Here is a 56,611-nt window from a genome sequence, read left to right on the forward strand (position 1 = left end):
GGCGTTGGCGACGATCGCCCGGGTGATCCGGCCGCCGTCCGCGACGGCCCGGCGGGCGGCCGGCAGAAGGTCGTCCTCGGCCGTGGCGGGGTCCGCCTCGGCGGAGAACACGGTTGCCTCCGGTCCGGCGAGGGCGAGTTCGGTCTGCTCGACGTCCCCAGTGACCGTCGCTGTGGGCAGTCGGTCAGTCACCGGGTCGCTAGTCCGGGACGGGTGTCCGGGCGCGATCCGCCGGTCGGTCACAGCGGTGGCGGGGGCCGGTTGGCGGGCGATGAGGATGTACAGGTGGACCGCCCCGGCGAGGGCGAGCGGCGCGAGGGTCGACAGGACGCCGACGGTGGTGTCGCCCAACCGCAGCCCGGGATCGTCCCCCGGGTCGGTCTGCTGGTTGATGCGCACCGCGTGCAGGGCGTTGGCCCAGATGCTCGCGCCGGTCGCCGATCCGAACAGCGCCCACACGTACACCCGCGCGGCCGGCGGCGCGGTCCGCAGGACCAGCAGCGCGCGGATGCCGTAGGCGATGAACCCGTCGATCAGCAGCGGAAACAGGAAACTCAGCGCCCCGCGCACATGCACCGCCACGGCCATCTGCCGCAGCGCGTCGTACGACAGGGCGAACCCGGCGAGGCCGAGCCCGGCGATCGCCGCGCGGTCCCAGGTTGTCGCTCGTGCGGAACCGGGGGCGTGGAAGGTGGTGGTCAGAGTCGCCTCCTGCGAAGTGTCGATGGGGTGGGCAAGGGTTTGGGCAAGGTCCGGACGCGGTGGCGTTGCACTCGTCCTCGATACCGAGGGGCAGCGTCTGCGGGCGCTCCGTGCCGTGACGTTCCGAGCGCCGAGGCAGCTTCCGACGGCGGGTCAGTCCGTCGGTCGGCGACGTCGGTCGGGCCCGGTGAGGATGACGCGGTCGGTCATCTCGGCGAGGCGGGAGGCGACCCGGTCGCCGAGGACGTCGCGGATGCGGGGGATGGGCAGGTTGGTGGTGAACAGGGTCGGCAGCATGTGCTCGTAGCGGTGGTCGACGAGGCGGTAGGTCAGTTCCTCGGTCCACTCGGAGGTCTTGGCGGCGCCGAGGTCGTCGAGGATGAGCAGCGGGCAGCGGCGCATTTCGCGCATCTCGCCTTCTGCGTCGTGGCCCTGACGAGGCCTCATGACGGCGTACAGGTCGGCGGTGGTGGTTTTGTTCCAGCGCAGGCGTACCCCGGCCTGGAGGAGGCCGCGGACGGCTCCGTACGCCTGGTGGGTCTTGCCGGTGCCGGTGGTCCCGGCGATCAGCAGCGAGGGCCCGGTGGCGATGCCGAACGTCCCCCCGGTCCGGGTCTGGCCTCGTTGACGATCCGCCGCATCCACCCGGTGATGCCGGGGTGGTCGGCGACGGCGGAGCGGTAGCGCGGTGGGATGCGATGTTCCGCCATGGCCAGGGCGTCGGCGATGCGGTCGCTCTCGTCGTCGGTGTCGAGCGGGCGTGCGGGGTCGAGGCCGCGTTGGGCGAGGATGCGCAGGACACGCTGCTCGGAACCGGTGCCCACCCGTTGCGGGTCGGCGGGTCGGCGGAGGCCGGTGGTCACAGGTCACCGCCGTAGGCCGCCTCGGGGTCCTCGGGGTTGGTCCACGGCCGGTACGCCGTCGGGGCGCCGGGTCGGTCGGCGTTCATGACCTCGTTGACCAGCCCCGGCAGGGCACTCGGGTTGAGGCCCTTGGCCCGCAGCCGCTCCAGGCCGGCCCGGATGTGCTCGGTGGACACGCCCTCGTCCAGGAGGATCTTCGTCTCCCGGCCGATCCGGCTCAGGACGCTCTCCGGCGGCCGGGTGCGGCAGGCGTTCACGTACTCGGCGACGAGCGCGGGAGTGGTGTCGGGCGCGTGGGCGCCCGCGCCCCCCGGAGGGAAGATCCTAGGTCCAGGATCCAAGATCCTAGATCCGGGCGTTGAGCCCTCACCGACATCTCCGTGAGGGTTCACTGAACCCTCACGGAATGCCGTCCGACCTGCGGATTCGCGATTCACGGAGTCATCCGTGAGGGTGCGGTGAACCTTCACCGAGCCCTCACTGAGCCCTCCGTGAGGGCTCTGCGAGTCGTCCCCGCAAGCTCCTCCGGCCTTCTTGCGCGAGGCGTCGTGATCCGGGCAGGCGGGCAGCCGGGAGGCGCTCGGCCGGTTGATCTTCTGGTGCTCGTGCCAGGTCACGATGTGCAGGTACCGCTTGCCGTCCGGGGTTGTGTAGCGGCAGAGGAGTCCGGCCTCGGCGAGCTGCTGGAGGTCGTTCTCGACGTCGAGCGGCGTGTGCTCGGGACGCAGCGGCCACAGCACCCCGGCGATGATCGCGGCGTGGTCCCGGTGGCGTCCGTGGTCGTCCGCCTGGGTGAAGAGGCCGACGAAGGTGCGCTCGGCGGTCACGCTGACCGAGGCCAGACTCTCGGAGCTGAACAGCTCCGGCTTGATCGTGCGGATGCGCGCCACGGCTATCGCGCCTCCGTCCGGGTGGGACGGCGCGTGGCGGATGCGACCCGGAGGGCGGGCGTCGTACGCTTGCTCAAGGCATTTCCTCACTCGGCGGTCCGGGGGGCAACCCGGTTCCGCCGTGGTCGAGCGTTCAGGGATGGGCGGTCGAGAGGTGTGTTGTGGGGCTCCCGGCGTTCGTAGCGCCGGGAGCCTTTTGCGTTCCCGGTGCTACCCGGGCCGATCCTCCGTTAATCCCTGGAGGATCGTTTGCATTCTGTCCTGCATCAGGCTACTCTCCAACGGCGGTCGATGCAACAGGGCTTGATCGCATTGCAAGGAGGATCGGATGAGCGGATCGGTGCCCGGCCCGCCGGGCGGCCCGCAGTCGATGTGGAGCGAGGACAACGTCGCCGAGCGCGTGCGCCTGGAGCGCGAGGCGCGCAAGTGGAGCACCGCGACGCTGGCCGAGCGCATGTCGGACGCGGGCTTTCCCATCAACCAGTCCGCGATCTGGCGGATCGAGAGCGCCGAGCCCCGGCGGCGGATCAACCTCGACGAGGCCATCGGCTTCGCCCAGGTCTTCGGCATCGACCTCGACAACCTCCTCGGCCCGCCCCAACTCGCGATGCACGAACGCGCCGTCCAACTGATCGACGACGTCCGCACGTCCTACCGCGCCATCCGAGCGGCCAACGACCAACTCGCCGCCGCCCAACAGGCCCTTGAGACCTACATCGACGCCCACCCCGAGATCGAGGACGAGGTCGGCGAAGCCGTGAGCCAGGTCATCGCGGAGGAGCTGGTCACCCCGGGCCCCTTCTCCGGCCCACCCCTCGTCCACTTCGGCCAACCACCGACCGTGGACGAGGACCCAACCGACCCACCGGGCGAGTAGCCGCCCACCCGAAACCCCGCCGCCCCGGTGCTACGAACACCGAGGCTGCGGCCATCACCACGTCCCGCCCATCCCTGAACGGAACGACCCGGCGGCCTTTTGCCCAAGGCGCCGCCGAGTAAGGACCTGCCTTGTCCCAGATCCGCCCGAACACCGCAGAGTCCGCCGAACCGACCGGCGACCCCACCCTCGTCGCCCTCACCGTCGAGGAAGCCGCCCGCCGCCTCGGCATCGGCCGCACGACGATGTACGCCCTGATCGCCTCCGGCGACATCCCCTCGGTCACCATCGGCCGCCTGCGCCGCGTCCCGGCCGAGGCCCTGGGCGCCTACGTCGCCGGCCTGCTCGTCGCCGACCTGCCGCTCGCGGCCTGACCGGGGGCGATCGAATGGCCGACAACACCCGGCAGCCCAACGGCGCCTCGTCCATCTTCCAGGGCAACGACGGCCGCTGGCACGGCTACGTCACCGTCGGTGTCAAGGACAACGGCCGACCCGACCGCCGCCACGTCTCCGCCAAGACCCGCACCGAGACCACCAGGAAGGTCCGTGCGCTGGAGCGCGCCCGCGACGCGGGCACCGTCCGCAAGGCCGGCCAGGCGTGGACGCTCACGGCGTGGCTCCGGCACTGGATCGACAACATCGCCCCGCTCGCGGTCACCGAGAACTCCCTCGCCGGCTACGAGGTCGACGTCCGCGTGCACCTCACCCCCGGCCTCGGCGCGCACCGCCTGACCAAGCTGGAGCCCGAACACCTGGAGCGCTTCTACGCGAAGATGCAGGCCGGTGGCAGCAAGCCCGCCACCGCCCACCACGCCCACCGCACCCTGAGCGTCGCCCTCGGCGAGGCGGTTCGTCGCGGGCATCTCACGGTCAACGTCGCGAAGATCGCCAAGGCCCCGCGCCTGGACGAGGAAGAGGTCGAGCCCTACTCGGTCGAGGAGGTCCAGCGGATCCTCCTCGCCGCCGTGCAACGGCGGAACCAGGCCCGCTGGGTCGTCGCCCTCGCCCTCGGCCTACGACAGGGCGAAGTCCTCGGCCTGAAGTGGTCGGACGTCGACCTCGACTCGGGCTTCGTGTGCGTTCGACGCGGCCGACTGCGTCCCAAGTACGCGCACGGCTGTGGCGACACCTGCGGTCGCAAGGCCGGCTACTGCCCTTCCCGCGAGCAGATCCGCCGCGAGACCAAGGACACCAAGTCCCGAGCGGGCCGCCGCACCATCGGCCTGCCCGACGAGTTGACCAAGATCCTCCGCCGCCACCGCGAACTCCAGGACGCCGAGCGCGCCCAGGCCCGACAGCTCTGGACCGAGACCGGCTACGTGTTCACCTCGGCCACCGGCGCGATCCTCAACCCGAACACCGACTACCACCACTGGAAGGAACTCCTCCAGGAGGCAGGCGTTCGCGACGCCCGCCTTCATGATGCCCGCCACACCGCCGCGACCGTCCTGCTGTTGCTCGGCGTCCCCGAGCGCATCGTCATGGCCATCATGGGCTGGTCCTCGACCACGATGGCCAAGCGCTACCAGCACGTCACCGACCCGCTGCTGCGCGACACCGCCACCAAGCTCGACAAGCTCCTATGGGGAGCGGATCGGACGTAGGACGCTTCCGGGCGCGGCTGCTCGTGAGAAGTGAGGCTGGCGTTGAGCAACAGCAGGGTCCGGCTTGGAGCCGAGCCCTGCTGTGCTCCTACAAGCGTGCCTTCCAGTTGCGGATGGCCTGATCGAGCCGTGAACGTAGCCGCTCCGCTGCCACCGTGCCTGGCCATAGTTCCGCGTATGCCTCGCTGGAGCGTTTGGCAATCAGCGCGCCCAGGTTGGTGGAGCTTCGACTTGGGAAGACCAACGAGCATTTCTTCTCGCCCAGTTCGTGGGCGAGCCCGAGGAAGCCACGGCCCACTCCGAGTGAAGGCGAGGCTTCGTAGTCCTTGGCCTCGATCGCGGCTTCGAGACCGCGGCTGCGCGGGTACACTCCGGCCTGGCGGCTTCGCTCTGCCTCTTGATGGTCAATGATCGCAACGTCACACTCATGGGCCACCTTCGAGGTGGCAGCCATCACGTAGACGCCCAGGTGGATCTCAAGTTTCTTTTGCAGGCCGGGGAAGCTCACCAGTACGTAAGTAAACGATCCGGACCAGAGGTTGCCAGGCTGCGTACGGAACCTCAACGAAGAAGTGGGCGTTTTCCCATCTTGTGTCAGAAGGGTGGTTCCGCCGGCCGCATGTGCTGCCTCGATACACAGGACAAGCAGTGAAGCCTCGTACAGGTCCGACTCAGTCGCCTTCCCGCGGTAGACAGGCTCGAGAGCACCGATTGCCTGCTCGATGGCCTGAATCAGGTCGTCTGCACTCATCGGCCGCCCTCCGCTCCCGTTCGCGCTTGTGGCAATAGCAGTTCGCGTGTTGTCTGGAGCGCCGCCAAAGCAGGCTCGGTTTCCCTCGCGAGGTCGACGCGGACGACTGATTCGAGTTCAGGGTCGCCGAACTCGACGCTCACGGCCATCCGCCGCTCCGTGGCGGTATTCAGCAGGGCGGCCCGCGAGGCGTACATGGTCTCCGCGAGGGTGAGGAGGGCTTGGCGGATCAGTTCGATCCGCTCCTCGCTGGTGTAGGGCACAACCGCGATGTCCGTCTTCCGAAGGGCAGGCAGATCAGCGTCTGCGAGTAGGCTGGCCCGTTCGTCGAACGTCCCTTCCCTCTTGAGCTGCTCACCTGAGACAGCTCGGCCCTGCCTGAACTCTTGGTCGAGCTGCTCGGCCAGGCTCGGCAACTTGGCCCTCAGCAGTTCCATGACGTTCGTGTACTGCTGGTCTATGGCGGCCACGTTCCCCCTTTGCTTGGTTGTGCGTGGGCTGTGCGACGACGGCGACAACTGCAACCAGGAGACGACGATGGCCCGGGCCGCTGAGCGGTCCGGGCCATCGTTTGCCCTGGTGGGCGAAGGCGGAGGATACGAGATTCGAACTCGTGAGGGGGTGAACCCAACACGCTTTCCAAGCGTGCGCCCTAGGCCACTAGGCGAATCCTCCGTGCGGAAGCTTACAGGAGGTCGGTGTGTGCTCGCGCACCCCCATTCGAAGGGGGTGGGGACGCAGTGAACCCCCCGTGCACCCGGCAGAGCCTCCCTATCCTTGCTGCCTTCCGGCCCTGGGGAGGTTCAGGAGGATACCGCCGCACGGGGGGTCCGGCGCCTACAGTACCCGACCCGGGTCGGTGTTCGGGCACGGGCGGGTGGGTGAGGGGTCCGCGTGTGTCCTTCGGCCCGGCTATCGTCGGGGGCGTGTCGCTCGCCCTCTACCGTCGCTACCGCCCCGAGACCTACGCAGAGGTCATCGGGCAGGAGCACGTGACGGAACCCCTGATGCAGGCCCTGCGGAACAACCGCGTCAATCACGCCTATCTGTTCAGTGGGCCGCGAGGGTGTGGCAAGACCACCAGTGCGCGCATTCTCGCCCGGTGTCTCAACTGTGAGCAGGGGCCGACGCCCACGCCGTGCGGCGAGTGTCAGTCGTGTCGGGACCTGGGTCTCGGCGGGCCCGGCAGTATCGACGTGATCGAGATCGACGCGGCGTCGCACGGTGGTGTGGACGACGCTCGTGATCTGCGCGAGAAGGCGCACTTCTCGCCGGTGAGTTCGCGCTACAAGATCTACATCATCGACGAGGCCCACATGGTCACGTCGGCGGGCTTCAACGCGTTGCTCAAGGTGGTCGAGGAGCCGCCGGAGCACCTGAAGTTCATCTTCGCCACCACCGAACCGGAGAAGGTGATCGGGACCATTCGGTCCCGGACGCACCACTATCCGTTCCGGTTGGTGCCGCCCGGCGTGCTGCGCGACCACCTCGCGTCGGTGTGCGAGACGGAGGGCATCAAGGTCGAGCCGACCGTGCTGCCCCTGGTCGTGCGGGCCGGTGCCGGGTCGGTGCGGGACTCGATGTCGGTGATGGACCAGTTGCTCGCGGGCGCCACCGACGACGGCGTCACCTATGCGATGGCCACCTCGCTGCTCGGGTTCACCGACCGGTCGCTGCTGGACGACGTGGTCGAGGCGTTTGTCGCGCAGGACGGTGGGGCCGCCTTCGAGCTGGTCGACCGGGTGATCGAGGGCGGGTACGACCCGCGCCGGTTCGTGGCCGACCTGCTGGAGCGGCTGCGCGACCTGGTGATCCTGGCCGCGGTGCCGGACGCGGCCGACAAGGGCCTGATCGACGTGCCGGCCGATCAGTTGGAGCGCATGGTTCGGCACGCCGCCGAGTTCGGCCGGGCCGGGCTGACCCGTGCCGCCGACATCGTCAACACCGGCCTCACCGAGATGCGTGGCGCCACCGCGCCGCGGCTCCAGTTGGAGCTGATCTGCGCTCGGGTACTGCTGCCCGCCGTCGACGCCGGCGAGCAGGGCCTGCAGACGCGCCTGGAACGGCTGGAACGCCGCGTGTCGGTCGGCGGCCTCCCCGCCGGGCCCGCCACCCCGGACCACGCCCGCGCCGAGGCCCCGGCCCCCGCGCCGACCCGCCCGCCGCAGGCCGCCCCGCCCCAGGCCCCTGTATCGGCTCCCGCAACCCAGCCGCAGCAACCACAGCCACAACAAGCCCAGCCGCAGCCGCAACACCACCAGCCCCAGCAATCCCAGCAACCCCCCACGGCCCCCGGCGCCTGGCCCCAGGCCCGCACCGCCGGCTCCGGCCCACCCCCCGCCGCGGCGCCCCACCAGCCCCACCAACCCCAGCCTCCGCAGCAGCAGTACCAGCCCACCCAAACACCCCCCACCGCCGCCCACTCCCAGCCCACCGGCGACCTGGCCCGGGTGCACGAGATGTGGCCGCAGATCCTGGACGCCGTACGCGGCCGCAACCGGGTCGCCTGGATGATGCTGCAGACCGTGACCGTGGCCGGTTTCGACGGCACCACCCTGACCCTCGCCTTCGAGCAGGCCGGCGCCCGCGAGGGCTTCCGCAGCAGCGGCCGGGACGAGATCGTCCGGCAGTCCGTCCAGGACGCCTTCGGCTTCGACTGGCGAATCGACTGCGTCGTCACCGGCGAATCCGGAGCCGCCCCCGCCCGCCGCCCCGGCAGCCAGGCCCCCCAGGCCCCGCCCCAGGCACCCCCGGCCACGACCTCGCCCCCGCCTGCGGATCGCGCCCCCGCCACCCCACCCCCCGGCGCCTGGCCGGGCGCCCCCGCCCCCACCCCTGCGGTCGCGCCCACCCCGCCCCCCGCCCCGCCCCGCCCCACACCGGGCGCAGGCTCGGGCGCCCCACAGACACCGCCCACCCGCCCCCAGCCACAGCAACCCCCGCCTCCGCCCGAGCCGGACTACGGCATCCCCGAGGACATCGGCCGGTACGACGACGAGGACCTGGCGGACGACGGCGGCCTGTCCACCCACGAACTGCTCGCCCGCGAGCTCGGCGCGACGATCATCGACGAGTCGCCCACCACCTGAGCCCCACCCGACCCGCCGGCCCCACCACCGACCTGCCCCAAGCCTCCCGTCGCCGCGCATCCGCCCCGCCCGGAGCCGTAGGCTCGACCGCAGGACGACCGCCGAACGGGCGCCGTCCCGAGGCGGTGCGAAGCCGCATCCGAGCGACGAAGGGTGTCCAGGTGTTTCCCGGTGGTGGCCAGCCCGACATGCAGCAGTTGTTGCAGCAGGCGCAGAAGATGCAGCAGGACCTCATGGCGGCGCAGGACGAACTCGCCCGCACCCAGGTGACCGGAAGCGCCGGTGGCGGCCTGGTGACCGCGACCGTGTCCGGCGCGGGCGAGCTGCTGGCTCTGGAGATCTCGCCGTCCGCGGTGGATCCTGAAGACACGGAGACCCTCGGCGACCTCATCGTCGCCGCGGTGCGCGACGCCAACCGCGCCGCTCTGGAGATGCAGTCCCAGTTGATGGGCCCGCTGGCCCAGGGCATGGGCGGCGGTCCACTCGGACTGCCCGGCATGTGAGCCGAGCCCCCACGACCGAAAGCCGAGCCCACGCAACACCCGCACACAGTTCCACCAGGAATCAGACCAAGCAGGGAGACGGTAGGTGTACGAAGGCGTCGTACAGGACCTCATCGACGAGCTGGGCCGACTGCCCGGTGTAGGGCCGAAGAGCGCGCAACGCATCGCCTTCCACCTCCTGGCGGCCGACCCGGCCGACGTCCGGCGACTCGTGCACGCGCTCGTCGAGGTCAAGGACAAGGTGCGGTTCTGCGCCACATGCGGCAACGTGGCGGAATCGGAGCAGTGCCGAATTTGTCTCGACCCGCGACGCGACGTCGCGGTGATCTGCGTGGTCGAGGAGTCCAAGGATGTCGTGGCGATCGAGAAGACCCGCGAGTTCCGGGGCCGGTATCACGTGCTCGGTGGCGCGATCAGCCCGATCGAGGGCGTGGGCCCCGACGACCTGCGGATTCGTGAGCTGATGACCCGGCTCGCGGATGGTGTGGTGACCGAGTTGATCCTGGCCACCGACCCGAACCTGGAAGGAGAGGCGACCGCGACGTATCTGGCTCGCCTGTGCAAGCCGATGGGTCTGCGGGTGACCCGGTTGGCCAGCGGGCTGCCGGTGGGGGGCGACCTGGAGTACGCCGACGAGGTCACGCTCGGGCGTGCCTTCGAGGGGAGACGACTGCTCGATGTCTGACGACCTGAACGAATTCACCAGTGAGATCGCCGACCAGATCGACAGCTTCGTCCTGGCCGTCACCGAGGTGGCCAAGGGCGAGGAGCCGGAGCAGGCGGTGTCGATGCTGCTCCTGGAGGTCTCGCAATTGATGCTTGCGGGCGGCCGACTCGGCGCGATCGCCGACGTGGTGCCCGACGACCGCTTCGAGCCCGACTCGGGTCCGGACCCGGACGTCGACGCGTTGCGTTCGGCGTTGTCCCGGCTGCTGGAGCCGATCGACGTGTACTACGAGGTCTTCGACCCGTACGTGCCGAAGTCCAAGCCGGTCGCCGCGCGGCTGTCGGACGACGTCGCCGACGTGGTGGCCGACCTCGCGCACGGGCTGGCCCATCATCGGGCCGGACGCAGTCGCGAGGCCCTGTGGTGGTGGCAGTTCTCGTACCTGTCCAACTGGGGCGCGACCGCGAGCGCCGTGTTGCGCGCGCTGCAGTCGGTGGTGTCGCACGCTCGCCTGGACGATCCGATCATGGAGAGCCTGGATCCGGCCGGACAGGCGCTCGCCGACGAGTTGGTCGACGAACTCGCCGAGCAACTGGACGAGGCCGTGGTCCTGGGCGGCCCGCACACCTGACCACTCGAAAGCGGGTGATTCGGATCTTTTCGGAGCGGAGTCCGGCGTGGAAACCGGGTCTTCGTCACCGAATGACCGCTTAGTGATGCGTACGTCGCACAATCCCGCCTAGTGATACGTACGTCTCACAATGTGAATAAAGCTTTGACCACTGTGCGGCCTAGTTAGACTGTGCCGACCGCACAGATATCAAGCGAGGAGCGCACGTGGGCCTTGTCGTGCAGAAGTACGGCGGCTCCTCCGTCGCCGATGCCGAAGGCATCAAGCGCGTGGCCAAGCGAATCGTCGACACCAAGAAGCAGGGCCACGAAGTGGTCGTGGTGGTGTCCGCGATGGGCGACACGACGGACGAGCTGATCGATCTGGCGCAGCAGGTGAGTCCCATCCCTTCCGGGCGCGAGCTCGACATGTTGCTCACCGCGGGTGAGCGAATGTCGATGGCGCTGTTGGCGATGGCGATCAAAAACCTGGGCGTCGACGCACGGTCGTTCACCGGCAGTCAAGCCGGTGTGATCACCGACGCGGTCCACAACAAAGCGCGCATCATCGATGTGACGCCGGGACGGATCCGCTCCGCGCTCGACGAGGGCGCGATCGCGATCGTGGCCGGCTTCCAGGGCGTGTCCCAGGACACGAAGGACATCACCACGCTCGGCCGCGGCGGCTCGGACACCACCGCCGTCGCGCTCGCCGCCGCGCTGGACGCCGAGGTCTGCGAGATCTACACGGACGTGGACGGCATCTTCACCGCCGACCCCCGCGTGGTGAAGAAGGCCCGGAAGATCTCCCGGATCAGCTACCAGGAGATGCTGGAGCTGGCCGCGAGCGGATCCAAGGTGCTGCACCTGCGGTGCGTGGAGTACGCCCGCCGCTACGACATGCCCGTGCACGTGCGGTCGTCCTTCTCGGGACTCGTCGGCACTTGGGTGACGGATGAACCCGAAGGGGACGACATGGAGCACGCGATCATCTCCGGGGTCGCCCACGACACCAGCGAAGCGAAGATCACGGTGGTCGGGGTCCCGGACAAGCCGGGCGAGGCGGCCAAGATCTTCCGCTTGGTGGCGGACAACGAGATCAACATCGACATGATCGTGCAGAACGTCTCCGCGGCCTCCACCGGCCGCACGGACATCTCCTTCACGCTGCCGATGTCCGACGGCCAGAACGCGATGACCGCGCTGACCAAGGCCCAGGCCGAGATCGGCTTCGAGTCGCTGCGCTACGACGACCAGATCGGCAAGATCTCGCTCGTCGGCGCCGGCATGCGCTCGCACCCGGGCGTGACCGCCAAGTTCTTCGAATCCCTCACCGGCGCGGGGGTGAACATCGAGCTGATCTCGACCTCGGAGATCCGGATCTCGGTGGTCTGCCGCGCCGACGGCGTTCCGGCCGCCGTACAGGCCGTGCACACCGCGTTCGGCCTGGACGACCAGTCCGGCGAAGCCGTCGTCTACGGAGGTACCGGCCGATGACCCGCAAGGACAAGCCCACCCTGGCCGTGGTCGGCGCCACCGGCGCGGTCGGCACGGTGATGCTCGAACTGCTCTCCACCCGCCAGGACGTGTGGGGCGAGATCCGGCTGATCGCCTCGGCGCGCAGCGCGGGCAAGAAGCTCGTCGTGCGCGGCGAAGAGGTCGAGGTCATCGCGCTCACCGAGGAATGCTTCGACGGCGTGGACGTCGCGATGTTCGACGTGCCCGACGAGGTCTCCGCGCACTGGGCGCCGATCGCCGCGAGCAAGGGCGCGGTCGCGGTGGACAACTCCGGCGCGTTCCGGATGGACCCCGAGGTCCCGCTCGTGGTGCCCGAGGTCAACGCCGCCGCGGCGCGGGTGCGGCCGCGCGGCATCATCTCCAACCCCAACTGCACGACGCTGACCATGGTCGTCGCCCTGGGCGCGCTGCACGCCGAGCTGGGCCTCAAGGAACTGGTCGTCGCGTCGTACCAGGCCGCGTCCGGCGCCGGGCAGCCCGGTGTCGACGCGCTGCGCGAGCAGATCGGCAAGGTCGCGGGCAGCCAGACGCTGGGCACCCAGCCCGGCGACGTGCGCCGCGCGGTGGGCGACTTCGGTCCGTTCCCGGCGCCGCTCGCGCTCAACGTGGTGCCGTGGGCCGGTTCGCTCAAGGACGACGGCTGGTCGTCCGAGGAGCTCAAGGTCCGCAACGAGTCGCGCAAGATCCTGGGGCTGCCCGACCTGAAGGTGCACACCACCTGCGTGCGCGTCCCGGTGATCACCACGCACTCGCTCGCGGTGCACGCCGTGTTCGAGAACGAGGTCTCGGTCGCTCGCGCGCACGAGATCCTGGACGGTGCCCCCGGCGTCGTGCTGTGCGACGACCCGGAGAACGGCGAGTTCCCGACGCCGGCCGACGTGGTCGGTACCGACCCGACCTGGGTCGGCCGGGTGCGCCGTTCGATCGACGACCCGTTCGCGCTCGACATGTTCATGTGCGGGGACAACCTGCGTAAGGGCGCGGCGCTGAACACCGCCCAGATCGCCGAGGTCGTCGCCGCCGAGCTGGTCGAGCGCGACTAGCGGCGAACCCAGGACTGCGGAACGTCGCGGCAGCCGGTGTCTCCCACGGGGGACACCGGCTGTCGTGCGTGCTCGGACCGCTTCCCGACCATGAGTTGCTGACTGCACGTCACCCGGCCCACTACGGTGGGCGGAGGTGTGGCTGAGCCGACGACCGTCCCCGGATCGCAGGCGCATACAACCTTCCCGGGGGGTCGAGTGTCCAACAGTCGTGGCAGAAATGGTCGTGAGGGTGGAACCGGCGCTGCGCCCGGTTCGGATGCCTGTGGTCGGCGCGCTGGATCAGGGCGTTTCGGGAGTTTCCGTGTCCTCTGACGCGGGCGTCTCGATCGACGTCCTCACCGAGACCTATCGCGCCCACTATGGTTCGTTGTTGCGCTTGGCTTCCCTGTTGCTCGACGACACCGATTCGTGTGAGGACGTGGTGCAGGAGTCGTTCGTGCGCGTGCACACCGCCCGGCATCGGTTGCGCGAGGCCGACAAGACGCTGGCCTACCTGCGGCAGACCGTGGTCAACCTGTCCCGGTCGACGCTGCGGCGGCGAATCATGGGCATGCGCCTGCTGTCCAAGCCCGAGCCGGACTCGACCAGTACCGAGGACGGCTCGCGGCACGTTTTGGAACGCGACGTGCTGGTAAGGGCGTTGCGCGAATTGCAACGGCGGCAGCGAGAAGTGATCGTCCTGCGCTATTACGCTGATCTGACAGAGGCTCAGGTGGCCGATCTGCTCGGACTGTCGGTCGGCTCGGTGAAGGCGTACGCCTCACGCGGACTGGAAGCCCTCCGGGCCCGGATGGAGACGCCGTGACGAACGACCCGGGGACCCTTGGTCCCGACCCCGACGACCTCGCGGCAGAGGTACGCCGGCGACTGCACGCGGCGGTCGCCGACGTGCAGCCCTCGTCGGACGCGCTGGACCGGTTGCGCGTGGCCGTGCCGGCGCGGCGCCGACAGCGGCGGGTGGCCACGCTCGCCGCCGCCGGACTCGTGGGGGCGTTGCTGGTCGGCACACCGGTGCTGCGGACCGCGGTGGACGGTGGCGGCGACTCGAAGTCGAATGTCAGCGGGATCCAGTCCTCGTCGTCCTCGGTCAACGTCACCCAGCCGTTGCCGGGCCCGAGCGAGGGGATGAGCGCCGGGATTCCGGGCGGGGCCGGTCAGTCGCATCCGGCGACCCGAGGCACTACCCCGACCAACGGGTCCGGCGCGTCGAGCTCGCCGACGAGCGGGATGAGCGCGGGTGCGGGGCAGACCGCGCCGCCCGCGAGCAGCGCGCCGCCGTCCGAGACCGCGCCGCCGGTCAAGCCGACGCCCGCGTGTCTGACCACCGACCTGTCCGGGGAGGACGCCCGGCTCGGACCGGTCGGCGCCGACGGATTGGCGTACGGCGTGCTCCAGGTGCGCAGCAACGCCGCCAAGGAGTGCCAGGTGACCGGGCCCGGAGTGGTCTCGGTGGGTTCCCCGCCGGGCAATCCGATAGTGCAGGTCACCGTGCACCAGCACACGGCCGGCGACGGCGCGACCGGGTTGCCGCTGCTGCCGGAGACGGCCGGCACGGTGATCTCGCTTCGACCGGGCCAGGCGTACGAGTTCCAGTTCGCGTGGCAACCGCAGGCGCCGGGCGCGGACGGCAAGTGCGCGCCGGACGCGCCCAAGGCGGCGGTGCCCGCGCTCGCCTACGCACTCGTCGCCAACGACTTCAACGTGGCCAAGGTGACCCTGACGCCCACGTGTGGCGGCACGGTGTTCCGCACCGACATCTATCGGACGGGGGAATACCCGCGCGCCAGGTGACACCCGCGCTCGGCCGCCGTGGACCGGCGGTTACCGTTGGGGGGTGTACCGGTTCCTGCTCCAGCCACGCTGGCTGGCCTTCCACATGATCGTGCTCGTCGCGGTCCCGGTGTGTGCGGCGCTGGGGTTGTGGCAGTTCCACCGCTACGGCGAGCACAAGGGCGGCGGGAGCACCGGGGAGAAGGTGTCCTCGGCGCCCGCGGTGCCCATCGGTGAACTCGTGCCGCTCGGCGACCGGGTCGAGGGATCCGATCGCGGCCGCTCGGTCACCGTGAGCGGCACCTACGACGCGACCCGCCAACTCGTGGTGCCGGGGCGCCGACTGGACGGGCGCACGGGGTCGTACGTGGTCACCCCGCTGCTGGTCGCGGGAGCGCCGGCGGTCGTGGTCAACCGGGGCTGGGTCGAGGGCAGCGGCGTGCCGGTGCCGCCCGCCGGGCCGGTCACCGTCACCGGTCGGCTGGAGTGGTCGGAGGCCGAGCACACCTCGGACGCGGAACGCGCCACCGACCTTCGGCCCGGGCAGCTCTCCATGATCAGCACCCCCGAGCTGGTCAACCTGCTGCCCTATCCGCTCACCGACGGGTTCGTCGCGCTGACCGGGCAGACCCCGGCTGCGGATTCGGCCGCGTTGACGCCGATGCCGCCGGCCAAGGCGGCCGAGGGCGGCGGGATTTCCGGCCGCGCGTGGCAGAACCTCGGCTATACCGCGCAGTGGTTCGTCTTCGCGGGCGCCGCCGTCTTCGTGTGGTGGCGCGTGGTCCGCCGGGAGGCGGACGATCGGGCCGAGGAGCGGGAGGCGGAGCTGCTCGCGGAGCTGGGCGTCAAGAGCTGACACCCGGCCCCGCCTCGCGCGTCGGCGGTATTACGCCGGGTTCGGGATCGGCAGGCCGATCACCTGGTCGACGAACGCGAACTCCATCCGCAGTTGCCGGATGCGCTCCTCGACGACCAGCGAGCCGTGGCCCGCGTCGTAGCGGTAGACCTCGTGCGGCTTGCCGAGTTCGGCCAGCCGCGCGACGTAGTTCTCGATCTGCTTGATCGGGCAGCGCGGGTCGTTCTCGCCGGCGCTGATGTACACCGGTACGCGCACCTTCTCGACGTAGGTCAGCGGCGAGGACGCGGCCCAGCGTTCGGGCACCTCCTCGGGCGTGCCGCCGAGCAGCGTGCGGTCCATCGCCTTGAGCACGTCCATCTCGTCGTGGTACGCCGTGACGTAGTCCGCGACCGGCACCGCGGCCAGGCCCAGTGCCCACGCGTCGGGCTGCACGCCCAGGCCGAGCAGGGTCAGGTAGCCGCCCCACGAGCCGCCGGAGAGCACGATCCGGTCGGGGTCGGCCAGGCCGGACTCCACCGCCCATTCGCGCACCGCGCCGATGTCCTCCAGCTCGATCAGACCGATCCGCACCCGCAGCGCGTCGGTCCAGTCCTTGCCGTAGCCGGTCGAGCCCCGGTAGTTGACCCGGACCACCGCGAAGCCGTGGTCGACCCAGGCCGCGACGTCCGCCGCGAAGTGGTCGCCGTCGTGCGCGGTGGGCCCGCCGTGGATGCTGAACACGGTCGGGAACGGCCCCTCGCCGGCCGGCTTGGACACCAGCGCGTGCACCCTGCCGCCCGGCCCCTCGACCCACGCGTCGGTGACCGGGACCGAACCGGGCGGGCGCTCGCCGGGCGGGGTGAGCAACACGTCGCCCGCGGTCGAGCGCAGCTCGGAGGGGGTGGAGCCGCTCGACCAGTGGTACTCGACGCTGCCGTCGGGCCGGGCGCCGGCGCTGCCGATGGTGCCCGGCGGGGTGTCGATCCGGGTGAGCTCCTTGTTCGCCAGGTCGTAGCGGTACAACTCGGAACGCCCGTGCTGCTCGTGCTCGACCAGCAGCGCCCGGCCGTCGGGATACCAGTCGGCGGACAGGTCGCCGGGCAACCCGAGGTCGAGCTCGGTCTCGACGCCGGTCAGCGGCTCCCACAGCAGCGGCTCGTCCCGGCCGCGGCGCTGGTGCACGACCAGCACGCGCTGGTCGCCGGCGACGGGGGAGAAGTCCATCGCGGACAGGTCGGAGTCGGGCTGCCCGCCCTCGGGCCCGTCGTGCAGGTCGGCCACCGTTGTGCCGTCCAGGCGCAGTACGCGCAGCGACCCGTGCATCGCGTCGCCGTGCTCGTTGTGCGCGATGACCAGGTGGGTGCCGTCCTCGGAGAGCCCGGACAACCAGGCCGACTCGACGTGGCTGTACACGGTCACCGGTTCGGCGCCGGGGCGGACGACATGGATCGTGGAGCCTTCGTCGTCGGTCATCCGGCCGACCACCACGGTGCCGTCGACGGCCAGGCCGAGGCCGCCGGGATAGGACGGTGCGAGGCCGGGGATCGCGACCTCGTCCGGGCCGCCTTCGAACGGCTGGCGCATCCAGACGCCCAGTTCGTCGCCGTCGGTGTCGGCGAACCACCAGATCCACCGCCCGTCCGGGCTGATCCGGGACGACGAGGTGCCGTTGGGTCGGTCGGTCACCTGGCGCTGGGCGCCGCTGACCCGATCCCACGCGTACACCTCGAAGGTGCCGGAGGCGTTGGAGACGAAGACGGACTTCGCCGGTGCGTGGTCGGCCCAGCGCGGCAGGCTGATCCGGGCCGCGCGGTAGCGGCGTTCCCAGGCCGGGACGGCTTGGGCGGGTGCGGTCGGCGACTGGGACTCGGCGGTGTTCACGGCCGGGTTCACGGTGGTGTTGGCGGCGGCGTTCTCACGTGCGGGCATGTCGCAATTCAACTACGCGAGGGTGCTCTTGTGTTCCGTTGCTCTCCGGCACCGCTTGACTCCGAGCAGGCGTGCGTAGTGCGGACGGGCGGCGAACTCGGTGTACGACCAGATCGCCGGCCGACCGACCTCCCGACACAGGTGCAGCACCCGATCCGGGCCCAGGTGCACACCGATGTGCGCGGCGTAGCCGGGATCCCGGTCCGGGCGCGGGCCGCCGTCGAACAGGACCAGGTCCAACGGCTCGGGTTCGCCCACCACGCGGACGGTCGCGGCGTCGTCGGCCCACAGGTCGGACGAGCGCAGGGGCGGGACGCGCAGACCGTGATGGGCGAGGAAGGCGTAGGCGTAGAGCTGACAGTTGGCCCCGGCCGACAGGTCACCGGCCGCGCTGGCCTGCGGGTGACGGGCGTAGACGTAGGGGACGGCCCGAAAGTGTGGCGGGAGGAGCGGTGGCGGGAGGACGGACAGCGAGGGGTGCTCGGAGGCGTCGGTCCGCGGTGACGGGTGGTCAGGTGTGCCGGGCATGCTTGGGATTCAAACCGAGGCAGACCGCGAGTTCCACCAGTGTCATCGCGAACAGCACGCCGAACACCGCCGTGTAGTCGCCGGTCGCGTCGTGGATCGTGCCGAACACGATCTGTAGGGCCGCGGCGATCGGATAACCGATCAGGAATGTCATCGCGGACAGCCGGCCGGCCGCCGCCGGGCTCGGCGCGAACCGGACGAGCATCACCAACATCAACGGGAACGCGCCGCCGAGGGTCAGGCCGAGCAGTGCGATGGTGGGCCACGGCGCCAGATTCGGCGCGAACGCGAGCAGGCCCATGCCGACCACCGCACCCGCGACGGTGACCGCGAACAGCGGCCGGGGGTCGGCGAAGCGGTCCGCGAGCAACGGGATCACCAGGCCGGAGACGATGCCGGTGAGGCCGAACACGGACAGCAGCAGGCCCGCGCGCTCGGCACTCCAGCCCTGCTCCTCGTAGGCGGCGGGAACCCAGCCGACCACGCCGTAGTACGCGCTGGTTTGCATGACCAGGAAGACCCCGAGGATCCAGGCCACGGGGCGTCGCCAGGGGGAGGTGTCGGGCGCCGCGGTGGCCGGTGCGGGCATGGGCTTCGTACTCCCGGGCGTGCGCCCTGTGGGCCGGGCCGCGGTCGCGTCGGTGGTGCCCGCGCGGCTCGGGTCGGTCCGTACCGGCTTCGCGCGTCGGATCACCGGCAGCCAGGCGAACAGCCCCAGCACGGCAGGGACCGCGACCACACCGAGGGAGAGCTGCCAGGATCCGAACGCGTCGGACAGCGGTACGGCGAGCGCACTCGCACCCGCCGCGCCGACCCCGACCGCCGCGCTGTACAACCCGGTGACCGCCCCCGCCCGCTCGGCGAAGTGCGTCTTGACCACCCCCGGCAGCGCCGCGCCCAGCACCGCGATCCCGGCGCCGGCAACCAGCGTGCCCGAAAACAGCGGCACGACCGAGGCCCCACCCAGCCGGATCAGCACCCCCACCAACAGCACGACCACCGACGCGGCCACGGTGCGCTCATACCCGTACCGCGCGGCCCCACGATGCGCGAGCGGCGCGAACACCCCCATCGACACCACCGGAATCGCCGTCAACACCCCGGCGGCGGCCCCGGACAGCCCGAGGTCGTCCCGAATGGAAGTGAGCAGCGGTGGCACATCGGTGATCGCGGCCCGCAGATTGATCGCCACCAGGAACAGCGCGACCAGCGTCAGCACGGCCCCGGGCGCCCGACCGGTTCGCCCGCTCGGCGCCGACTGGGCGACGGGATCACGGTGCGTCCGCGCACGGGCTGAGGGCATGGTGGTACTACCTCGTTCACAAGACGACAACGGCTGCGCTCGCCGCCCCCGGCGGGGCGAGCGGAAGCCGACCAACCGAACCACCATAGACACCGGCCGTCGCTTACCGGCCCTCGCCCGGCTCGGCCGGCGTCGCGGCACTCAGCCCGGGTTGCCCGCCGTGTGCGCGGTGAAGCGGGTCCAAGCGGTGGGCGAGATGGCGAGAGGCTGGATGCGTACGTCCTTGGAGTCCCGGATACGGATCACCTCGGGGCATACGGCGATCTCGACGCAGTTGTCTCCCCCGCCACCGCTGTAGCTGCTCTTGAACCAACGCAGGTCGGTATCGCTCATAGCGTTCCTCGCATCTGCTCCAGCAGGCGCGCGGTCGCCGGACGGCTGAGGGCCTGCGACCGCATCCTTCCATAGCGCTGGAGCATTGCGCTGATTGCGTTCGGGTCGGTGATCAGATTGCTGTGCTCATGACTTTCGAGGTATCCCAGCCATTGGTTGGCCGACGCTTCGGCGAGGTACATGGGGCCCTCAAAACCGTAGTGATCCTCCTGGCACAGCGGCATGATTTGGATTTCCACGTTGCGCCGCTGTCCTTGCCGAATCAGGTTATCCAGCAACGCCCGCGTTACGACTGATCCACCCAAACGACGCTCAAGCAGTGCTTGTTCCACGATGAAGCAGAACGTGGTGTTGGGGCGGTCGATCAGCAGTTGCTGCCTGGCGAGGCGAGCGGCGACTTGCTGCTCGAATTGTCCTTCGGACAAAGGCGGAACTCGGCGCTCGAAGACCGCACGGATGTAGCTCTCAGGCTGGAGCAACCCAGGCACCACTCGACACTCGTAGGCGTACAGCGATACCGCGTCCTCCTCGATCCCCGCCCACTGCCGGAACCACGACGCCAGCCCCGCCTTACGCGACAAGGTCTGCGCCGCCGCCTTCAGCACGCGCCCCGCAGTCGGTCCGAGCGCCGCTTCGGAGCGTGTCACCAAGTCCTTGGGAGGGAAGCGCTTGCCCTGCTCGATCTTGGCGACGTAGTGACCCGAGTAGCCCACGAGTGGCGCGAACTCCTAAACGCCGCCCCGTGCCAATCGGCGCACCCAATGGCCAATCCGGGCTACGGCAAACGCGCAATCTCCGACCAACCCTCGCGCCGCAGGCCGGATTTCGTACATCTGCCCGAGCGCGAGGCCCATATCGCCGCCTACGTCGACCGCCTGCCGAACGGCGCCGCGATGGACGTCAAGACGCTTGCCAAATCCCTTCCCCGCTACGGACAACAAGCCGTCCGCTCCGCGCTCACCGCGCTGTCGACGGCCGGCCACCTGCGCCGAGTCCGTGAGTCCGTCGGCGGCGAGCGGACCCGCTGGGTGTACCGGACGTACTTCTCTCCTGCGGCCCGCGACGACGCATGGTGGGCTCACTTGGACCACGGCCGCGTACTCGAGGGTTTGCACGAGGAGCAGTTCGACCAGTCGCGCCTCCTGATCGGGGAGGCCGTCGCGGAGGGCGCCGAGGAGCAGCGCCGTGTCCAGCCATTCGCCTTCGAGAACCTCGTACAGAGCCCGCAGGACGGCTGCCGCCAAGCCTTCGCCGTCCTCGCTCCGCATGTCGAGCGCCGTCAACAACACTGGGGGCAAGCCGAGGTTTTCGAGGTCGTTCAGGGCGTCGAGTTCGTCCATGAGCGACTCGCACCAGAGCTCCACGACTCCTTCGTCTCCTGCCGTGGCGGGCAGGCCGGCGCCGGGCCGTGCGGTGCCTGCACGGGTTTCCACCAAGTCCGCGTACAGGGCGAGCCGCCAGGGGTTGTCCAGGCAGGGCAGGTCGCCGGAACTGCGTAGGCGCCCCAGCCGCTGGCCACGCTCCGCCGGCTGGAGTGCGCTCAGCTCGTCGTCCTGGGACCACAGGTCGAGTTCCTGGACGGCCCGGCGGCCGAGTGCGGGTTTGAGTACGTCCCGGGACGTGACGGCTCGTCCCGCCCGGCACCAGTGGGCCGGACGGAGCGCGGAGTCGATCAGCGGCACCTGCCGTGCGGCGGCGGCCAGGTCCGTGCTCGGTGCCAGGGAGACAGGGCGCACCGGGACGAATTCCATGTCGAGATCGTCGTCCTGGAACTTCCCGCAGGAGCAGTGCTGCCTGCCGAGGGTGGCCTCGGCGGACGCGGATGCTGCGGTGGCTGTGGGCCGACGCGGCTCCAGCGCGGCCAGTTGCCGGTCCAAGGCGTCGGGGTCGAAGGCGTCGGGGTCGAACCCCTCCACGCGCAGAGTTTCCGTGGTGCGCCGGCACGGTCGTCCGCGAGCCGGGCCCGGGTGGTCGCCGTGCTGCTGTGGGCAGACTCATGGCAGCGTCAAGGCGCCGAGCAGCACGGCCTCCTGCTACCCGTCCGCGGTAGTCGGCCAAGCGATTGCCGCACCATGAAGGTCGACGTACAATTTCTTGTACGACGAGGAAGGGTTGGCTATGAAGACCATGACGTACTCCGAGTCTCGCGCGCGGTATGCCGAGGTGCTCAACTCCGTCAACGACGACCGCGAAGAGGTTGTCATCACCCGAGCCGGACACGACCCGGTCGTCATCGTCTCCCTTGAGGACTACGAGTCCCTGAAGGAGACGGCATACCTGTTGCGAAGCCCTGCGAACGCCCGGCGTCTGCTTGCGTCCATCGACGAGTTGGAAAACGGCGGCGGCACCGTACGCGAGCTGACGACCGACGAATGAGGGCCGGCGGATGAAGATCACCTTCTCCTCCCGCGCCTGGGAGGACTACCTCTGGTGGCAGCTTCAGGACCGGAAGGTTCTGAAGCGCATCAATACGCTTATCGCGGACATCTCCCGGAACGGCAACGAGGGGATCGGCAAACCGGAACCGCTCAAGCACGGGTTCCAGGGCTACTGGTCACGCCGTATCAACGACGAGCACCGATTGATCTACAAGGCCACCGAGGACACGGTCCTGATCGCACAGTGCCGCTACCACTACGAGAGCTGACGCGACCCAAGCGGATCGAGTGCGGTCCCGTAGTCGGTTTCATTGGCCCACGGCTCTTCTCCCAGCGGGCGATCAGGTTGGCGCATCCCCACCGTCACCGCTTGGGGCAGCCGTAGACGGTTCCCGATCCGCCGTTCGCGGCGGGGAAGATCGGCGGGCAGGCGCAGCCGCCGGTTGATGAACACCGCCGGCAACCGGCGTGGTTGCTGTACTTTCGTGCCGGCAACGCGACAGAGGCCCTATCGGATCTCTCCGATAGGGCCTCTGTACTGCTGGTCGGGGTGGCGGGATTTGAACCCACGGCCTCTTCGTCCCGAATCAGGGGCAGGGTGGTTGCTGGGGTCATCTGCGCAGGTCAGAGGGAGTGCCAGGTTCATTGACGGTCACTGTCGGCGGGCCTGGTTGCTGTACTTTGCTGCTGTACTTCTGGGGCCAGGGACAGGGGTGGGGCGCGATGGACGAACGGATTTTGGCGATGATGGAGACCATGAGGTCGGCCGAGGCCCACAAGTTGGTGCACGCGGTGCGCGGCATGGTGGACCTCAACCCGGAGATCTCGGGGCGCGAGGTGCTTGTCCGCCTCGAAGTCCTGGCCAAGCAGACCCAAGAGCGAGCCGACGAGGCGATCGTGGCAAGCGAACCTGATCGGGACGAGTGCACCAAATGCCAGCAACCCATCGAGACCGACTCCAGAGACCGCGAGCGTTGGGTGCACAGTTCCGATCGCAGCCGCGGGTGCCGAGCGGCTACCTTCACGGTGGAGAGCGGCTGGGACGACGAGATTCCGCGGTCATGGGCGGCTACGCCCCGGAAGCATCGGTCCTAGCCATTCGCGTCAACGAGGGCCCTGGTTGGCTTGGACAGGGCCGCCGTTGGCCATCTCGGCAGTGGTTCAGGCGGCATGCAGAGCCAGCACGTCGCCGTACTCGGATCTGACCTCGCGAACCTCTGAAGTCCCACGACCTTCGCCAGTTCCGGGTCGGAGCGGTGCATCTCCAGGATGCTGTCGAGAGTGCCGGGCTTCTCGCGTCCAGGCTCTGCAGGTTCGTTCCTGCGGTATCCGTGCTGGAAGAGCTGGACGGGGGAGGCTCCTGCGGCGGCTCTCGTCGACACGCTCCAGGCGCTTGGACGCCTGAGTACGGCTGCATCGATGCCTTTCAGTGCTGGTTTCAGCTGGACCGACTGCTGGCTTCGATGCCCACTTCGCAAGTCCGTCACGCAGGCCGCAGAGGAGCTTGAAGGCAACCCGGTGCGACGCCCGCCGAACGCCGTCGCGGCTTGGCGCGTGACGCTAACCTCGTCTTCATGGAGTCCGCGATCGCAACCCTTGTACAACGACTTGTTGAGGGGCCTGCCTTCCTTCTCCTGGGGCAGGCCCTCAACGGTTCCGGCGTCCCAATTCCGCAGCCAACGCTGCTTGGTCCGGATGGCACTACGATCTACGCCGCATATGACCAGTCGACAGGGGCGCAGCCCATGCCCGATTGGTTGCCGGACACTTCGGACTACCCGTGGAACGGGGTGTTCACCTCCCGCATCGACTCTGGACTGCTCGACGTCTTTCGAAGGGACTGGCGTCGCGTGGTGCCGACCGCGCAGGCACAAGTCGGCAGGCATCCTCGGTCGGCGACAGAGCTGCATCTGCGGTATCTCTTCGGCGGTTTGGGGTTGCCGGAGGACGAGCGGCCCCCGGTAGGGCCCGTCGCCGCCGCCCAGGCGCGCGCCCACGCAGCCGAGGTGCTGACCGCCCTGGCAGACACGATCATCACACCGCGCGGCATTCTGATCATCGACGGGTACACAGCCAACGACTGGCTGAGGCCAGAAGACCTGTTCACCTTCATGACTCGGCTCCAGGCGTGTCAGGCACACCTCTTCTCCGTCACCGACGATCTGCTCACCGACCCGTACCTCCTGGCTGCGCAGGAGCGTGGCGTGCTGGTGGCGTATCGCGAGCCGTTCGCCAAGGTGCTGGTCGAGCTTGAGGAGAAGGGGCGGCTGCAGCGGTCATTGGCCGGTCGCGGGGCCCAAGGCGGGCGGTTCATTCCGGTGGGCGACACCTTCGCCGAGATCGACGTCGACACCCGGAATCGGGTGATCGGCGCGGCCCGGCCGGTCGACACCGACCTGCTTGAGCCGTTTGCCTCCGCCTCGTCCGCGATCCGGTACGAGCGATTTCGGCACTTTCTCGGCACCGGCGAAGGGCAGCCGCAGTGGAAGGCTGTGGCCAGTGGATACAACTTGCAGCGAGACTTTGAGGCCAGGCTGCTGCTGCGGGTGCAGTCGGCCCTGGAGGAGCTGGGCCTGCCTGAGCCGATCGTCGTTGCTGGACAGACGGCGACCGGCAAGACCATTGCCCTGACTGCGCTGGCGCTCGAGGTGGCGCGATCCGGCCGTGCGGCGGTGCTGCACCGCTCGGTGCGCGGCGAACGGCCGACCCTAGCCGACATCGAGGCCTTTGCGTCCTGGGCCGATCGGAGCCACAATCTGCCAACCCTGCTGGTGTGGGACGGCATGGTCGACAGCGACGAGTACTACCTGCTCCAGCGGCAGCTGGGCTCGCGCGGACAGAGGGTGGTCATTGTCGGCAGCAGCTATCTACCGCCTGACTCCGCGCGTAAGCGCAAAAGCATCATCACAGTCGAGCCAGCGCTCAGCGCCGCCGAGGGCCGCCGCCTAGCGCCATGGTTGTCCTCGTTCGGGGTGTCGGTCCCGAACAACCGGATCGACAAGATCGACTCCTCGTTTCTCGCACTGCTCTACCTGTTGCTCCCGGAGACAGAGTGGAGTTTGCGACACGGCCTGGTCACCGAGGTACGGGCGGCCGAGATCGGACTCGAGCGGCTCTCACGAGCCGCAGTCAAAAACAGCGAGGCACGGCTCACGGCTGTCGCAAGCGCGCTGCAGGACGCGGGCGTGAACATCAGCACACTGCGGCCAGCCGAGCGCCCGAACGAGGAGCTGATCAACCTCTCGTTCGACGAGCGCAGCTCGGCCGAGCAGATCACCTCTATGATCCTGGTCGCCGGCCGCCGCGGGCTGCGTATCCCGCTCGAACTCGCGCTGCGCGTCCTGGGCCGGGAAGGCGCGGACCGGCTGGTCGACCTCGTGAGGAACTTCGACATCTTCCGCTGGACCGAGGACGACAGCGGCGGCCAGTTCCTTGGCACCCGCACGCCTCTGGAAGCCGAATTGCTTGCCCGGGAGGACCTGAACCTGCCCACCGAAGTCGAAGTCGCGGCCCAGCTGATTACCAACCTGCGACCGGAGCTAAACCGGTGGGGTGGCGGCGAGGTCCAGTTCATCGCGGACCTGCTGGAGCGGATCGGGCCGCAGTCCGACAACCGCAGCTTCACGCCACACTTTCTCGAGCTGGCCGAGGCCTTCCGCGAACTGCGGCTGACCCGGGACTACGCGCACCCCCGCCTGGCGCTGCTGGAGGCCAACCTCACCCGCGAGTACGTCAAGTGGGCGCAGCGGAACGACGTCATCCCCCGCGAGGAGCGTCTCCAACTGGTGCGGGACGTGCAGCGGATGCTGGAAACCACGCTGGAGGACTCCGACCCCTCACCGCACTCTCGGCTGAACCTTCTCGTTGAGTTGGCCAGTGCAGAAGGGGCGCAGATCTACGAGCTGTCGGCGTCGGAGGACGAGGGGACATCCTCCCAGATCCTCGCGCTCATGCGAGATGTGACCCGGGTGGCACTGCGGGCCCGTGCCGTGGATCCGGAGAATGTGTACCCGGTCGATGTCATTGCCTGGGCCACCAGAGATGCGGTGCAGTCCGGCACGCTGACGCCGCACGATCGGCTCGATCTGCTGGCCAGCGCCCAGTCCTCGCTCGATTCGCTTGATCCCGGCGCGCTCAGCCCGAAGCAACTGGCCAAGTATGACGACCGGTACGCGGAGCTGGCCAGACTTCTCAATGATCCAACCATGGAGGCCAAGCACCTGATCGCGCTGACCGAGAACGGTGACCCAGCCGCGTATTACTTCCTTGCGCTGCGCGCGGCCAGGGCTGGCGAGGACGGACCGCAGGTGGCCGTCGAGACACTGCGGCGGGCACCAAGCGAGGTCCGCTCCGACTGGCGCTGCTCGCGGCTGCTGCTGGACTTGTTCTGGGAGTCCAAGGCTGGCCAGCGGTTCCTGCAGGGTGAACGCGAGGTAGTGGCATTCAGCGACGAGACCTGGACCGAGTGTCTGGCCATCGTTGAAGCGATCCCAGAAACGGTTGGCTACGACCGGTATCGGCGCGATTTCCTGCGTGGGTTGGCCCTGTTCCACCTCGGGCAGTATCAGGCATCGAAGGAGGCGTTCGACAGGCTCGACCGCGAGTCACGAGACGTGTCCTCGCGCATCATCTCCAAATACCTCGCCTCGCAGCCGGATGGCACCGCCCAAACCTTCACCGGCCGGGTCCTGTCGGCTACCCCGGACGGACGCCGCGGTACTGCTTGGGTCTATGAGCTGCACACCGAGGTGAAGTTTATCCCCTTGCGTTTTTCGATTTCTGATTACCGAAAGAAGAACGAGAACCTGCCCTCGTTCCACATCGCCTTCAACATGCGCGGCGCGCTCGCCGACCCGATCACCGGCCGCCCCCGGCTGCGTACCTCGGCGGTCCGTTGATGCACGCTGAATGTGAAGCGTTCCGCACCCACTGCACTACCCTGGCTCAACATCGCCAGATCTCGATTGGCATGGTTCTGGACCTGTCGTTCCTTGACACCTGGCCTGACAACGTGCAGGACGAGGCAGGCTTCAAAGAACTGGTCTCGACGGCGTACAAGCTCTGGTGGGAGACCTGGAAACTCGATGTCCGCTTCCTGATGGGCTACGGGCAACCGGCTGGCGGCGCCCGTTACTTCAACGATCTGATCAACTCACTGCGCACGTCGTACCAGCACGCTGGCGCTGACGAGCAGGATAAGCAGGCCGAGCTCTGGGTCAAGTCGGCCTGCGGAGGCCGCGGTCCGGCGACCTCAGACGACTGGATGGCATGCAGCACCGCGCTGATGAAGACGTTCAACACCGCGATCGATCTACTCTGCCGGACCATCACGAAGAATCGGAACAAAGCATTCCGCTCCGCGTGGCAGACCAAGGTGGATGTGAGTGAAGAGGCTGCCGTCGTGCGGGTGGCGGCCGACCTCAAGATGACCCTGAATGACGGGCTGCGGAGAATGCACGTCAGCCAAGTCGAGCGGAGATGGGCGGGCTACAGGCCACGTAGGGGAGAAACCACCGCCGATGTTCTGGCTGCGTTCGCCGAGCAGAGCCTCATCTCCCGAACCGGGAACCTGCCCTGCAGCTACTCTGACGTGTTGAGTGAGCTCAAGGTACTCGGTACACCCAAGGCGGTCCCTGCCCTCCGACTGGCGCATGCCGTAGCGGAACTCACTGGTGCCGTGGGCGAAACGTATATGAAGCGGCTCAAAGAAGTGTGGGTGTTGCTGCGCGATTGATCTGAACAGGCCGGTTCATTTGGGCCCGCCAGACCACCCGCAGGGTCGATACGCGTTCTACATGTAGGGCCTCCGATCTACCAACGGCGAACTGGTGCCGCGCGAAGGATCGATGGCCGAGCACGAGGGTCTAAAGACCCGCCGCCTTGCTGGTTGCCAGCTGCACGAGATCGGTCTTCGCCCAGAGGCCGACGGTCTTGGGCATCGTGATCTTTTGTGAGCCCGCGCGTTCGCCAGCCGCAGGCGGACAAAGCAAATGCTGGGGCCGTAGGCGTCTCCTCATACCGAGTACGCCACGGGGACATCAACCTTCCGGATTGGACGCGGGCGGTTCCGGCGGCAGTGTCCTGGCCGCCACCGCCTCGGCGATGGCGGTGACCAGTTCTTCCGAGTGAGCCCAGAGCCAGCTGGTGAACGCTTCACTCACCGCAACCTTCACGTTGTCGGGGACGCTCACGTCGTGGAGGTGCAGCCAATCGCCGAACGCCTCCTTGACCCCCTGCTGCGTGGCCTCGTGCTTCCTGCTCGCTGCGGCTTCAGCCGGTGGGCGCCGAGAGCGCTTGGGGCCTTTGGCGGGGCCGTGATTGTCGGGTTGGTCCGTCGAGAGGTCGGCAAGCGCTGCGGGGAGGGGTGCTCCCCACGCACGATCCGTGAGGCTTCCGAATACACCTGCGGCAACGGTCCGAGGGTCCACGGCTTCGCTCGGTGCGCCGGTCTTGTAGACGCCGTCCGGTTGCTCGGACCGATCGTGTTCCTTGACCCAGAAGACTCGTCTTGTGAACCGGCCGGGCGCACCGTTTCTGGGAGCGTCGGCCCGCAGCACGGAGTACCCGACTCGGCGGCCGGGCCCACGCCAGGCGACGGGGCGTCGTGGGGTGCCGGTGAGCATGTCGACGTGCTCGCGGACGTAGTCGAGTGCCTCGATGTCCTCGGTCCAGATGATGCCGTCCTCGTCGCGGACGGCATCCGGATCCTTGCTCACGCAGTCCCCTCCCGAGTGGGCAGTGGCTGTAGAGCTTCCCTCCGACGGTTGCTGAGAACCGTTGAGGGGTCGAGTAGTTGCTGTACTTTCGTGCTGGCAATACGCCAGAGGCCCCACCGGATCTCTCCGATAGGGCCTCTGACCTGGGTCGGGGTGGCGGGATTTGAACCCACGGCCTCTTCGTCCCGAACGAAGCGCGCTACCAAGCTGCGCCACACCCCGATGCTGCGCGTTCAGCTTAGCGGGTCGGGGGCCTGAGGCGAAATCCGGTTTAGCGGGGGGTGGGGGCGGCGGTGGACTGGCGGGGGGTCAGGGTGAGGAGGGTGGCCTCGGGGGGGCAGGCGAAGCGGAAGCGGGCGTAGCGGGAGGTGCCGCAGCCGGCGGAGACGTGGAGGTAGGACTCGCGGTCGGCGGAGGTGTGCCTGGACAGGCCCTTGGCGCGTTTGCGGTCGAGGTCGCAGTTCGTGGTGAGGGCGCCGTAGAAGGGGACGCAGACCTGGCCGCCGTGGGTGTGGCCGGCGATCACCAGGGGGTAGCCCTCGGCGGTGAAGGCGTCGAGGGCGCGCAGGTACGGGGCGTGTACGACGGCGAGGGAGATGTCCGCAGCCGGGTCGGGGCCGCCGGCCACCTGTTCGTAGCGGTCGCGGTCGATGTGCGGGTCGTCCAGGCCGACCAGCTCGATCTCCAGGCCGTCCACCTTGAGTCGGCCTCGGGCGTTGTTGAGGTTTTCCCAGCCGGCCGTGGCGAAGCCGTCGCGCAGGTCGGTCCACGGGTTCTCGGGGCCGAGTCGGCGGGTGCCGTCGTCGCGGCGGAGGTAGCCGGTGGGGTCCTTGGGGCGCGGGCCGTAGTAGTCGTTGGATCCGAATACGTACGCCCCCGGGCGGCCGAGCAGCGGGCCCAGCGCGTCCAGCGTCTCGGGTACGGCGTCCGGATCGGAGAGGTTGTCGCCGGTGTTCAGCACGAAGTCGGGGTGCAGCGCGTCGAGTCGACGCAGCCACTCCTGTTTGCGGCGTTGGCCGGAGACCATGTGGATGTCGGACACCTGAAGGATCCGTACCGGCCGCGCCCCGCGTGGCAATACCGGCACCTCCACCCGGCGCAGACGGAACGAACGGGCCTCGTAGGCCGCCGCATAGGTGAGGCAGGCGGCCCCGGTGACGGCAACGGCAAGGGGGAAGGCTGAACGCGGTCGCATCCCTCCATGCTGGCAGAACCGGCCGGTCGTCGGCAGTCTCGGTGTCGCGGACGACCCCGCGGGGCGGGTGAACCGGACTCCGCGAGGCCGGCGGGCGGACTCCTGGAGGCGGTACGGCGGGTCCTGCCCGGTGCCGCGCGGGACTTCGTGCGACGGCGCGGCCGGACCGCCCGGATCCGCCCGAATTACCCGGCCGCCGCCGGACCGGTGCGCCGCACGCCCGGGTAATTCGGTACGGCCGCACACCCGCGGCTGCGACACTTGAGCGCATGAGCACCTTCAAGAGCCGTTTGCAGAGCGACCTCACCGAGGCCATCCGGTCCCGTGACGAACTGGTCTCCTCGACGCTGCGCCTCACCCTGACCGCGATCACCAACGAGGAGGTCGCGGGCAAGACCGCCCGCGAGCTGTCCGACGACGAGGTCGTCAAGGTCATCGTGCGCGAGGCGAAGAAGCGCCGGGAGGCCGCCGAAGCCTTCGAGAACGGCGGCCGGACCGAGTCCGCCGCGCGCGAGCGTGCCGAGGGCGAGGTCCTCGCGGCCTACCTGCCGGCGCAACTGTCCGACGACGAGCTCAAGGTGATCGTCGCGGACGCCATCGCGCAGACCGGGGCGAGCGGTCCGCAGGCGATGGGCCAGGTGATGAAGGTGGTTCGTCCCAAGGTCGGCGACAAGGCCGAGGGCGGCCGGATCGCCGCCGAGATCAAGAGCCAGCTCGGCGTCTGACGCCCACCCCTGGTGCCCTCGGGCCCACCCGGCCCGACCTGCTCCACGAATGACTGTGGCGGTGCTCCCCAAGAAACAGGGGGCACCGCCACAGTCATTCGTCACGGGGTAGGCAGGATCGACGAGATCCGCACGACCCCGTCACCCGTCACCCGTCACCCGTCATCACCCCCGGGCCAGCCCCCGATCGGCGGCCACGAATGACCCGGTCGCGGAGTCTCCGGCGGCTTGGTGGTGCCGCCGCCCGGCGGCGGCGTGGTGCGCGGCGGCGTGGTCACCGGCGGCCACTGCGGTCGTGTGGTGCTGCCGCCGTTCGGCGGCCGGTTCTGGTCCCGGTCCCGCGGCTTGCCGTCCGTCGGCTTCTTGTTCGGGTCCGGCTTCGAGGGGATCGTGCCCGAGGGCGGGTCGACGAACCTCGGCGAGTCCAGGCCCTTGAGCGCCCCGTTCATGGCGCTCTTCCAGATCGGCCCCGGTACCTGTCCGCCGTAGACCTTGTCGTGCGTGACGCCGGCGATGGTGATGTCGAACATCTTGACGTCGTCCTTGGCGCCGCCGACCCACACCGCCGTGGACATGTTCGGCGTGTAGCCGACGAACCAGGCGGCCTTGCGGTAGTCGGTGGTGCCGGTCTTGCCCGCGTTGTCGCGATCCTTGAGGCCGGCCTGGGTTCCGGTGCCGTCCTCGACCACACCCTCCAGCAGGGCGTTGATCGTGTCCGCGGTGCTCTGCTTCATCACCTGCTTGCAGCCCGCCTGGGGGACGGACAACTTGGTGCCGTCGAGCTTGGCCACCTCGGTGACCGCGACCGGCGAGCAGTAGACGCCACGGCTGGCGAACGCGGCATACGCGGCGGCCATGTTCAGCGGTGCCACCGTGTTGGAGCCGAGCGTCATGCTGCCCACCTGCTGCAGTGCCTTGCCGTCGCCCGAGTGCACCCCGAGCTGATCCGCCAGCGTCGCGATCGGACACAGCCCCACGTCCTTGGACAACAGGACGAAGTACGTGTTGATCGACTTCTCCAGTGCGGTCTGCATGTTCCAGGTGCCGACCTCGCTCGTGCTCTCGTTGTTCACCTTGAACGAGGGGTCCGGCGAAGTCGGCTTGTCACACGTGCGGAACTTCTCCTTCCGCATGTCCATCTGGGCTTCGGTCGAATACTCCTGATCGACCTTCATCCCGTTCTCCAGCGCCGCCGCGGCGGTGATCGGCTTGAAGGTCGACCCGGTCTGGAAGCCGTACGTCGAGCCGCCCATGGAGTGGTCGACCGAGTAGTTCAGGGTGGTCTCGTAGTCGCCGAAGCCGTACGGCCGACTCTGCGCCATCGCCTTGATCCGGCCGGTGCCCGGTTCGACCATCACGACCGCGTCGGCGACCGGGTCCTTTTGCAGTACACCCTTGGTTGCGGCGGTGTAGGCCGCCTTCTGGGCCTTTCGGTCCAACGTGGTGGTGATCCGCAGGCCACCCTCACGCCACATCTTGTCGCGTTCCTCCCGATTCGCGCCGAAGGCCGGATCGTTCTTGACCACCCGTTCGACGTAGTCGCAGAAGAACGCGGCACCGTCGATCTGGTCGGCGGTGATGCAGCCGTTGGGCAGCGGCTGGGTCTTCAGGTTCAGTTCGGTGGCCTTGGCCGCGTCGGCCTCGACCTGCGAGATGACCTTCACCTCGGCCATGCGCTGCAACACGATGTTGCGGCGTTCCCGGGCGGCCTTCGGATAGCCGATCGGGTCGAACGCCGAAGGGGCCTGCACCACGCCGGCCAGGGTGGCCGCCTCGGGCAGGGTCAGATCCTTGGCGTGCTTGCTGAAGTAGCGCTGCGACGCGGCTTCCACGCCGTACGCCTGGCGGCCGAAGAAGGTGATGTTGAGATACCTGGTCAGGATCTCGTCCTTGGACAGCCGCTGTTCCAGGCCGATCGCGTACTTCAGCTCCTTGATCTTGCGGGAGATCTCCTGGGCCTGTGCCTTGGCCACCTTGGCCGGGTCGTTGCCGGCCTCCTCCACGAAGATGTTCTTCACGTACTGCTGGGTCAGGCTGGAACCGCCCTGCTTGGATCCGCTGCCACCCGACTGCTGGTTGCGCATCAGGGCGCGCAGCGTGCCCTTGAGGTCGATCGGACCGTGCTCGTAGAAGCGCGAGTCCTCGATCGCCACGATCGCCTGACGCATGATCGGTGAGATCTGGTCGTAGTTCACCAGGATGCGATACCGGTCGTAGACCATCGCGAGCTGGTTGCCCTCGGAGTCGAGGATGTACGACGGCTGCGACAGGAACGGTTGATCCAGGTCACCGGGCAGGTCGTCGAAGTTTTCCGACGCCGCCTTCGCGGACAGGCCGAAGCCGCCCACGAACGGCAGCGCGATTCCCGCGACCAGGGCACCGGCGAGGATGCTCGCACCCACGAAGGCGGCGAAGCGGCCCACGAAGCCCAGCGGGGATCGTGGGCCGGACGAGCCGCTTTTCGGGCGGGCCGAGCCGGAGGAAGTTCGGGCCATGGGCGACAGCCTACGTGGCCAAACACCCTACGCGGGGAAGGGACTTCGCCTAAGCTGGCGGAGCAGCCGGGGGATCCGTGTCAGTAGGCATTTCACTCTTTAGAGTGAATGAGGCCGGATGTCGGGTCTTGCTGCCGAGCTTCGTGCCGCCGGCGTGCCTCCTTCTGAGTGAAGCCGTGACCGGAAACGCAAGAGCATTCACCCGGACGGGTGGGTCCATATTTGCGCATAGTCCTTCCGGGCCATCGATGACTGCCCGCGCAGGGGCTGTTGCGCGTGCCCAGGGTTTCGTACCGTCCTGCTTGGCGTCGGGAATTCCCTTCGCCGCCGTTGGGGGAGCCTCGAAAATCGGGAGAGGACGGCACCAGCATGAGCTGGGTTACCGACTGGAGCACGCAGGCCGCCTGCCGGAGTACCGATCCGGATGAGCTGTTCGTGCAGGGGGCGGCGCAGAATCGCGCCAAGGCAGTGTGCACCGGGTGTCCGGTCCGCACCGAGTGCCTGGCGGACGCGCTGGACAATCGAGTGGAGTTCGGCGTCTGGGGCGGCATGACCGAGCGGGAGCGGCGCGCGCTGCTTCGTCGCCGGCCGATGATCACGTCCTGGCGTCGGCTGTTGGAGACCGCGCGCGAGGAGTACGAGCGCGACATCCACGGAGACGAGGAGTTTCGGGTTGCCGGCTGAGCGCGCCGCGCGCTGAACACGTGTCGACAGGCAGCCGAACACCACCACGTTCGAGTCGTCATCACCCGCCGGGGCCGGGAGTCAGGCCCGGGTCCCGGCGGGCCGGCGAGGGATCAGGTGCCGGCCGCCCGCCGTCGCGCGGGTCCCGGACCCGTCCCGAACGCGTCCCGCCGACCGGCGGCTCGCGATCCGACCACGCGCTCAGCCCGCGCCCAGGCTCTCGCCGATCACCCGCAGACCTGCCAGGTCGTGCACGTCACCGGGCAACGCCGGGACCTCGGCCACCCGCACCTCGGGGTGGATCGAGGTGAAGCGGGTACGCATCCGCTCCTCCCGGTCGATCACCCGCAGCCGTTCGGCGTGCAGCGTGAGCAGCCCCGCGACCAGGCGCAGGTCCGCGGGGTGCGACGCGGACCCGACCGGATCGACCTCGTCCTGCTCCGCCTGTTCGGTCAGCGCCTCGGCCGCGGCCAGGCTGCGTTCCGCGGACAGTCGGCCCGCCCGCGTGGCGTGCACGCGGTTGAGCACCAGCCCGGCCAGCGGCATGCGCTCGGTGCCCAGCCGGTCGACGAAGTACGCGGCCTCGCGCAGCGCGTCCTTCTCCGGCGCGGCGACCACCAGGAACGAGGTGCCGCGGGCCTGGAGCAGCTTGTAGGTCGCGTCCGCGCGCTTGCGGAACCCGCCAAAGGTGGTGTCGAGCGCGGCCACGAAGGTCTGGATGTCGGTCAGCAGATGGGTGCCGACCACCTTGCTCAGCGCGCCGGTCATCAAACCCATGCCCGCGGACAGGAACTTGAGCGCACCGCGCCCGCCGACCTTCGCGGGGGCCGAGAGTATGCGGATCAGCCGGCCGTCCAGGAACGAGCCCAGCCGCTGGGGGGCGTCGAGGAAGTCGAGCGCGGACCGGCTCGGTGGGGTGTCCACCACGATCAGGTCCCACTCGCCGGTCGCGTGCAACTGGCCCAGCTTCTCCATCGCCATGTATTCCTGCGTGCCGGCGAAGCTGGAGGACAACGACTGGTAGAAGGGGTTGTCCAGGATCTGCTGCGCGCGCTCGGGGTCGGCGTGTTGCTCGACGATCTCGTCGAACGTGCGCTTCATGTCGAGCATCATCGCGTGCAGGCTGCCGCCCTTGGTCTCGTCCACGTCGACGACCCGGCGGGGCGTGTTGTCCAACTCGCTCAGGCCCATCGACTGGGCCAGCCGGCGCGCCGGGTCGATGGTCAGCACCACCACGTCCCGACCGCGTTCGGCCGCGCGCAGTCCCAGGGCCGCGGCCGTGGTGGTCTTGCCGACGCCGCCGGAGCCGCAGCACACCAGGATGCGGGTGCCCGGGTCGTCGATCAGCTCGTCGATCTCCAGCCTGTTCATGCCATCCCCTGCTCGCGCAGCGCCTCGGCGAGGCGGTACAGACCGCCCAGATCCATCCCGTCGGCCAACAGCGGCAGTTCGTAGACCGGCAGGTCCAGGCCGCGGACCAGGGCGCGGCCCGTGCTCTCCAGCTCGATCCGACTCGCGTGCTCGTCGGCCTCGGCCAGCAGCGAGGAGATCAGCGGCCGGGTGGGCTTGATGCCGCCGGCGATCAGACCGGCCTCCAGCAGTTCGGGCGTCAGCCGTTGCCCGGTGTCGCTCTCGTCCTCGGCCTGGAGCGGCGGTCGGGCCATGTTGATCACCACGCCGCCGGTGGGCAGGCCCGAGTCGCGCAACTCGGTGACGCCGTCCACGGTTTCCTGGACCGGCATCTCCTCCAGCAGGGTGACCAGGTGCACCGCGGTCTGCGGCGAGCGGATCACCCCCATCACCGCCTCGGCCTGGGTGTGGATCGGGCCGAATCGGGCCAGCCCGGCCACCTCGGTGTTGACGTTGAGGAACCGCGCGATGCGGCCGGTGGGCGGCGCGTCCATCACCACCGCGTCGTAGGCGAATTGCCCGTGTGCGCGCCGGCGGGCCGACTCGCACGCCTTGCCGGTCAACAACACGTCGCGCAGGCCCGGCGCGATGGTGGTCGCGAAGTCGATCGCCCCGAGCTTCTTCAGGCCCTTTCCGGCCCGGCCCAGGTGGTAGAACATGTCGAGGTATTCGAGCAGCGCCTCTTCCGGGTCGATCGCCAGTGCGTACACCTCGCCGCCGCCCGGCGCGACCGCGATCTTGCGGTCCTCGTAGGGCAGATGCGGACAGTCGAAGAGCTGGGCGATGCCCTGCCGCCCCTCCACCTCGACCAGAAGGGTGCGCCGCCCACCCGAGGCCAGCGCCAGCGCGAGCGCGGCGGCCACGGTGGTCTTGCCGGTGCCGCCCTTGCCGCTGACCACGTGCAGGCGCACGCCTTCCCAATCGGCGTCGCCGTCGGTCGTGCGTGCGCCCGCCGTGGTGGAGGTGCTCATGGCGTCCGTCCGGCGGTCGCGGTCGGGCGGTGCGGCGCGACGATCGTCTCGGGTGGTCGGCATGCCCGGATCCCTGCCCTCGAAGGCTTGCGCCATCCGGCCGCAGCCGAGGCGTTACCGGATCCGTGTGACCGCGCACCCAAACTCACGAGTCGAGCCTAACCACCCGCTCCCCGCCCGGTCGGAGGTGATCCCCCCGTGGTGACCCGCGTCACGTCACCGTCGCCCGAACGGCGTAGCGCGCGTCCCGGTACGCCCCCGTCTCCAGGATGTCGCCGAGGACGCGCACGGACTCGACCACATCGGCGTAGCCGACATACAGCGGGTTGAAGCCGAAGCGCAGCACGTCCGGCGGTCGCACGTCGCCGATCACGCCCCGGTCGATCAGCGCCGCCATCACCGCGTGCGGCTCCGGATGGCGCACCGCGACCTGGCTGCCGCGCCGGGCGTGCTCGATCGGGGTCAGCGTCTCCAGGCCCAGGTCGCCGACGCAGGCGATGAACAGGTCGGTCAGCGCCAGGCCCTTGGCCCGCACGTCCGCCATCGACACGCCGTCGTAGGCGCTCAGCGCGGCCTCCAGCGCAAGCATCGACAACAGCGGCGGGGTGCCGATCCGGGCCCGCTCGATGCCCGCCGCGGGTGTGTAGCCGGGTTCCATCCCGAACGGGTTCGCGTGCCCGTGCCAGCCGGTCAGCGCGGGCGCGAAGTCGGCGATGTGCCGCTCGGCCACATAGACGAACGCCGGCGCGCCGGGCCCGCCGGACAGGTACTTGTAGCCGCACCCGACGGCGAGGTCGACCTCGTGCGCGTCCAGGTCGATCGGGAAGGCGCCCGCCGAGTGGCACAGGTCCCACAGCGCCAGCGCGCCCGCGGCGTGCGCGGCGGCGGTCAGGCCGGGCAGGTCGCGCAGTTCGCCGCTGCGGTAGTCGACGTGGTTGTACGCGATCACCGCGATCGTGGCGCCGTCCGCGCGCAGCACCTCCTCGACCTCGCCGACCGGGACCCGGCGCACCTGGGCGCCGAGCAGCTTCGCGATCGAGTCGGCCAGGTAGAGGTCGGTGGGGAAGCTGTCCGGGTCGGCCAGCACCACGGTCCGTCCCGGACGCAGCCGCAACGCCCCGGCGACCGCGTTGAAGATCTGCACCGACGTCGAGTCGCCGCACACCACCCGGCCGGGCGCGGCGCCGATCAGGGCGCCGATCCGGTCGCCGATCCGCGCGGGGGCGCTCCACCAGTCGTTGGCGTTCCAGGAACGGATCAGGTCGGTACCCCATTGGCGGTGCACCGCGTCGTTCAGCGCCTCGGGTACGGCGGCCGGCAGCGCGCCGAGCGAGTTGCCGTCGAGGTAGATCACGCCGGCCGGCAGCAGGAAACGCTCGCGCACGTGCGCCAGCGGGTCCGCCGCGTCCAGCTTGGCGGCTTCGGTGACCCGATCGGCCCCGAGACGACCGGTCGGGAAGTGGCCCGACGAATCGCCGGCGGCCGTGTTCGACATGGAATCGGACATGCTTCACCCATCTTTCGATGAACTCAGACCTTCGATGGTTCGACCAAGGTGCGCATGGTCCACAATTCGGGAAAAACGCGCACGCGTACGGTCTGCTCCAACCAAGACGCTCCGGCCGAGCCACCCGTGCCCGGCCGATTTCCCAGCGCTCGCAGTGTGGCGGCCAGATGCCGCTCACGCCAGCGGGTCCAGCGCTCGGAGATGTCGGTGAGCGTCTCGCCGAGTTCGACCAGGTCGGGCAGGGCATCGGTGTACGCGCGCGCCCACGCGCGCTCGACATCCTCGGACGGTTGGTACGGCCGGCTCGGGTCCGCGCCGCGTTCCGGGGTGTACAGACCGCGGCGGGCGAGCACGCCCAGCGCGTGGTCGTACAGGCTCGGCGCACGCAACGAGCGGGCCAGTTCGGCGTGCACCCGCGGGGAGCCGGTGTAGGGCCGCAGCACGCCGGCGCGCTTGATCCCGAGCAGGAACTCCAGGTGCCGGTACAGATGCGACTGGAAGCCGGACGCCTCGCCGAGCGCCTCTCGGAACGCGCCGAACTCGCCGGGGGTGAGCGTGGCGAGCAGGTCCCACGTGGACACCAGCACGTCCAACTCGCGGCTGCTGCGCCGCAGGGTGCCGATCGCGCCGGGCAGGTCGTCCGCGTCCAGCCGCTCGCCCGCGGTCGTCCACTCCTGCCGCAGCAGCGCGAACAGCAGTTCCATCACCTGGGAGGAGATCAGGAAGGACAACTCGGCGGGCACGTCGGTGCGGGTGTGCTGGAGGGACAGCAGTCGGTCGAGTTGTACGTAGTCCGCGTACGGCGGCGCGACCGCGTCGCCGAAGTCCTGGTGCGGGCCGGCCATCGGGCACCCGCCGGCCGGTTCGGCTCGGGGCGTTCGTTCGTCGACCGTCATCGCAGAGCACCTCTCCGGCCCGTCCCGCCGGTGCGCCGGAAGGGGCCGGTCGGGGAGTGCCCATATGGAATCGTTCGACCATTCGGTTGGGAATGGGTGTCGGGCATCGGAAGGGCCGGTTCGGTTTACGCTCGCAAGGTATCCGGGGGCATCTCCTCACGATCGACAACGGAGGCTGCGTATGGACGCGATCGACCGCAGATTGCTCGCCGAACTACAGCTCGACGCCCGGGTGTCGCTCAACGAGCTGTCCCGACGGATCAACCTCTCCGCGCCCGCGGTGGCCACCCGGGTGCGCCGGCTCGAACACGCGGGCGTGATCACCGGCTACCACGCGCACGTGGACCCGGCTGCGGCCGGGCGTGGGGTGGTGGCGCTGGTCCGGATGAATTGCTACGGCCCGGGCTGCCTGCTGCGCCGCGACGCGGACACCGTGCGCGACTGGCCCGAGGTGCTCCAGGTGCACCGGGTCACCGGTGACGCGTGTTGCCTGCTGATGGTCGCGGTGGCCAGCATGGCCGACTTCCAGGTGCTGATCGACCGGCTCGCCGAGCACGGGAAACCGTCCAGCACGATGGTGTTGTCCTCGCCGGTGGCGTGGCGCCCCGTCGAACCGCCCGACGTGTCCGTCTAAAGTCTGCACACATGACGAAGTGGGAATACGTGACCGTCCCCCTGCTGGTGCACGCGACCAAGCAGATCCTGGACAACTGGGGCGACGACGGCTGGGAACTGGTGCAGGTCGTGCCGGGTCCCAACCCGGAGAGCCTGGTGGCCTACATGAAGCGCGCGAAGCAGGGGGCCGCCCAGTGAGCGAGGTACACCCCGAACAGCGGCTCACCGAGCTGGGCCTGACCCTGCCCGGCGTGGTGCCCCCGGTCGCCGCCTACGTGCCGGCGATCCGCACCGGCAACTACATCCACACCTCCGGCCAGTTGCCGATGATCGAGGGCAAGCTGCCCGCGACCGGCAAGGTCGGCGCCGAGGTCACCGCCGAGGAGGCCAAGGACCTCGCCCGGCAGTGCGCGCTGAACGCGCTCGCGGCGGTCAAGTCCGAGCTGGGCGACCTGTCGCTGGTGCGCCGGGTGGTCAAGGTGGTCGGCTTCGTGGCCAGCGCCCCGGACTTCACCGGCCAGCCCGGTGTGATCAACGGCGCCAGCGAACTGCTCGGCGAGGTCTTCGGCGAGGCCGGACGGCACGCCCGCAGCGCGGTCGGCGTGGCCGTGTTGCCGCTGGACGCCCCGGTCGAGGTGGAGATCCTCGTCGAGGTGGTCTGAGCAAACCACCGATTCGGCCACCAGGATGATCGGACCCGCCCCTTTCGGGTCGGGTCCGATCGTTTTCGGGGGTGAGGGGTGGAACTTGACACGGTCAGGCGTACGATCCCGCGCATGGTCGAAACGGGGAGTACGCAAGCCGGAAACGCCCAGTCGGGCATGCCCGCGTCCTGGGCCGAGCGGGCCCGCGCGATCATCGCCGGCGAGGCACAGCCGGTCGCCCCGCGTCGCGCGGCGACCGTGGTGCTGCTGCGCGATGGTCCCGGTGGCGTCGAGGCGTATCTGCTCCGCCGGCACACCACGATGAAGTTCGCGGCCGGGATGTACGCGTTCCCCGGCGGCGGCGTCGACCCGCGCGACGCGGACCACTCGGTGGCCTGGGCCGGACCCGCACCCGAGGTGTGGGCCGAACGCCTGGGCACCGGCGTCGCCGAGGCCCGCGCGATCGTCTGCGCGGCTGTGCGCGAGACCTTCGAGGAGTCCGGCGTGCTGCTCGCCGGGCCCGACCCCAGCACGATCGTCTCCGACACCACCGGCGCGGACTGGGAGGCGGACCGTGCGGCACTGGTGGCGCGCGAGCAGACGCTGACCGAGTTCCTGGAGCGCCGCGACCTGGTGCTGCGCTCCGATCTGCTGGGCGCGTGGGCGCGCTGGATCACCCCGGAGTTCGAGGACCGGCGCTACGACACCTGGTTCTTCGTCGCGGCCCTGCCCACCGGCCAGCGCACCCGGGACGTCTCCGGCGAGGCCGACCGGGTCACCTGGGCCCGCCCCGCCGACGCGCTGGAACAGCACCGGGCGCAGGACATGGCGATGTTGCCGCCCACCATCGACACGTTGCGCCACCTCGCGGAGCTCGCCGACCCGGCGGCGGCGCTGGCCGCCGCGCAGGACCGAAAGATCACCCCGATCATGGCGCAGGGCCGATTCGAGGGAGACCGCCTCGTGCTCGAATGGCCCGGTATCGCGGACCCGTTCGGTTTGCGCTGAGACCCCGCGCACGACTCGGGGACGGTCCGCGCACAGGGCCCGGATCGGCCCCGGGCGATCGAGGCACCGGTACCGAGGTACAGGATGGCGACCATGAACACACAGCCCCTGCCCGGCAATCCCCGGGAGAGCATCGGCGGACCCGCGAGCCCACGGGTGACGTGTCTGCTCGCGCCGAACCCGAGCGCGATGTCGTTGGACGGCACCAACACCTGGATCGTGGCCGAGCCCGGCGCGGATACCGCCGTGGTGATCGACCCGGGGCCCGACGACGAGGGTCACCTGCGCGCGATCGTCGCCGCGGTCGAGGCGGACGGCCGCCGGGTGAGCCGGATCCTGCTCACCCACGGCCACCTCGACCACTCGGCCGGTGTGGCCGGCCTCAAGGCGCTCACCAACGCCGTCGTGCACTCGGTCGACCCACAGTGGCGCTACGGCGGCGAGGGCCTGGTCGACGGCCAGGTGATCGACGACGGCGGACTGGACCTGCGGGTGCTGGTCACCCCCGGCCATTCGGGTGACTCGGTGTGTTTCCTGGTGGCCGAGGACCGCTTCGTGGTCACCGGCGACACCGTGCTCGGCCGGGGCACCACGGTGGTCGCGCACCCGGACGGGCGACTCGGCGACTACCTGGACTCGCTGCGCCGGTTGCGCGCGCTCGCCGAATCCGGCGAGATCACCGCCGTACTGCCCGCGCACGGCCCGATCCTGGACGACGCGGCCGGCGTGCTCGACTTCTACCTCTCGCACCGGGCGGACCGACTGGCCCAGGTGCGGGCCGCGGTCGCCGCCGGCGACAAGACCGCCCAGGACGTGGTGGAGCGGGTCTACGCGCACGTGGACCGAGGACTGTGGTGGGCCGCCGAGATGTCGGTCCGAGCCCAGCTCGAATACCTGGCCGAGCACGCGGACGCCTGAGACCGACGTCGGAACCGGACGCCTGGGACCGACGTCGGAAAACCTCGCCGGAACATGACGCGGGGCCCGCCGACCGGCGGGCCCCGCATCATCGGTTCATCCGTTCGCGACGTGTCACCGCGAGCGGCGCGACAACCGCTCGACGTCCATCAGGACCACCGCACGCGCCTCCAGCCGCAGCCAACCCCGGCTGGCGAAGTCGGCCAGCGCCTTGTTGACCGTCTCCCGCGAGGCGCCGACCAACTGGGCCAGCTCCTCCTGGGTGAGGTCGTGCGCGACGTGGATGCCCTCGTCGGCCGGCACCCCGAATCGGCGGGACAGGTCCAACAGCGCCTTGGCCACCCGGCCGGGGACGTCGGAGAAGACCAGGTCGCCCAGGCTCTCGTTGGTCCGCCGCAGCCGACGGGCTATCGCCCGAAGCAGTGCCGCGGCGACCTTGGGCCGACCGGTCAGCCAGGGCTGCAGGTCGGAGTGGCCCAGGCCGAGCAGCCGCACGTCGGTGAGCGCGGTCGCGGTCGCCGTACGCGGTCCGGGGTCGAACAACGACAACTCGCCGAACATCTCGCCCGGGCCGAGCACCGCGAGCATGTTCTCGCGACCGTCGTTGGAGCTGCGATGCAGCTTGATCTTGCCCTCGATCACCACGTACAGCCGGTCACCCGGGTCGCCCTCGTGGAAGAGCGAGTCCCCGCGCTCGAGCGCGACCTCCGTCATGGAGGCCCGCAGCTCGGCGGCGTCCTCATCTTCGAGCGCCGCGAACAGCGGAGCCCGCTGCAAAACGTCGTCCACGAGGTTCCTCCTAGGCCGGCCTGGTCGACACCAATGAAGCCGAGCGGTCAAACAGTGCGATCGGTCACAGTCTGACGCACCGGTACCCGCAATCATTACGCGGGGTGGCCTGGATCACGAACGGGCGGATCCGCAGTAACCGGACATGTCGCTCCTGTGATCAAGCGTGTGCGGACTGCTCGACCGTAGTCCCCACACATCTGCGTACTCTGGCCGGGTGTCCAGCAACGTGACGGAGCCCGCACCGCGCAGGTCGCGGGCTGCCGCGAAGGTCGTGAAAACCGAGTCCCATCTCGCTCTGGTGCGCCGCGCGCGCCGGATCAATCGCGAGCTGGGCGAGATATACCCGGGTGCGCACTGCGAACTCGACTACGGCACCGCGTTCCAGCTCCTGGTCGCCGTGGTGTTGTCCGCGCAGACCACCGACCGACGGGTCAACACGGTCACCCCGGCACTGTTCGCCCGCTTCCCCGACGCCGCCGCGATGGCCGCCGCGGAGCCGGCCGAGCTGGAGGCGATCATTCAGCCGACCGGGTTCTTCCGGGCCAAGACGCGCTCGGTCCAGGGCCTGTCCCAGGCGCTTTTGGAGCGCTACGACGGCGAGGTGCCGGGCAAGCTCGCCGACCTGGTCACCCTGCCGGGAGTGGGACGCAAGACCGCCAACGTGGTGCTCGGCGAGGTCTTCGACGTCCCCGGCATCACCGTCGACACCCACTTCGGCCGGCTGGCCCGGCGATTCGGCTGGACCAAGGACGAGGATCCGGTCAAGGTCGAGCAGGAGGTCGGGGCGCTCTTCCCGCGCAGGGACCTGACCCTGCTCTCGCACCGGGTGATCTTCCACGGCCGCCGGGTGTGCCACGCCCGCCGCCCGGCCTGCGGGGCGTGCGCCATCGCACCGCTGTGTCCGGCGTACGGCGAGGGCGAGACGGATCCGATCAAGGCCGCGGCGCTGCTCAAGTACGAGATGGCCGGGCAGCCCGGCCAACGGCTCAAACCGCCCGCCCTGCCGGTGCTCGCGGTGCCGGTCGACGCGGCGAGGAACGTACCGAAAGACGAGGGGGACGCCGGGTGACTCAGACCGGGACCGGGATCCAGACCTGGGCCGAAGCCGATCTACCGGAATGGCTGCGCCCGGTCGCGCGCACCGCCGCGTCGATCAGCCCCGAGCAACTGAGCCGCTTCCTGCCCCCCGCCCAGGGCGGTCGACGCTCCGCGGTGCTGATCCTGTTCGGCGAGGGACCCGACGGCCCGGACCTGCTGCTGCTCCAGCGTGCGCTGACGCTGCGCTCGCACGCGGGCCAGGCCGCGTTCCCCGGCGGCTCGGTGGACCCGGACGACGACGGCCCGGAGGGGACCGCGTTGCGCGAGGCACAGGAGGAGGTCGGGCTGGACCCCGCCGGTGTGCGGATCTTCGGCCGGTTGCCCGATCTGTACATCCCGGTGAGCGACTTCGTGGTCACCCCCGTGCTCGCGTGGTGGCACCGCGAGAGCGAGGTGGCCCCGGGAGCGCCCGAGGAGGTCGCCCGGGTGATGCGGGTGTCGATCGCCGATTTGGCCGACCCGGCCAACCGGGCCCGGCTGCGCCACCCCGGCGGTCACCTGGGTCCGGCGTTCCTGGTGCACGACATGATGGTCTGGGGCTTCACCGCGGGGCTGATCGACCGGGTGCTGCACCACACCGGCTGGGAGCGGCCGTGGGACGACCGGCGCGAGGTCACCCTGTCCGAGACCGAGGCCCGGTTGGCCCGGCGCGGCTTCGACCGCTACGAGGAGACCGCCTCCGAGCCCCACGTGCGGGACTGAACTGGGACGCGGCCGTCGGCCCGTCGCCGCGTCCGGTGCCGCGGCCGGGCTGACGGAGCGTCAACATCGGCTCTGTACAGCCGTGTCACCGGTGTTCGACGAACCGGCACGGCGGCGGACAGCGTGGGCTCGTACATGAGAACGTGAGCCCGTGAATGTCCTGGACCTGTTGCTGCTCGCCGCCGCGGTGGCCTTCGCCATCTCCGGATACCGGCAGGGCTTCATCGTCGGTGTGCTCTCCTTCCTGGGCTTCATCGGCGGCGGCGTGCTCGGCATGTGGCTCGTGCCGTCGCTGCTCGACCGCTTCGAGCCGGGGTTGGGCCCCTCGATCGCGGCGATCTGCGTCGTGCTCGTGTTGGCCACCGCGCTCCAGGCGCTGACCACCGCGGCGGGCAACCGACTGCGCCGGCATCTCACCTGGCGGCCCGCGCGGCTGGTGGACGCGGCCGGCGGCTCGATCGTGAGCGTGTGCGCGCTGTTGATCGTGGTGTGGCTGATCGGTTCCTCGGTCGCGGGCGCCTCGATGCCCACCATCTCGCGCGAGGTGCGCTCGTCCCAGGTGCTGGGCGGGGTGCAGAGGGTGTTGCCGCAGGGGGCCGACACGTGGTTCTCCTCGTTCGGCAACCTGCTCGACCGCAACGGCTTCCCGCAGGTCTTCAGCCCGTTCGTACGCGAGGACATCCCGCAGGTCCCGCCGCCGGACCCCAAGCTGTTGTCGATGCCCGCCGTCCAGGAGAGTCGCAACAGCATCGTCAAGATCGTCGGCACCGCGAAGAGTTGCGGCAAGGTGATCGAGGGCTCCGGCTTCGTCTACGCCCCGCAGCGGGTGATGACGAACGCGCACGTGGTCGGCGGCGTCAAGAAGCCGACCGTGCAGATCGGCGGCGAGGGGCGGGAGTACCAGGCCGAAGTGGTGCTCTACGACTGGAAGCGCGACATCGCGGTGCTCAAGGTGCCCGGTCTCAAGGCCACTCCGTTGCAGTTCGAGCCGAAGGTGGAGAGCGGCGCGGACGCGATCGTGGTCGGCTTCCCGGAGAACGGCGCCTTCCACGTCGAACCCGCCCGGGTCCGGGCCCGGATCCAGGCCGGCGGACCGGACATCTACAAGCGGGGCACGGTCAGTCGCGACGTGTACTCGCTGTACGCCAAGGTCCGCCAGGGCAACTCCGGCGGACCGCTGATCTCGCCCGGCGGCAAGGTCGCCGGGGTGATCTTCGCCAAGTCGCTCGACGACGAGTCCACCGGCTACGCGCTCACCGTCGAGGAGGTGCGCGCCGACGCCGAGGCGGGCGCGGTCGGCGACCGCCCGGTGGACACCCAGAGTTGCGCCATGTGACGCATGTTCGACGCCCGTTCGGGCAGACGTGCGAGCAGCACCGCCAACGGTGCCAACCGGCAGGGTGGGGTGGGGGAATGCTCGGGCATTCGCACGCGGTCAGCGGGGCACTGGTGTTCGCCGCGACGGCGCCGGTCCTGCCGCAACACCTGTGGCACAACCACCTGTCCGGGGCCGAGATCGTGATCGGCACCCTCCTGACCGCGGGTGCGGCGCTGCTGCCCGACCTCGACCACCACAACGGCACGATCGCCAACTTCCTCGGCCCACTCTCGCGCGCGTTGTGCTCGGGCGTGGCCAAGGTGTCCGGCGGGCATCGGCACGCCACCCACTCGATCGCCTTCGTCCTGGTGGCCGGACTGCTGACCTGGCAGGGCGTGCAACACCTGGGTCGGCCGTTCACCCTCACCATGGTCTTCGTGCTGCTCGCGCTGGGGTTGCGCGCGCTGAACGTGTGTCCGCCGGGCAAGGGCCCGGCGTCCTGGATCACCATCGTCGCGCTCGCCGGTGGCGGTACGGCGGTGGTCGACCACTGGATGCCGTCCGCACCCGACTGGTTGCCCATGGTGATCGTGCTCGGCTGTGTCGCGCACCTGCTCGGCGACTTCCTCACCAGGCAGGGGATACCGCTGCTCTGGCCGCTGGGCACCCGCTTCGAGCTGGCGATCGTCGGCCGGACCGGGAATCGTCTGGAGACGCTCGTCCTGGTGCCGGTGATGATGATCGCCACCGTCGCCCTTTTGTGGTTCGGCGCATTCGCCTGAAAACGAAAAGAAGCAATCGTTCGGCGAATACGAAGAACTCACCCGCGGGAAAGCGGTACCGCGACGCGGCCCGGTGTCGAGCCGCGTCGAAGCGTCAGCGTGGGGAGCGCAGCCGCAACGTCAACCAACGTGCTCGTCGGCGCAATATCCCCATCAGTCCCGGGAAATGATCCCCCCGGTCGGCAACCGCGCCGACCGGCGCCCCTCGCGTGTGTTCGAACCCGTGAGTGCCAGTGGTGCCGATCTCAACCATGAGGGTCTCTGCCGTCTCCGACCGGGTGTCCCCGGCCCCCGCCGCCATGCTCGGAGCGTTGTACGTCCGGCTCATAGGGGGGCGCCTACCCGGGTCACCGACGGCGTAATCGCCCCGCTTCGGCGGGCCGGAAATGCCTCCCGGAGACCATCGAGGCGATCTGTACGGAAGTGTCGGATATCCCTGGCAAAATTACACAAGAAGGCCCGAAACCATTGTGGAAGTTCAGCGCCGGAACTTCAACGTTCCGGTTCCGGATCCTTCAGCCAGCCCAGAAGTTCCTCGGTGAACATCGTGGGTTGTTCCTCGTGCGGGAAGTGGCCCACGCCCTCCAGCAGCCGCCACCGGTAGGGCGCCTCGACATAGCGCCCGGAGCCGGCGGCGGTGCGGGGCAGGATCACCGGATCGAGGGCGCCGTGCAGATGCAGCGTGGGCACCTCGACGGGGGCCTTCATCCGGGCCGAGTACTGGATTCCGTCCGGGCGCGGGATCGAGCGGATCAGCCAGCGGTAGTGCTCCGCCGCGCAGTGCGCCGTCCCGGGCACGAGCATCGCCTGCCGGTAGCGCGCGATCGACTCGTCGGCCGGCCGGCCCGGCGCCGACCACTCCCGCAACATGTCCCCGACCATGGCCGCGTCGTCGCGGATCAACTGCCGCTCGGGCACCCACGGCCGCTGGAAACCGAAGATGTGCGAACTCGCCGCCATCTGATGCCGATCGGTCAGCAGCGCGCCGCGCAGCCGCCGGGGGTGCGGCATCGACACCGCGACCAGGCGGCGGACCACCTTGGGCCGCAACACCGCGGCGGTCCAGCCCAGATAGGCGCCCAGGTCGTGGCCGACCACGATCGCGTCCGGCTCGCCCAGCGAGCGGATCACCCCGGTCACGTCCAGGGCCAAAGTGATCGGGTCGTAGCCGCGCGGGGTGCGGTCGCTGCCGCCGTAACCGCGCAGATCCAGCGCGACCGCGCGGTAGCCGGCCCGGGCCAGTACCGGTAGCTGATGCCGCCAGGTCCACCAGAACTGCGGGAAGCCGTGCAGCAAGAGCACGACCGGGCCCTCGCCCATCTCCGCGATGTGGAACCGCGCGCCGTTGGCGGCGATGTCGCGGTGCGTCCAGGGCCCGGCCACGTTGACCACGGTGCTCTCGGGAACCGTCATGCCGAGCAGCGTCGCACACTCGCGATGGTGCTCCTGTTTCCGCCGCCGGTCGGGCGACCCGTGCCGCCGGGTCAGCCGACGTTCTTCAGCGTGCTCACCGTGTCCCGGGTCGTGGTGATCGTCCGCTCCGGCGGCCGCACCTTCTTGAACGACTTGATGCCGTAGAAGGCGAGTGCCCCCGCGAGCAACAGATAGAAGCCGCCGACGATCAGGAAGCTCCACGCCACGCCGAGACCGAGGGCGTGGATGCCGTAGACGACGGCGAAGCTCAGGAAGACGAACGCGAACACACCGACGAAGGCCGCCGCGCCGAACGCGCCGCCACCCTTGGCGACGTTGACCACGCTGACCTTGACCTCGCTCTTGGCGAGCGCGATCTCACTGCGCACCAGCGTGGACATGTCCCGGCTGGCCGACGAGAACAGCTCGCCGAGGGATCGTTGTGCGTCGACGGGCACGTCCTGGGCCGGGGACCTGTCGGTGCCTGCCATGGTCACTCCTCGTGCGGGTACGGATAATCCGACCCCGATCATGCCCTGCTGTGGCGATACGGATCCAGCGGGGCGCGTCGTACGAGTGTTTCGGATGGGAAACGAAGCCGTCAGGAGTACCCGAGCTTCTCGTTCCGCAACCGATCGGCGTCGCTCTGATAGACGTCCGGAATGCCGTCGCCGTCGTCGTCGCGATTCTCCTCGGCGCACATCCGGGCGTACGCGTTGTTCCTTATCCGCAGCACGATCGAGGCCCCGATGGCGGCCAGTACCGAGCCCACCAACACCGCGGCCTTGGCCTCCTCGGTCAGCGTCGGGTCGTCGGTGAAGGCGAGTTCGCTGATCAGCAACGACACCGTGAAGCCGATGCCGGCGAGCATCGACATGCCCAACACGTCCCACCACGCGAGGTCGTCGCTGAGCTGGGCCCGGGTGAATCGGGCGACCAGCCAGGTGCCCACGAAGATGCCGACCACCTTGCCCAGGATCAGGCCGATCATGATGCCGAGCGTGGGTCGGCGGGTGAACACGTCGGCGAGCACCGGGCCGGAGACCGCGACGCCCGCGGACATCAGCGCGAAGATCGGCACCGCGAAGCCGGCGGAGACCGGCCGGACCAGGTGCTCGACGTGCTCGGCCGGCGAGGTCCGCTCCTCACGGTCGGGAAGCACCCGCATCAACAGGCCCATCGCGACGCCCGCGACCGTGGCGTGCACCCCGCTCTCGTGCATCAGCGCCCAGATCACCAGGGCGAGCGGTACGTACCACCACCAGCCGCGCACCCGGAATCGCTGGAGCAGGGCGAAGACCACGAGCAGGGCGAACGCCCCGGCCAGGGCCAGGAAGTCCACCGAGTCGGTGAAGAAGATCGCGATGATCAGGATCGCGCCGAGGTCGTCGACCACCGCGAGCGTCAGCAGGAACGAACGCAGTGCCGAGGGCAGGTTGGTGCCGATCACCGCGAGCACGGCCAGGGCGAAGGCGATGTCGGTCGCGGTGGGGATCGCCCAGCCGTCCGGCGAGCCGCCGCCCGCGTTCACCGCGAAGTAGAACAGCGCCGGGGTGATCATGCCGCACGCGGCGGCCACCACCGGCAGCACCGCCTGGGCGGGATTGCGCAGGTCGCCGACCACGAGTTCGCGCTTGAGTTCGATGCCGGCCACGAAGAAGAACACCGCGAGCAGTCCGTCCGCGGCCCAAGTGCCCAGCGACAGATTGAGGTTGAGTGCCTCGGGGCCGATCCGGAAGTCGCGCAGGTCGTGATACGCGTCGCTCCACGCGGTGTTCGCCCAGATCACCGCGACCACCGCCGCGATCAGCAGCAGTGCGCCGCCGACGGTCTCGGTGCGCAGCGCGTCGGCGATGAAATTCCGCTCGGCCAGCGTGGACGGGCGCCGAAAGAACTTGTTGCGTGGTGCGGACTCGGCACCCACGGGACCTCCAGGTCGGCTGCGGCTCGCAGGCGTATACCGCCCCGCGAAAACGACAAAACAGCGCCGACCAGACTTCCCGGCATGCCTCCCGAAGGGAGACCCATGTGTCGGAGCGGTGAATTCCGCCCTCGATCGCCGTAAGTATATCGATAATGTGTGCGACCCGGTGGAACCGATCGGTACGCGCGTCGCCGGCGCGGCGGCAACGCAAAGGCCCCGTACCGAAGTTGTCTTCGGTACGGGGCCGCGTCGAGGGTGGCGGGGCCGCCGGGGGCTCAGTCCTGGCGGCGCGGCAGCACCGCGTGGTCCGGCGCGGCGAGCGAGCGCGACGCCGCGGGCTTGTTCGGGGACTGCGCGGAGGCGTTGACGATCGTGTTCCAGTCGGTCACGTTCTGACCGACGCCCAGGCCCTGGAGCTTGGCGATCACCGCGGGGTCCTGGCCCTCCAGCCAGTCGGTGAGCTGACGGAAGGTCACGCACCGCACGTCGGCCTTCGTGCAGACCGAGGTCACCGTGTCCCGGACGGCATTCATGTAGATGCCGCCGTTCCAGTCCTCGAAGTGATTACCGATGAACAACGGCGCGCGATTGGTGGTATAGGCGCGCTGGAATCCGTTCATGTAGAAATCGTGGGCTTCCTTTTCCCACGCGTCCTTCTTGGACGGGTCGAACTTGCCGTGCACCGCTTCCTGCTCGTACATGATGTTGTAGTCCATGGAGAGCTGCGACTTGGTCGGGCTGCCCGGCCACGGAAGCGACTGGAGCGGGAAGTCCCAAATGCCGGTCTCCTTGCCGCGCTTGGGCCACACCTGGAGACCGCCGGGAGAACTCGCGTCGTAGCGGAATCCCATTTCCTTGGCGGCCCGCATCAGATTCGGCTGGCCCTCCAGGCACGGGGCCCGGCCGCCGATGAGTTCCTTGCCCGGCGCGTAGTCGAACGGCAGCGGCGGCAGGTCGGCGTACCCGGTGTTGGTCTTCCAGTTCTGGACGAACTTGACCGCCTGCTCGGTCTCGTTCTTCCAGTCCGCGGGGCTCCAGCTCTTGCCGCTCGTGGCGCTGTTGCAGAAGTGCCCGTTGAAGTGCGTGCCGATCTCGTTGCCCTTGAGCCAGACCTCACGCATCTGGATGATCGTATTGCGCACCGTTTCGTCCGACATGAAGTTGATGTCGGACGCGCCGGCCGCGTGCTTCGGGCCGGTGTACATGGCCTTCTTCGTCTTCGGCAACGTGTAGATACCGCTCAGGAAGTACGTCATCTGAGCCTTGTTCGCCTCGGACAGCTTCGAGAATTCCGAGACCAGCTTGTTTCCGTCCTCGGCCGCGCCGTCCCAGGAGAAAATGACGAACTGCGGCGGTTTCTCGCCCGGCTTGAGCTTCTCCACCTTGGGCTGGTTCGGCTGGGGGCCGGTGTCGGCGGTCGAGCCGTCGCCGATCGGCTTGACCGGACCTCTCGGTTTGTCCGATTCCTTGCCCGGAGCGCTCGGATTTCCGTTGCCAGGGTTCTTTGCAGAGGAATTGCCGGAATCTTTCCCGTCCTTTGCGAAAACCACGAAACCGATAGCGGCCAGGACTGCGACAACGACGAGCACCGCAGCGCCGCGGACAGTTCGCACAGTTCACCTCTTCCCATGGACATGCCGGACCGGGCTGTATTACCTATCGATACATACGCACGCCGGGCCCACCCGGTTGCGTGCGTGCCCGGACCTTTCACCGCGTACCCGAGTCGGGACGCGGCGGATCACCCGGCATACGTGAGCGCGGACACATCACCGTACGGGGAGTCGGGCCCCGGAAGCGATCCGAGCCGGGCGGGCGTCAGGGGTCGCTCCGGAACTCGATGCGGCCGCTGTACATGCCCATCGCACAGGTCCAGGTCAGGGTGCCGGCGCGCGGTGTGCCCAGGTCGATTTCGGCCGCCCCGGTCACCGGCAACACCCGCTGCTCGTCCCGGGCGGGCAGCACGAAGCCCCGGGTGCAGCCGGTGGTGTGGTCGGTACGCAACACCAGCACGGTGCGCACGCCGGCCCGGGCCAGCGCGCGGGCCGGGTGGTAGCCCTCGTTCCCGACCCGGACGGTGACTCGTTGCACGCCGTCGGTGCCCGTGCGCGCCGCCGCGTGATCCACGGTGCCCGCCGCGGCCGGCGTCCACCAGCCGCCCAGGCGCAGTCCGGAGGCGATCGTCCACGCGGCCACCGCGAGCACCAACAGGCCCAGGAGCGCGGTCGGTCGGCCGCGCAGCACTCGTCCGGAGGCGCCGACCAGCAGGCCGAGCGCGGCGAACAGCGGGAGGGTGCCGAGCACGAAACCGGTCAGCACGGCGGCTCCGCCGAACGCGTTTCCCGAGGTCACCGCGACCAGTTCGACGCCCAGGGTGACGCCACACGGCACCAGCACGGTGGCGGCGCCCAACAGCAGTGGACCGCGGCCGGCGCCGCGGGTGAAGGCGCGCGGCAGCAGCCTGCCGACCCCGGGCACACCGAGCATGGACAGGCCGAAGAGCACCATCAGCGCGCCCGCCAGGAGCAGCAGGATCGCGCGGGTGCCGGGGGTCGGTTGGATCGCGCCGCCAAGCAGCCCGAGCAGGGCGCCCAGGACGGCGTGCGCGGCGAGCTTGGCGCCCAGGAAAACGGCCAGCGCCCGGGGGAGCAGGCCGCGCGGCACTGTCGTCGGGCAACCGGCGGCCGGGGTCGGGCGCGGCCGGACGGCGCCGGCGAGCAGGCCGCCCTGGACCGCCGCGCAGGACGCGCCGCCCGCGACGAACCCCGCACCGAGCCCGGTCGCGAACAGTGTGAGTACCTGCACGGAACCACCCCCACTCCGGGGAGATTACGGGCCATCACACACGGTGTGGAAGGTTCTCGACGCGAAACACCTGATTCACCCATGTGGGTGCATATTTTACGTTCTGAAAAGAATAGCCTTACTGTGACAAGGTAAACACTTAGAGTTAACTTGGCCTATCCGGCCCGGCACTCTTGTTCGACCCTGCGCGCCGCCACCCCTGCGGCAGCCATGCCCGCCATGACATGACTGACATGACTGACCCCGGAGGACACGGACATGCCCGTTGCCCCTGACATCACGCTCGCGCCGGTCTCCCGAATCGCCGCGCTGCGCGCGGATTTCGGCGCCTCACTCGTGGTTTTCCTGGTTGCCGTGCCGCTGTCGCTCGGCATCGCACTCGCAGCCGGCGCCCCTCTCGGCGCCGGCATCATCTCGGCCGTGGTCGGCGGCATCGTGGTCGGCCTGATCGGTGGCGCACCGCTCCAGGTGAGCGGTCCCACCGCGGGCCTGACCGTGATCGTGGCCGGCCTCGTCCAGACCTACGGCTGGCGGGTGACCTGCCTGGTCACCGTCGGCGCCGGCCTGCTCCAGATCCTGCTCGGCGTGCTCCGGGTGGCCCGCGCCACCCTCGCGCTGTCGCCGGCCGTCGTGCACGGCGTCGTCGCGGGCATCGGCGTGGTGATCGCGCTGGCCCAGTTGCACGTGGTCCTGGGCGGGGCGCCGCAGCGCTCGGCCTGGGAGAACCTGCACGAACTGCCCACCCAGGTGGGCAATCTGCGTGCCCCGACGGTCGCGGTCGGGGTGATCACCGTGGTCCTGCTGCTCGGTTGGCCGATGCTCGGCAGGCTGCCCGGGCGGTGGGCGCGGCTCGGCCGGGTGCCCGCGCCGCTGATCGCGGTCTCGCTCGCCACGGTGACCGCGAGCGTCCTGCACCTGAACGTGGCCCGGGTGGACCTGTCCTCGATCGCCCTCACCACCCCGGTGTTGCCGCCGGCGGGCGCGTGGGGCGCGATCGCGGTGGGTGTGATCAGCGTCGCGTTGGTCTCCGGCATGGAGTCGCTGCTCTCGGCCGCCGCAGCGGATCGGCTGCACCACGGGCCGCGCGCCAAGCTCGATCGCGAACTGATCGGTCAGGGCGTGGGCAACATGGTCTCCGGCGCGATCGGCGGCTACCCGGTGACCGGCGTGGCGATCCGTTCGGTGACCAACGTGCGGGCCGGTGCGCTCACTCGGGCCGCGACGATCATGCACGGCGTGTGGGTGATGTTGTTCGTGGGCCTGCTCGGCGCCTTCGTCGAGCGCATCCCGCTCGCGGTGCTGGCCGCGCTGGTGATGGTGGTCGGCATCCAGATGGTCAGCCTCGCGCACATCCGACACGTGCACCGGCATCGCGAGTTCCCCGCCTACGCGGCCACCATCGCCGGGGTGATCCTGGCCGGCGTGCTCCAAGGCGTGCTGCTCGGCGTGGTGGTCGCGGTGCTCACCGCGCTGTATCGGCTCAGCCGCAGCACCGTGCGGGTGCATCCCGGCGACGGCGTGTTGCACGTCGAGGTGCACGGCTCGTTGACCTTCCTGTCGGTGCCGCGACTGTCCCGAGTGCTGGGCAAGTTGCCGCCGGGCGAGCACGTCGTGGTCGACATGACGGTGGACTACCTCGACCAGGCCGCGTTCGAGGCGGTGCACTCGTGGCGCGTGGGCTACCTCGCGCGCGGCGGTCGGGTGGACATCGAGGAGATCCACGACGGTTGCTACGAGCGGGCCGCAGGCGGTTCGCCGGGCCCCAGGCGCTCTCGACTGACCCCCTCGCCGCGTTGGTTCGCGCCGTGGTGGCACTGGCAGCGGGCCTGCCCGCGCGAGGACGGCACCGCGTCTCAGGCGCTGGTGGCCGGTGCGCGCGAGTTCCAACAGCGCACCGCGCCGCTGGTCCAGCCGTTCCTGGAGCGGCTCGCGCTGGAGGGACAAAAGCCCGCACAACTGTTCATCACCTGCGCCGATTCGCGGATCGTGCCGAACCTGATCACCGCGAGCGGCCCCGGGGACCTGTTCACCGTGCGCAACGTCGGCAACCTGGTGCCGCGCGGCGAGACCGGGCAGGCCGGCTCCGACACGGCCGACGCGTCGGTGGGCGCGGCGATCGAATACGCGGTGGCGGTGCTCGGGGTGCGCAGCATCACGGTGTGCGGGCACTCCGGTTGCGGGGCGATGGGCGCGCTGCTCGACAAGGTCGGCAAGGCGCCCGAGGCCGGGGCGGAGCCCGGCACGACGCCGCACCTCGACCGTTGGCTGCGCAACGGCGAATTGTCGCTGGCGCGCTTCACCGCCGGCCCCGCGCCGACCCTGACCGGGTATCGGGTACCACCGGTGGAACAACTGTGCCTGACCAACGTGGTCCAGCAGTTGGACAACCTGCTCGACCACGCGGTGGTCGCCCAGGCGGTGGCCGCAGGACGACTGCGCCTGTTCGGGCTCTACTTCGACCTCGCCTCCGCGCAGATGTACCTCTACGACGGCGTGCGCGGCGATTTCGGGCCGGTGGACGCGGAGCGGGCGGAGTCCGGGGCGCTGCCGGAGGTGCTCGCGACGGGCGCCGAAGATCACACTTTTCCGGCACTCAATGCGGGGTAGCCACCCCGTACGATCTCGCCGTCGGCCACGATGCGCCGTGGCCCGAGAAGTGGTCTAAACCAATCGCGGTCCTCCTCTTGCCGGCTCGGGCCGGTCCCTGATGAGCTACGGCGGAAGGAACCGACCGCAGCAGCACGGAGGAGTACGCGTGAGCAACGCAGACCGGAACACCGGGGACAAGGCCCAAGAGGCACTGTCGAACCTGCTGCGCGAGGAGCGACGCTTCGCGCCCCCGCCGGCGCTCGCGGAGGCCGCCAACGTCAAGGCCGAGGCGTACGAGCGGGCGTCGGCCGACCGGCTCGGCTTCTGGGCCGAACAGGCCCGGCGGCTGGACTGGGCGGTGGAGCCGCAGGAGACGCTGGACTGGTCGACGCCCCCGTTCGCGAAGTGGTTCGCCGACGGCAAGCTCAACGTGGCCTACAACTGTGTCGACCGGCACGTCGAGGCGGGCCACGGCGACCGGGTGGCGATCCACTTCGAGGGCGAGCCGGGCGACACCCGCACGCTGACCTACGCCGACCTCAAGCGCGAGGTGTCCAAGGCGGCCAACGCGCTCACCTCGCTGGGCGTCGAGGCGGGCGACCGGGTGGCGATCTACCTGCCGATGATCCCCGAGGCGGTGATCTCGATGCTCGCCTGCGCGCGCATCGGCGCCCCGCACTCGGTCGTCTTCGGCGGCTTCTCGGCGGACGCGGTGTCCTCACGTGTCAACGACAACGACGCGCGGATCGTGATCACCGCCGACGGCGGCTACCGGCGCGGCAAGCCCTCCGCGCTCAAGCCCGCCATCGACGAGGCGTTGGAGTCCTGCCCGGACGTGCGCAACGTGCTCGTGGTGCGTCGCACCGGCGGCGACGTCGCGTGGACCGAGGGCCGCGACATCTGGTGGCACGACCTGGTCGACGCGCAGTCCGAGGAGCACGAGCCGCAGGCGTTCGACGCCGAGCACCCGCTGTTCATCCTGTACACGTCGGGCACCACGGGGAAGCCGAAGGGCATCCTGCACACCTCCGGCGGTTACCTGACCCAGGCGAGCTACACGCACCACGCGGTGTTCGACCTCAAGCCCGAGACCGACGTCTACTGGTGCACGGCCGACATCGGCTGGGTCACCGGGCACTCGTACATCACCTACGGCCCGCTCTCCAACGGCGCCACCCAGGTCATGTACGAGGGCACGCCGGAC

General features: G+C 69.6%; 52 protein-coding genes, 2 tRNA genes, 1 other RNA gene and 2 pseudogenes (1 of these 57 cut by a window edge). 30 read left to right on the forward strand and 27 right to left on the reverse strand.

Annotated features, from left to right (window positions below):
- From ACFXMF_RS16885 to ACFXMF_RS16895, 3 genes and pseudogenes are all read right to left on the reverse strand, one after another.
- Positions 1-588, reverse strand: a pseudogene (locus tag ACFXMF_RS16885) (hypothetical protein); the annotation flags it as partial.
- A 267-nt stretch (positions 589-855) separates the two neighbouring features.
- A pseudogene (locus ACFXMF_RS16890) lies at positions 856-1,565 on the reverse strand (ATP-binding protein).
- Positions 1,562-2,455, reverse strand: coding sequence for a hypothetical protein (locus ACFXMF_RS16895; RefSeq protein ID WP_379989165.1), 894 nt, complete (start codon positions 2,453-2,455; stop codon positions 1,562-1,564). The pseudogene ACFXMF_RS16890 and the gene ACFXMF_RS16895 overlap by 4 nt, the downstream one beginning before the upstream one ends.
- A 328-nt stretch (positions 2,456-2,783) precedes the next feature.
- On the opposite strand from ACFXMF_RS16895, the gene ACFXMF_RS16900 reads away from it, so the two are divergent.
- The 3 genes from ACFXMF_RS16900 (at position 2,784) to ACFXMF_RS16910 (ending at position 4,938) form a co-directional block, all read left to right on the forward strand.
- Positions 2,784-3,332: a multiprotein-bridging factor 1 family protein gene (locus ACFXMF_RS16900; protein ID WP_379989166.1), complete on the forward strand. Its 549-nt coding sequence runs from the start codon at positions 2,784-2,786 to the stop codon at positions 3,330-3,332.
- 131 nt (positions 3,333-3,463) lie between these two features.
- Positions 3,464-3,706, forward strand: a complete 243-nt coding sequence (locus ACFXMF_RS16905) for a helix-turn-helix domain-containing protein (RefSeq protein ID WP_379989168.1) — start codon at positions 3,464-3,466, stop codon at positions 3,704-3,706.
- 14 nt (positions 3,707-3,720) lie between these two features.
- Positions 3,721-4,938: a tyrosine-type recombinase/integrase gene (locus tag ACFXMF_RS16910; RefSeq protein WP_379989169.1), complete on the forward strand. Its 1,218-nt coding sequence runs from the start codon at positions 3,721-3,723 to the stop codon at positions 4,936-4,938.
- Positions 4,939-5,026: 88 nt separating this feature from the next.
- Here ACFXMF_RS16910 and ACFXMF_RS16915 read toward each other — a convergent pair whose 3' ends face one another.
- The 4 genes from ACFXMF_RS16915 to ffs form a co-directional block, all read right to left on the reverse strand.
- Entirely contained in the window at positions 5,027-5,689 is a 663-nt protein-coding gene (locus ACFXMF_RS16915) for a hypothetical protein (RefSeq protein ID WP_379989170.1), read from the reverse strand.
- Positions 5,686-6,159 (reverse strand): hypothetical protein, encoded by a 474-nt coding sequence (locus ACFXMF_RS16920; protein ID WP_379989171.1) that lies wholly within the window; start codon positions 6,157-6,159, stop codon positions 5,686-5,688. Before ACFXMF_RS16920 ends, ACFXMF_RS16915 begins: the two co-directional genes overlap by 4 nt.
- A gap of 120 nt (positions 6,160-6,279) precedes the next feature.
- Positions 6,280-6,364: transfer RNA gene (locus ACFXMF_RS16925), tRNA-Ser, on the reverse strand.
- Between the two features lie 61 nt (positions 6,365-6,425).
- Positions 6,426-6,524: signal recognition particle sRNA small type (ffs, locus tag ACFXMF_RS16930), an RNA gene on the reverse strand.
- A 91-nt stretch (positions 6,525-6,615) separates the two neighbouring features.
- On the opposite strand from ffs, the gene ACFXMF_RS16935 reads away from it, so the two are divergent.
- From ACFXMF_RS16935 to ACFXMF_RS16975, 9 genes are all read left to right on the forward strand, one after another.
- Positions 6,616-8,778, forward strand: coding sequence for a DNA polymerase III subunit gamma and tau (locus tag ACFXMF_RS16935; RefSeq protein ID WP_379989172.1), 2,163 nt, complete (start codon positions 6,616-6,618; stop codon positions 8,776-8,778).
- 161 nt (positions 8,779-8,939) lie between these two features.
- The gene (locus ACFXMF_RS16940) at positions 8,940-9,281 is read left to right on the forward strand and encodes a YbaB/EbfC family nucleoid-associated protein (RefSeq protein ID WP_360315959.1); all 342 of its coding nucleotides are present in this window, start codon (positions 8,940-8,942) and stop codon (positions 9,279-9,281) included.
- Between the two features lie 85 nt (positions 9,282-9,366).
- Entirely contained in the window at positions 9,367-9,966 is a 600-nt protein-coding gene (gene recR / locus ACFXMF_RS16945; protein WP_020554882.1) for a recombination mediator RecR, read from the forward strand.
- Complete coding sequence (locus ACFXMF_RS16950; protein WP_355530901.1) at positions 9,959-10,579, forward strand: DUF5063 domain-containing protein; 621 nt, start codon at positions 9,959-9,961, stop codon at positions 10,577-10,579. Before recR ends, ACFXMF_RS16950 begins: the two co-directional genes overlap by 8 nt.
- A gap of 206 nt (positions 10,580-10,785) precedes the next feature.
- Complete coding sequence (locus ACFXMF_RS16955) at positions 10,786-12,054, forward strand: aspartate kinase (RefSeq protein ID WP_126639165.1); 1,269 nt, start codon at positions 10,786-10,788, stop codon at positions 12,052-12,054.
- Positions 12,051-13,118, forward strand: a complete 1,068-nt coding sequence (locus ACFXMF_RS16960; RefSeq protein ID WP_360315964.1) for an aspartate-semialdehyde dehydrogenase — start codon at positions 12,051-12,053, stop codon at positions 13,116-13,118. Before ACFXMF_RS16955 ends, ACFXMF_RS16960 begins: the two co-directional genes overlap by 4 nt.
- Before the next feature lie 220 nt (positions 13,119-13,338).
- Positions 13,339-13,926: a SigE family RNA polymerase sigma factor gene (locus ACFXMF_RS16965; protein WP_379989187.1), complete on the forward strand. Its 588-nt coding sequence runs from the start codon at positions 13,339-13,341 to the stop codon at positions 13,924-13,926.
- Positions 13,923-14,912 carry a DUF4232 domain-containing protein gene (locus ACFXMF_RS16970; protein ID WP_379989174.1) on the forward strand — a complete coding sequence of 330 codons (990 nt, stop codon included), beginning with the start codon at positions 13,923-13,925 and terminating at the stop codon, positions 14,910-14,912. Before ACFXMF_RS16965 ends, ACFXMF_RS16970 begins: the two co-directional genes overlap by 4 nt.
- A 43-nt stretch (positions 14,913-14,955) precedes the next feature.
- Entirely contained in the window at positions 14,956-15,747 is a 792-nt protein-coding gene (locus ACFXMF_RS16975) for an SURF1 family protein (protein ID WP_360315970.1), read from the forward strand.
- A 30-nt stretch (positions 15,748-15,777) separates the two neighbouring features.
- On the opposite strand, the gene ACFXMF_RS16980 is transcribed toward ACFXMF_RS16975, so the two are convergent.
- The 6 genes from ACFXMF_RS16980 to ACFXMF_RS17005 all read right to left on the reverse strand — a co-directional run bounded on the left by ACFXMF_RS16980 (position 15,778) and on the right by ACFXMF_RS17005 (position 21,738).
- Complete coding sequence (locus tag ACFXMF_RS16980; RefSeq protein ID WP_360315973.1) at positions 15,778-17,658, reverse strand: prolyl oligopeptidase family serine peptidase; 1,881 nt, start codon at positions 17,656-17,658, stop codon at positions 15,778-15,780.
- 12 nt (positions 17,659-17,670) lie between these two features.
- The gene (locus ACFXMF_RS16985; RefSeq protein WP_379989175.1) at positions 17,671-18,186 is read right to left on the reverse strand and encodes a cell wall hydrolase; all 516 of its coding nucleotides are present in this window, start codon (positions 18,184-18,186) and stop codon (positions 17,671-17,673) included.
- Positions 18,170-19,489 (reverse strand): CynX/NimT family MFS transporter, encoded by a 1,320-nt coding sequence (locus tag ACFXMF_RS16990; protein WP_379989176.1) that lies wholly within the window; start codon positions 19,487-19,489, stop codon positions 18,170-18,172. Before ACFXMF_RS16990 ends, ACFXMF_RS16985 begins: the two co-directional genes overlap by 17 nt.
- A 141-nt stretch (positions 19,490-19,630) precedes the next feature.
- Positions 19,631-19,822, reverse strand: a complete 192-nt coding sequence (locus ACFXMF_RS16995; protein WP_360315980.1) for a DUF397 domain-containing protein — start codon at positions 19,820-19,822, stop codon at positions 19,631-19,633.
- Positions 19,819-20,535, reverse strand: a complete 717-nt coding sequence (locus ACFXMF_RS17000) for a DUF5753 domain-containing protein (protein WP_379989177.1) — start codon at positions 20,533-20,535, stop codon at positions 19,819-19,821. The genes ACFXMF_RS16995 and ACFXMF_RS17000 overlap by 4 nt, the downstream gene beginning before the upstream one ends.
- Positions 20,536-20,550: 15 nt before the next feature.
- Positions 20,551-21,738 carry a hypothetical protein gene (locus tag ACFXMF_RS17005; RefSeq protein WP_379989178.1) on the reverse strand — a complete coding sequence of 396 codons (1,188 nt, stop codon included), beginning with the start codon at positions 21,736-21,738 and terminating at the stop codon, positions 20,551-20,553.
- A gap of 202 nt (positions 21,739-21,940) precedes the next feature.
- Here ACFXMF_RS17005 and ACFXMF_RS17010 point away from each other — a divergent pair, with 202 nt between their 5' ends.
- From ACFXMF_RS17010 to ACFXMF_RS17030, 5 genes are all read left to right on the forward strand, one after another.
- Positions 21,941-22,198 carry a type II toxin-antitoxin system prevent-host-death family antitoxin gene (locus tag ACFXMF_RS17010; RefSeq protein WP_360316068.1) on the forward strand — a complete coding sequence of 86 codons (258 nt, stop codon included), beginning with the start codon at positions 21,941-21,943 and terminating at the stop codon, positions 22,196-22,198.
- 10 nt (positions 22,199-22,208) lie between these two features.
- Positions 22,209-22,469 carry a Txe/YoeB family addiction module toxin gene (locus ACFXMF_RS17015; RefSeq protein ID WP_379989179.1) on the forward strand — a complete coding sequence of 87 codons (261 nt, stop codon included), beginning with the start codon at positions 22,209-22,211 and terminating at the stop codon, positions 22,467-22,469.
- Between the two features lie 454 nt (positions 22,470-22,923).
- Entirely contained in the window at positions 22,924-23,295 is a 372-nt protein-coding gene (locus ACFXMF_RS17020; protein WP_379989180.1) for a hypothetical protein, read from the forward strand.
- Positions 23,296-23,774: 479 nt separating this feature from the next.
- Complete coding sequence (locus tag ACFXMF_RS17025; RefSeq protein WP_379989182.1) at positions 23,775-27,098, forward strand: hypothetical protein; 3,324 nt, start codon at positions 23,775-23,777, stop codon at positions 27,096-27,098.
- A 71-nt stretch (positions 27,099-27,169) separates the two neighbouring features.
- Positions 27,170-27,934 (forward strand): hypothetical protein, encoded by a 765-nt coding sequence (locus ACFXMF_RS17030; RefSeq protein ID WP_379989183.1) that lies wholly within the window; start codon positions 27,170-27,172, stop codon positions 27,932-27,934.
- A 304-nt stretch (positions 27,935-28,238) separates the two neighbouring features.
- On the opposite strand, the gene ACFXMF_RS17035 is transcribed toward ACFXMF_RS17030, so the two are convergent.
- From ACFXMF_RS17035 to ACFXMF_RS17045, 3 genes are all read right to left on the reverse strand, one after another.
- The gene (locus ACFXMF_RS17035; protein ID WP_379989184.1) at positions 28,239-28,916 is read right to left on the reverse strand and encodes a DUF6009 family protein; all 678 of its coding nucleotides are present in this window, start codon (positions 28,914-28,916) and stop codon (positions 28,239-28,241) included.
- A gap of 148 nt (positions 28,917-29,064) precedes the next feature.
- A tRNA-Pro gene (locus ACFXMF_RS17040) sits at positions 29,065-29,138 on the reverse strand.
- A 49-nt stretch (positions 29,139-29,187) separates the two neighbouring features.
- Entirely contained in the window at positions 29,188-30,111 is a 924-nt protein-coding gene (locus ACFXMF_RS17045) for a metallophosphoesterase (RefSeq protein WP_360315988.1), read from the reverse strand.
- Positions 30,112-30,380: 269 nt separating this feature from the next.
- On the opposite strand from ACFXMF_RS17045, the gene ACFXMF_RS17050 reads away from it, so the two are divergent.
- Positions 30,381-30,836: a GatB/YqeY domain-containing protein gene (locus tag ACFXMF_RS17050; RefSeq protein WP_360315991.1), complete on the forward strand. Its 456-nt coding sequence runs from the start codon at positions 30,381-30,383 to the stop codon at positions 30,834-30,836.
- Positions 30,837-30,991: 155 nt separating this feature from the next.
- Here ACFXMF_RS17050 and ACFXMF_RS17055 read toward each other — a convergent pair whose 3' ends face one another.
- Entirely contained in the window at positions 30,992-33,331 is a 2,340-nt protein-coding gene (locus tag ACFXMF_RS17055) for a transglycosylase domain-containing protein (protein ID WP_360315994.1), read from the reverse strand.
- 369 nt (positions 33,332-33,700) lie between these two features.
- Here ACFXMF_RS17055 and ACFXMF_RS17060 point away from each other — a divergent pair, with 369 nt between their 5' ends.
- Positions 33,701-34,015, forward strand: coding sequence for a WhiB family transcriptional regulator (locus tag ACFXMF_RS17060; RefSeq protein WP_020554910.1), 315 nt, complete (start codon positions 33,701-33,703; stop codon positions 34,013-34,015).
- A gap of 201 nt (positions 34,016-34,216) precedes the next feature.
- Here the strand turns inward: ACFXMF_RS17060 and ACFXMF_RS17065 are convergent, their stop codons facing one another.
- The 4 genes from ACFXMF_RS17065 to ACFXMF_RS17080 all read right to left on the reverse strand — a co-directional run bounded on the left by ACFXMF_RS17065 (position 34,217) and on the right by ACFXMF_RS17080 (position 38,799).
- Entirely contained in the window at positions 34,217-35,386 is a 1,170-nt protein-coding gene (locus tag ACFXMF_RS17065; protein ID WP_360315997.1) for an ArsA family ATPase, read from the reverse strand.
- A complete protein-coding gene (locus ACFXMF_RS17070; protein WP_360316000.1) occupies positions 35,383-36,459 on the reverse strand; it encodes an ArsA-related P-loop ATPase in 1,077 nt (358 codons plus the stop codon). The genes ACFXMF_RS17065 and ACFXMF_RS17070 overlap by 4 nt, the downstream gene beginning before the upstream one ends.
- A gap of 148 nt (positions 36,460-36,607) precedes the next feature.
- Positions 36,608-37,903, reverse strand: a complete 1,296-nt coding sequence (gene kynU, locus ACFXMF_RS17075) for a kynureninase (protein ID WP_360316003.1) — start codon at positions 37,901-37,903, stop codon at positions 36,608-36,610.
- Between the two features lie 23 nt (positions 37,904-37,926).
- Positions 37,927-38,799, reverse strand: coding sequence for a tryptophan 2,3-dioxygenase family protein (locus ACFXMF_RS17080; RefSeq protein ID WP_360316005.1), 873 nt, complete (start codon positions 38,797-38,799; stop codon positions 37,927-37,929).
- 181 nt (positions 38,800-38,980) lie between these two features.
- On the opposite strand from ACFXMF_RS17080, the gene ACFXMF_RS17085 reads away from it, so the two are divergent.
- The 5 genes from ACFXMF_RS17085 to ACFXMF_RS17105 all read left to right on the forward strand — a co-directional run bounded on the left by ACFXMF_RS17085 (position 38,981) and on the right by ACFXMF_RS17105 (position 41,984).
- A complete protein-coding gene (locus ACFXMF_RS17085; protein ID WP_360316008.1) occupies positions 38,981-39,433 on the forward strand; it encodes an Lrp/AsnC family transcriptional regulator in 453 nt (150 codons plus the stop codon).
- Between the two features lie 11 nt (positions 39,434-39,444).
- On the forward strand, positions 39,445-39,612 hold the full coding sequence (locus ACFXMF_RS17090; protein ID WP_360316010.1) for a hypothetical protein: 168 nt from the start codon (positions 39,445-39,447) through the stop codon (positions 39,610-39,612).
- Complete coding sequence (locus ACFXMF_RS17095) at positions 39,609-40,076, forward strand: RidA family protein (protein ID WP_360316013.1); 468 nt, start codon at positions 39,609-39,611, stop codon at positions 40,074-40,076. The genes ACFXMF_RS17090 and ACFXMF_RS17095 overlap by 4 nt, the downstream gene beginning before the upstream one ends.
- 114 nt (positions 40,077-40,190) lie before the next feature.
- Positions 40,191-41,066 (forward strand): NUDIX hydrolase, encoded by an 876-nt coding sequence (locus tag ACFXMF_RS17100; RefSeq protein ID WP_379989669.1) that lies wholly within the window; start codon positions 40,191-40,193, stop codon positions 41,064-41,066.
- Between the two features lie 84 nt (positions 41,067-41,150).
- A complete protein-coding gene (locus ACFXMF_RS17105; RefSeq protein WP_360316016.1) occupies positions 41,151-41,984 on the forward strand; it encodes an MBL fold metallo-hydrolase in 834 nt (277 codons plus the stop codon).
- A 114-nt stretch (positions 41,985-42,098) separates the two neighbouring features.
- Here the strand turns inward: ACFXMF_RS17105 and ACFXMF_RS17110 are convergent, their stop codons facing one another.
- Positions 42,099-42,773, reverse strand: a complete 675-nt coding sequence (locus ACFXMF_RS17110; RefSeq protein WP_020554920.1) for a Crp/Fnr family transcriptional regulator — start codon at positions 42,771-42,773, stop codon at positions 42,099-42,101.
- A gap of 217 nt (positions 42,774-42,990) precedes the next feature.
- On the opposite strand from ACFXMF_RS17110, the gene nth reads away from it, so the two are divergent.
- From nth to ACFXMF_RS17130, 4 genes are all read left to right on the forward strand, one after another.
- Positions 42,991-43,845: an endonuclease III gene (gene nth / locus ACFXMF_RS17115; protein WP_360316018.1), complete on the forward strand. Its 855-nt coding sequence runs from the start codon at positions 42,991-42,993 to the stop codon at positions 43,843-43,845.
- The gene (locus ACFXMF_RS17120) at positions 43,842-44,576 is read left to right on the forward strand and encodes a CoA pyrophosphatase (protein ID WP_360316021.1); all 735 of its coding nucleotides are present in this window, start codon (positions 43,842-43,844) and stop codon (positions 44,574-44,576) included. The genes nth and ACFXMF_RS17120 overlap by 4 nt, the downstream gene beginning before the upstream one ends.
- Before the next feature lie 151 nt (positions 44,577-44,727).
- Positions 44,728-45,912 (forward strand): MarP family serine protease, encoded by a 1,185-nt coding sequence (locus tag ACFXMF_RS17125; protein ID WP_360316024.1) that lies wholly within the window; start codon positions 44,728-44,730, stop codon positions 45,910-45,912.
- A 77-nt stretch (positions 45,913-45,989) separates the two neighbouring features.
- A complete protein-coding gene (locus tag ACFXMF_RS17130; RefSeq protein ID WP_360316026.1) occupies positions 45,990-46,676 on the forward strand; it encodes a metal-dependent hydrolase in 687 nt (228 codons plus the stop codon).
- Positions 46,677-47,168: 492 nt separating this feature from the next.
- Here ACFXMF_RS17130 and ACFXMF_RS17135 read toward each other — a convergent pair whose 3' ends face one another.
- The 5 genes from ACFXMF_RS17135 to ACFXMF_RS17155 form a co-directional block, all read right to left on the reverse strand.
- Positions 47,169-48,089, reverse strand: coding sequence for an alpha/beta hydrolase (locus ACFXMF_RS17135; protein WP_360316028.1), 921 nt, complete (start codon positions 48,087-48,089; stop codon positions 47,169-47,171).
- A 71-nt stretch (positions 48,090-48,160) separates the two neighbouring features.
- The gene (locus ACFXMF_RS17140) at positions 48,161-48,580 is read right to left on the reverse strand and encodes a phage holin family protein (RefSeq protein ID WP_360316031.1); all 420 of its coding nucleotides are present in this window, start codon (positions 48,578-48,580) and stop codon (positions 48,161-48,163) included.
- A 110-nt stretch (positions 48,581-48,690) separates the two neighbouring features.
- On the reverse strand, positions 48,691-50,013 hold the full coding sequence (gene nhaA, locus ACFXMF_RS17145; RefSeq protein ID WP_379989670.1) for a Na+/H+ antiporter NhaA: 1,323 nt from the start codon (positions 50,011-50,013) through the stop codon (positions 48,691-48,693).
- Positions 50,014-50,288: 275 nt separating this feature from the next.
- Positions 50,289-51,626, reverse strand: a complete 1,338-nt coding sequence (locus ACFXMF_RS17150; RefSeq protein WP_360316034.1) for a hypothetical protein — start codon at positions 51,624-51,626, stop codon at positions 50,289-50,291.
- A 205-nt stretch (positions 51,627-51,831) separates the two neighbouring features.
- The gene (locus ACFXMF_RS17155; protein WP_379989671.1) at positions 51,832-52,818 is read right to left on the reverse strand and encodes a sulfite exporter TauE/SafE family protein; all 987 of its coding nucleotides are present in this window, start codon (positions 52,816-52,818) and stop codon (positions 51,832-51,834) included.
- 258 nt (positions 52,819-53,076) lie between these two features.
- On the opposite strand from ACFXMF_RS17155, the gene ACFXMF_RS17160 reads away from it, so the two are divergent.
- A complete protein-coding gene (locus ACFXMF_RS17160; protein WP_379989672.1) occupies positions 53,077-55,425 on the forward strand; it encodes a SulP family inorganic anion transporter in 2,349 nt (782 codons plus the stop codon).
- 148 nt (positions 55,426-55,573) lie between these two features.
- A protein-coding gene (gene acs, locus ACFXMF_RS17165; protein ID WP_379989673.1) for an acetate--CoA ligase crosses the window boundary here: on the forward strand, positions 55,574-56,611 show its 5' portion. 951 nt of this gene lie beyond the right edge of the window; only the first 1,038 of its 1,989 coding nucleotides appear in the window; it begins with the start codon at positions 55,574-55,576; its stop codon lies off the right edge, out of view.

This window comes from Embleya sp. NPDC059213, assembly GCF_042754445.1.
Taxonomy (GTDB): domain Bacteria; phylum Actinomycetota; class Actinomycetes; order Streptomycetales; family Streptomycetaceae; genus Embleya.

Bases quoted from the DNA above. Each gene is read 5' to 3' on its own strand.
- ACFXMF_RS16950 (WP_355530901.1), top strand. From the start codon at position 9,959: ATGTCTGACGACCTGAACGAATTCACCAGTGAGATCGCCGACCAGATC.
- ACFXMF_RS16960 (WP_360315964.1), top strand. From the start codon at position 12,051: ATGACCCGCAAGGACAAGCCCACCCTGGCCGTGGTCGGCGCCACCGGC.
- ACFXMF_RS16995 (WP_360315980.1), bottom strand. From the start codon at position 19,822: ATGAGCGATACCGACCTGCGTTGGTTCAAGAGCAGCTACAGCGGTGGC.
- ACFXMF_RS17045 (WP_360315988.1), bottom strand. From the start codon at position 30,111: ATGCGACCGCGTTCAGCCTTCCCCCTTGCCGTTGCCGTCACCGGGGCC.
- ACFXMF_RS16980 (WP_360315973.1), bottom strand. From the start codon at position 17,658: ATGCCCGCACGTGAGAACGCCGCCGCCAACACCACCGTGAACCCGGCC.
- ACFXMF_RS17015 (WP_379989179.1), top strand. From the start codon at position 22,209: ATGAAGATCACCTTCTCCTCCCGCGCCTGGGAGGACTACCTCTGGTGG.
- ACFXMF_RS17130 (WP_360316026.1), top strand. From the start codon at position 45,990: ATGCTCGGGCATTCGCACGCGGTCAGCGGGGCACTGGTGTTCGCCGCG.
- ACFXMF_RS17160 (WP_379989672.1), top strand. From the start codon at position 53,077: ATGCCCGTTGCCCCTGACATCACGCTCGCGCCGGTCTCCCGAATCGCC.
- ACFXMF_RS17085 (WP_360316008.1), top strand. From the start codon at position 38,981: ATGGACGCGATCGACCGCAGATTGCTCGCCGAACTACAGCTCGACGCC.
- ACFXMF_RS16915 (WP_379989170.1), bottom strand. From the start codon at position 5,689: ATGAGTGCAGACGACCTGATTCAGGCCATCGAGCAGGCAATCGGTGCT.
- ACFXMF_RS16985 (WP_379989175.1), bottom strand. From the start codon at position 18,186: ATGCCCGGCACACCTGACCACCCGTCACCGCGGACCGACGCCTCCGAG.
- ACFXMF_RS17100 (WP_379989669.1), top strand. From the start codon at position 40,191: ATGGTCGAAACGGGGAGTACGCAAGCCGGAAACGCCCAGTCGGGCATG.
- ACFXMF_RS17140 (WP_360316031.1), bottom strand. From the start codon at position 48,580: ATGGCAGGCACCGACAGGTCCCCGGCCCAGGACGTGCCCGTCGACGCA.
- kynU (WP_360316003.1), bottom strand. From the start codon at position 37,903: ATGTCCGATTCCATGTCGAACACGGCCGCCGGCGATTCGTCGGGCCAC.
- ACFXMF_RS16965 (WP_379989187.1), top strand. From the start codon at position 13,339: ATGGTCGTGAGGGTGGAACCGGCGCTGCGCCCGGTTCGGATGCCTGTG.
- ACFXMF_RS17030 (WP_379989183.1), top strand. From the start codon at position 27,170: ATGGTTCTGGACCTGTCGTTCCTTGACACCTGGCCTGACAACGTGCAG.
- ACFXMF_RS17090 (WP_360316010.1), top strand. From the start codon at position 39,445: ATGACGAAGTGGGAATACGTGACCGTCCCCCTGCTGGTGCACGCGACC.
- ACFXMF_RS17080 (WP_360316005.1), bottom strand. From the start codon at position 38,799: ATGACGGTCGACGAACGAACGCCCCGAGCCGAACCGGCCGGCGGGTGC.
- ACFXMF_RS17025 (WP_379989182.1), top strand. From the start codon at position 23,775: ATGGAGTCCGCGATCGCAACCCTTGTACAACGACTTGTTGAGGGGCCT.
- ACFXMF_RS17060 (WP_020554910.1), top strand. From the start codon at position 33,701: ATGAGCTGGGTTACCGACTGGAGCACGCAGGCCGCCTGCCGGAGTACC.
- ACFXMF_RS17010 (WP_360316068.1), top strand. From the start codon at position 21,941: ATGAAGACCATGACGTACTCCGAGTCTCGCGCGCGGTATGCCGAGGTG.
- ACFXMF_RS17105 (WP_360316016.1), top strand. From the start codon at position 41,151: ATGGCGACCATGAACACACAGCCCCTGCCCGGCAATCCCCGGGAGAGC.
- ACFXMF_RS17070 (WP_360316000.1), bottom strand. From the start codon at position 36,459: ATGCCGACCACCCGAGACGATCGTCGCGCCGCACCGCCCGACCGCGAC.
- ACFXMF_RS17135 (WP_360316028.1), bottom strand. From the start codon at position 48,089: ATGACGGTTCCCGAGAGCACCGTGGTCAACGTGGCCGGGCCCTGGACG.
- ACFXMF_RS17020 (WP_379989180.1), top strand. From the start codon at position 22,924: ATGGACGAACGGATTTTGGCGATGATGGAGACCATGAGGTCGGCCGAG.
- ACFXMF_RS16910 (WP_379989169.1), top strand. From the start codon at position 3,721: ATGGCCGACAACACCCGGCAGCCCAACGGCGCCTCGTCCATCTTCCAG.
- ACFXMF_RS16900 (WP_379989166.1), top strand. From the start codon at position 2,784: ATGAGCGGATCGGTGCCCGGCCCGCCGGGCGGCCCGCAGTCGATGTGG.
- ACFXMF_RS17055 (WP_360315994.1), bottom strand. From the start codon at position 33,331: ATGGCCCGAACTTCCTCCGGCTCGGCCCGCCCGAAAAGCGGCTCGTCC.
- ACFXMF_RS17065 (WP_360315997.1), bottom strand. From the start codon at position 35,386: ATGAACAGGCTGGAGATCGACGAGCTGATCGACGACCCGGGCACCCGC.
- ACFXMF_RS16990 (WP_379989176.1), bottom strand. From the start codon at position 19,489: ATGCCCTCAGCCCGTGCGCGGACGCACCGTGATCCCGTCGCCCAGTCG.
- ACFXMF_RS17050 (WP_360315991.1), top strand. From the start codon at position 30,381: ATGAGCACCTTCAAGAGCCGTTTGCAGAGCGACCTCACCGAGGCCATC.